This is a genomic window from Salinicola avicenniae, assembly GCF_023736115.1.
GTDB lineage: Bacteria > Pseudomonadota > Gammaproteobacteria > Pseudomonadales > Halomonadaceae > Salinicola > Salinicola avicenniae.
This window is the reverse complement of the sequence record NZ_JAKQZC010000006.1, coordinates 226114-283468: the sequence shown is the minus strand read 5'-3', so window position 1 is coordinate 283468 and position 57355 is coordinate 226114. Positions and strand designations below refer to the sequence as shown.

The following is a 57355-nucleotide window of genomic DNA, read 5'->3' as shown; positions in this document are numbered from 1 at the left end:
GGACATGAACCCACGTCGAGGCTGAGCGGGCACCAGTGTCGGCGGGTTGCCTGGGACCAACTCATAACCATGCGAGCGCATGACACCCGCGAAGAACTCGGGGAGCTGATCGGGCGACACATCCGGGGCATAGACCGTCAACGTGCCATCGACCGCGGGATCGATGGCGACGGGGGTTTGGGTTTCCTGGGAATACCAGTGAACGAACTCCCGCACGTCGGCGCCCTGCATATCGATAGGCATGGCAAGAGAAGGGAACGAAGCGACCGCCAGGAGGGCGGCGAGTAGGGCTTTAGCAACCGAGTTCGGCATGGTTGTCTCCAGATTCGAGGCGGAGGTGACAGGCACCCAGGGGGACGAGTGAGAGCCCAAGTCGCTCCAGGTCGTCACTGGTGAGAGGCCGGTTGTCGCCATCCAGGAGGCGATAAGAGGTTTGGTCGCCCAACTGGGCATAACCGGTGATCCGAGCGTGATCGAAGCGCGAGAGATCGATCACGGGCTCGGTGGGTTCGGGTGTGGCCTCGGGGCGGCGGGCTTCGACTTGATCGACAACCAGCACCGACGTGGTGAGGACGATACCCAGCACGAAGGAAGCGACGGCCAGGAACGGCCGGTTGAAGCGCTTCCACAGGATTCGGGTCATGCGCATGTAGAACCTCGCATCACGGGGCACGCGGAAGACGCCATGGGTTAGCCACGGCGGCAGCATCATGTAGGTCTGATGGGGGTAGGCGTCGGAGAACGACTGTTTGGTGTCATAGGCCGGATAGAGCGCGCGGCCGGTGTAGGTCCAGCGCTCCACGACGATGCTGTTGATGTTGTCGCCATACTTCACGATGCCCAGGTGAACTTTCGGCATCGGCAGCTTGCCGCCCGCGAAGGTCGACCAGAGCGAGCCGAGAAACGGCACGGTGAGGCGGTCGAGGCGACGGCAGTAAACGACGTGTTCGGCCAGCGCGACGCGGGCCTGTTTATCCATGATCGACAGATCTTGGATCAGAAAGATGATGTCCCAGCCGAGCTTTCGGGCGTGGAGAAACCAATCGATGACCGCCTGACGCGACTTGTCGGCCCACGACCGCGAGTTGAACCAGGTACCGCACTCGTCCAACACCAACAGGCCGTTCTTGTTCTCGTTGTAGGTATCATTGCCGTTGCCGATGGCTTCCAGGTCATCGAGCGACGGCTTATCGGGGATGCGGTAGACGCGTGACTGGCGGGCCTTTTCACCGATCAGCTTGTTAAGCCGAAGATCCAGGTTGGTTGCCACCGGGCAGCCCCGGTCGAGCTTGTCCTTGATCTTGCCCACCGCCACCAGCGTTTTGCCCGCGCCGAGCTTCCCCGTGACCACGTAGACGGCCATTAGACGAAGCTCCGCATCTGTTCCCATTCCAGAATCTGTTTCTTCTGGCGGAAGACCCACAGCGCCACCTTGGTGCTGTAGATCGCCGAGATGCAGACCTCCAGATTGCGCGGTTTGACCAGGGCTAGCCCCCGCGCCAGATCCGAGGGCAGCGTGGTCGAGAGGCCCGCGACGAGCGCCGCAATGACCCCGGCCAGCGCGGCCAGCATGGCGATATAGAAGGTGATCCAGCCCAGGGACGTTGCCAGACGCCCCGCGAGGCGGCCGGCGAACTTGGACAGAATCCAATCCAGAATCTTGACGAGTAAGACACCGATCCAACGAATCATGGCTTAGGCCTTGTTGCCCTGGGGTTCAAAGAACAGGTTCACGATGCCGACGACCGCCCAGAAATAGATCAGCCACTCCAACCAGGAGCGGACGGTTTCGATGCGGCTGCAGGAGATATCGAAGCTGTAAATCTGACCGGGGAAGAAGGTCAGCATTGAGCAGTTGGCGGACGGCAGAGAGGGGATCAGGTCGGCTATCGGGCCCGCGATAGAGGAGTTGGCACCGTCGCCGATGGTGTCGCCTTCCAGTACATCGGTTAGCTCCTCCTGGTACTCCTCCTCGGCGGTATCGATCTCCTCCATGTGGCCTTCGAGGCCCGAGCCATCGATCAGGCCATCGGCGGTGCCCTCGGTCAGTTCCTCGTCACCGGAGAGCGCATCGACCAGCCCGTTAAAGCCCTCGTTGATCGCATCGATAACGTCACCCAGGCCCAGGCCATCCTCGTCGCTGTCGCCCTCATCGCTGGAGCCATCGCCACTCGATCCGCCGCCACTACTACCGCCATCGTTGCCGGGATCGCTGGGCGAATCGTCGCCGTCCGGGTCTTCGGCATCGTCGTTATCCGAGTCGTCGGGATCATCGGGATCGGTCGGGGTATCGGGCTCGTCAGGCTCGTCGGGCTCATCGGGTTCGTCTGGCGTGCCACCGCCGGAGGAACCACCACCACTAGAAGACCCACCACCAGACGAGCCGCCACCGCCGGAGGAACCGCCGCCACCGGATGAGCCGCCACCGGAGGAACCACCGCCAGAAGAACCGCCACCACCGGAGGAACCGCCACCGCCGGAAGAACCGCCGCCAGAAGAACCGCCACCACCGGAAGAGCCGCCGCTACCGGTATCGCCCCCGTCCGAGCCATCATCGCCACCGGTGTCGCTACCTTCACCAGGGTCATAACCGCCGCCGGCATCACCACCAATCGGACCAGGAAGCGAGCCGGACCCACCGGAAAAGTCGATGACGGAAAATGAGCCATTGCCGCGATAGCAAAAGGCGCTGTCGTCGCTGAAGACATAGCCGTTATCGCAGGCATCCGTATCGTCGGTGGGCTCCAGGTCTTCGGCCGGAATGTTCTCGCCGTCGTCGGAATCGTTGACGTCTTCGACGGCATGGGCGGTCCAGTCGGCCGAGCAGAATTGGCTGCCGCCGTCGTTGTAGCAGACGCCGATACCGCCGGCGTCTTGAATCACACAGTTGCCTTTCTGAACCTGATATTTGCCATCTTCATTGATCGTGACGCCGCCATAGGTCTGATTGGGCAGGCCATAGACGGACTCACATTGTTCGTCATCCATGCGCATGCCGATGATGCCCGGACGCAGTAATTCCGGGTGCTGGCGGTATATTTCGTCGCGGGACGGACAGGCGCCATCGGCGTCTCGACTGCAATAGAGAACCCACCATTCGGCCGCTTGAAGCACTCGGCCGTTGCTGGCGGAGGTGTAGTAATAGGCGTCGAACACATCGCCTCTGGAGGCGGCATAACGGCAGGCATCAATGCCGCCGGGGGTGTTCTCGTAACAGGTCGCTTCGAGTGACCAGGAAGCGTGATAGGCCTGGGCCTGGGTCGTGACCAGGACCGTGCACGCCAGGATCAGCAGCGAAAGCCAAGTTCTCATAGTGCATCCATCAAAAAAGGGGCCCGGAAGGCCCCTTGATTGACCGGCCCCGGTATTCGCCGAGGGCGGAGACGGGGGCCGGTAAAGCGCCGGATCAACTGGCGCGGTTGGCGAACTTCTTGAACAGCTTGATGCCGATGAGACCGCCGACGATGGTGGTCGCGATCGGCCAAGCGGCGCCGATCATTTCCGAGCCCTGGGAGCCCATCGACTCCATGGCAGCGACGGCGGCGGACGTACCGGATTCGGAAGCCATCGCGGTCGCCGTGGTGCCCACCAGGGCGGCGGAAGCGAGCGCGGCTTTGCCGGCGAATTGCTGGAGTGTGGTGCGGGTTCCTTGAATGACGTTTTTCATGTTGAGGTTTCCACCAGTTGTTTGAACGCGAGTGTGGTTTTGCCCCATGCCCAACCGAGGGCATAGGCGCCGAGCAGGTAGCCGATGAGGGTTGCGGCGCTCATCGTTGGCCACCTTTGATTGCACCGAGCCCGAATGAGACGACGAGCCCGATACAAAAGGTGAGGAGCCACAGCTGGTCGAACTGGTCAGCGGTCATGTGTGACTCCCCGTGTGTCGGTTATCGAAAGACGGTCAGGCGTTGGCTTTGGCCGGTTCGGCCTTGCTGGGAGCCGGGCCGGTGCCCTTGGGCTTACGCACGGCGATAACGTGCAGCGATGTTGTCTGCTGACGGTTCTGGCCGGCGCGGACCATGCGTAGCTCAACGTCGAGTTCGAGGTTGCAGGGCAGCTCGGCCCCGGTGTTGCGGATCTGTTCGACGATCTCGTAATCAGCGGACATATCGGAGTTCTGCATGCCGATCTGGTTATCGTTGTCGGCATCGACTTCGTTGATGATGCTGAGCTTGCCGCCTTTGCGGCCGTCGAATTCGTAACGTGAGGCGCCGGAGACGCGAGCAACGATGGTGTTAATCATGGACATGGTGAGTTCCTTTTAGCGTTGGTGCCGGGTTGCCAGGAGTTGGCAGTGGCGAGCGAGCACGAATAGCTCAGCAAGGTCGGAAGACTCGGGGTCGAGCATCCGGGTTAGGTGTTCGGCCTGGGCGTAAAGGAGCGCGGCGCGGCCAAAGTCGCGACCCTGGAGACACCGCCTAGCCCGCTCCCTCAAGGCTCGGGGCTCCGGGCAGGCGTCTGCCAACCCGACACCGTGCGCCACCGGTCGTGAAGCACGGCGGCCGATCCCGCACCCCCCGTCAACCCGTGCTGCGCAGGGTATGACGGGGGGCACGGTTCCGGCCTGGGAGGCCGTGCGACCGATGGGCGACGGGTGACGGGCAGGCAGAAACACTTCTTAGCGCCCCAAGTCCGGGCGGGCAGGCGAAGGCGAGCCATCCAGCGGAGAGAGGTCGCCGCGCTCCAGGAGAGAAAGGCCGTATTGCATGAGCCGTTCCCCCAGGGCGGAGGGCGTCAGTTGATGCGTGCCGGCCTGGACGAGAAACCGAGAGTGATCGGCTTGCTCCAGGAACACGCGAACGGGCTGTTTCTTCGTCGCGGTGGTCATTGGGTGTTCCTCGTGGTGGTGGGTGCTGCGTGATGACGACCGGCCAGGAAAGAGGGCGGCACAGTCGTCGGAAGAAAAAAGACCCGTGGAGACGCTGCCTGTTGGGCGGGAGTGGCTACACAGGCAACACGGGTCAAGTAGCGCTGGGGGACGCTAAGCGGTTCGGCACCGGGGTGAATGTCGGTGCTGCTGACACGGCGGTAAGAGCCATCCGTGTACTGAATGAGGTTGTAGGACAGGGCAGGGAAGACGCGAAACACGGCCCTGGAGGCGTTGGCCGGGGCATCGTCCTGTTGCGATGCGCATTCAGGAGTGAACGCGAGATCGCTAGAGAGGCTGTCGGCGCTGGGATCGTTCCAGGTGCGGAGATCGACCAGGGCGTAAGCGAGACGGCGCTGGAATTGGAGATCAGCGAGGACACGTTGGTAGAAGGTGCTGGCACAGGGAGAGGCACAGATCGACCGAGCGCGAGTCATCAATTGTCGATAGGCAAGGCGAGTCACAAGGCGACGAAGGAGAGATAACGCGCCAGATCGATCAGTGATCCTGACATACCCGCGAGCCTCGCGAAGACGGGTGCGTTGCCAGAAGGGACGGTAGAAGTAGGCAAAATCGCGCCCGGTGCAGTCTTGACCGATATAGCCGGCGTATTTGCCATCCAGGTGGAAGGCGGTGCCCTGGTGGGGCTGATCGGGGGTGAGGTGGGCAAACGTGACCTGGATCATGACCGAGCCTCCAGGGGGAGAAGGCGCGGGCAAAAAAGTGGCCCAATCATGGAAAGCGGACTGAGTAGAGCGCTTGCCGTGATGGGCCGAGGTAGCAGGGTAAACCATAAACACTGGAGCCGGGACATGACGTCTCGGCCAGTAGTCTCAGTAAAGACCCTTCTCGGCGTATGGGAAAGCTCGCCTTTCGTCGTGATGACGGAAAAATGCGTAAGCGATTGGCTATTCATGACCATTCCTCGTCGTCGAGGCATTCGCGCTGGAGGAGAGCGACGTTGATCATGCGGTGACGGCCAACCTTGCGAGACGGCAGATAGCCACGACGTAACTGACCCTCGATGGTGTCGAGCGACAGGCCAGAGAGATCAGAGAAACGCTCTTTGGTCATCAACGGCACAAGGGCCGGGACCTGGGGCGATTTTGATTCTTCCATTGTCGTAAGCCGCCTTTGTTTGTCTGTGGTAGGCTTTTTCTATGTCATGGCGTGTCAGACCTGTCGTGTCTATATCTGAACACAGTATCTACATTTGAATATAGGCAGAAAAAAACACATGTCAAGTGATCTTGGCAAAAAAGTGCGTGAGATACGCGAGGCAGAAGGCTTCGGGCGTCAGGCTTTCTGCGACATGATTGGTGTGCCAAAGCAGACGCTGATCAACGTGGAAATGGGACGAAGCGGTCCATCAGGGAAGCTGCTGGCTGAAGTAAGCCAGGCATTCAGCAAGTACACCCTGTGGCTCATGACGAATCAGACAAACGAAGAAGCAGGGCAGGTGAGTCCAGATATAGAGAAGGCGAGAGATCGGCTTAAGCCGACCGGAACGGATACCGAGTCGCGAAGCAAGTAGCGGAACGCTGGTACCAGGGAACAGGACGTTTTTAAGGGTAGGGGACAGGATGTCATGTTGTTTTATAATAAAGGGTAGTGCAGATGGTTGATACTATTAAAGTTAAAGCGATAGAAGTCGCTCAGAGAGAACAAAGTTTTTATTTGGCAAATATTAAGGCCAAACATCTTAGTGCAGTAAGTTATGTTTCAGTTCGGGGGCAGGATAGCGAGCCCGGCGCAGTGCAGCGGTATTTGAATCCGAGGCGGATTGCTGGGATAAAGGAATACACGCAACTGCAAGGAAATTTTCCAGCAGCGCTGGTTTTGAATTGGGTTTGCGAAGAGCATGAAATTGTTTTTGATAATGATGAAATCGAGATTCCGCTCGTTGAACGATCAGCCCAGTTAATCGATGGGCAGCACCGTTTAAGCGGAATAAAAGAGGCAATAAAAGAAGATGAGGCTATAGCGGAGCTAGAGCTTCCTGTTTCAATATATATTGGTCTTAATACCAAGCAGTGTGCCAATATATTTTTGTCTATTAATACTGAGCAAAAGCCCGTTCCAAGGAGTTTGGTTTACGATCTTTATTCTGTTGCAGATGATGAGATAGTTGATCCGGCTGCCGCCAGAGCCAGAGATATAGTGGACGCTCTTAACAATGAAGAGGATTCGCCCTATTATCAAGAAATCAAGGTTCCAGGCACACCTCGACGAAAAGGCGGTATTGCGTTGTCTACAGCGGTTACTGCAATTAAGCCCATAGTGGAATCGAATGGTATATTTGAGCAGGTAGGTATAGAGATTTTTGAACAGCAAAGGAATGTTATTAAAAACTTCTTTACTGTTATATCTGATGCTTATGGCGAGGAATGGGCAGATAAAACGAATGCCTTTATGTATGCATCAGGCTTCTTGGGTGCCATCGAGTTTTTGAATTTAAGAGTCATTCCTTACTGTAATTCGATGGGGGGTAATTATACAAAGGAATTCATCGCTGGCATCATTAGGATGGATAGAGATAATTTGATTTATCAGAGCGAAGTAAAAGGTATACAGGGGAAAGAGGCGCCAAGAATTGTATACAAGCGTTTAGATGGGATGTTCGAAACTAATGCTGAAAATAAAACCATATTGACATAGCGCTATGAGTGATCATCGGGCGGTAGATTATATTACAAGAAAATGGGGCGGTCAAAATCTGACCGCTCAAACAATGCCGGCGCCTCTTTCGAGACTAGATGCGTTAGAATTGGAGGAGATATTAAAAGAAGATGCAGTAGATTATTTCAATTCTGGTGTCGTTTCCTTGTGTGATGCTTTGGGCAGAGCCGAACAAAAGGCGTGGTCATGGTGTACTGTTAAGCTTTATTATGCTGTTTTCTATTTTGCTAAGTCATTTTTGGCAATGGAAAGGTATATGGTTTTTTTCTATCAAGATAAGCCTGCATGGTTAAAAGCTGAGCCCGGAGCTCAAGGGAAAAGATTTCGAGGCCAAAGGCCGCTATCGCATTCTGATCAAACAGCCAAGAAAAACGTTTCTGGTTCCCATTCCACAGCGCTATACCTGTTTGAAAGCAGCTTTGGAAGCTCCGTTTTAATGAGTCAAGATGTCGATAGCTTTTATCCTACCGCTTGGATGATGGAACAAAGAGAATATGCAAATTATCGGCTGCGTGGATTTCCAGATCCTTATCCGCCAAGGATATTTGGGGTTGTAGATAAAATCGGCATAAGAAAAGCAATTGCGACTTACCTTTCTGATAGGTATTTTGCTTTCGATAAAGACCACGCTGTAATTGCTTATCCTCTTCTTTTTATGATGGAGGTTAGGAAGAAAATGGCAACTAATAATAATTATGAAGAGGTTTTTGATGAGGAGAAGGTTTCGTTGTTACGGAGGTTGGCGAAAGATTCTAACGGCCCATTGGAGCTGATTATAAACAGCGTGCTGCCAAATAACTGATGTCAACCAACTGTCAACCGCGTTGACGCTTATAGGCGTGCGTTGACGGTTTGGCTTTCTGTAAGGGGCTGATTTTGCGAGGAAAGACAACTAGTGACGTTTTTAACTCGCTCTCATAATCCCTTGGTCGTAGGTTCAAGTCCTACTGGGCCCACCAATCTTTTCAATAGTTTAGCGCTTTACGCTGGAGAGTCCCATAGTCCAAGGGTACAGTTTCGGTACAGTGCCGATCCTTCAGCCCCTGGAGTTTTGCATGGCCACCATCGTCAAGACCCCCTCTGGTAGCTGGAAAGCCGTGATTCGAAAGACCGGCTGGCCCACTACCGCCAAGACCTTTCGTACCAAACGAGATGCCCAGGATTGGTCACGCCGCACTGAAGATGAAATGGTGCGTGGTGTCTATATCCAGCGCAGTGCTTCAGAGCGCATGACTTTGGAGTCGGCCCTCAAACGATACTTGGCCGATGTTACCCCTACCAAGAAGCCCAGCACCCAGAAGAGCGAGCACGGTAAGGCTGTGAGGCTTATCGAACACTTGGGCAAGTATTCTCTCGCGGCGTTAACGCCTGACCTCATCGCAAATTATCGCGATACTCGTTTGAACAGCCTTGGGCGTAGAGGTTCACCGATCAGCCCCAATACCGTGCGCCTGGAGCTCGCCCTGCTCGGCCACCTCTATACCGTCGCCATCCAGGAATGGGGCCTAGGCCTGACCTACAACCCCGTCCAGAACATCCGCAAACCAAGCCCTGGAGAAGGGCGCGACCGCCGCCTGAGCCCCGACGAGGAGAAGCGCCTGTTCGCCGTGCTACGGCAGCACAGCAATCCCATGCTGGCCTGGATCGCCAGAATCGCCCTGGAGACGGGCATGCGCTCGTCGGAGATCCTGACCCTCACCCGAGCACAGGTCGACGTGAAACGCCGAATAGTGCGCCTCACCGACACCAAGAACAACGAGGCCCGCCTGGTACCGCTGACCCAGGCGGCCACCGAGGTGTTCAAGCAGGCGCTGAACAACCCGGTGCGCCCGCTCGACTGCGCCCTGGTGTTCTTCGGTGAGCCTGGAAAGGATGGTAAGCGCGGCCCCTATGCCTACACCAAGCTGTGGAACCAAGCGAAGAAGAAGGCCGGGCTTAATGACTTCCGCTTTCACGACTTACGCCATGAAGCCGTCAGCCGGCTGGTAGAGGCGGGGCTATCCGACCAGGAGGTCGCCGCGATCAGTGGGCACAAGTCCATGCAGATGCTGAGGCGGTATACGCACCTGAGGGCGGAGGATTTGGTGGAGAAGCTTGATTGTTTGAGAGGCCAGTAGCTGTGGTTAATACTTATAATAGACTGCATGTTGAGTTATTGTTCTTTGGATGGTTTGTCTGCAAGTAAATATGTAATTATGTTAACTGTGGTATTTTATTTTATATAATAAGGGAAAGCCATGGTGTCTCCTATAGAAAAAATTTTTAAAGAAATATTTGGTTATGCGCCAGAGAAGTCAGGCACAGCGTTCGAGCGATTGGCATCAATCGCTTCTTATATAATCCAAGAGGGAGAAGTTTTTCATGATGAAAAACTACGAGGGCACTTCTCTAATACGTTATATCAGCTGGATATCTATGGGGAATCAAAAGATACATCTATAATGGGTGAGGCAAAAGACTACTCGCTCCAGAGTAAAAAAGTGGGACGTGGCGACTTGCAAAAACTTGGCGGTGCATTGCCAGATTTAAAAGATATCGATGCGGGCGTTTTTTATTCAGCTACTGAATACACAAGTCCTGCAAAAAAGTATGCGGAGTCAGCCGAGGAAATATTAGGAAAGCCGATAACGCTCTGGCAGCTTAGACCAGGAACCGAGCTTGACGAAGAAGGGTTTGTGAAGACGGTAGTTGTCAAGATCCATGTAAATATGCCTCAGCCAGAGAAAGGGCGCTGGTTGCCACACTTCACAGAAAACGGAATGTCTGCTGTGAAAGCTCTAGCCAAGCGAGGAGAAGAACGTATAAATTATCAACTTGGCCTTAGCCATTTCTACGACTCATACGGTAATGAGGCTCTGTCACTACATGATCTCACTTTAGAAGGCTATGGAGGAATAGATTCTGATACAGGCAAGTCACACGGATGCTTTATTCTAAAAAATCATTATATAAAAATAAGCGGAATTTTAGCAGAAATTCATGGTATGGAGTTTGAGGTTCCTTATGAAAAATATACAGAAGAGCTTCGAATTACTGATGACAGTGGGCATCGGTTTGTCCTTGTGGATAAGAATGGAAAGGTCTCTAGGTTTCTTACTGATAAAAATCTAAGAGAATTCGATTTTGATGAAAACGGGAGGGTGGTACGGAAGTAGGAAAGCAATGTGGATGATGTTGTTTTTTATTTATAACCTATCGATTAATCTGGGTGTGGCTGGTCCTGGTGGAATTTGAGCTTCAGTGAATTCATGGAGAATTATGTGATGGAATACGTTGGTTTTTTTCATAGCATAGTTGCTATAATGATGATTCTGCTCTTGGCTGCTGTAGCGGGGGGGATAGGAATAAAAGTATACTCTGTGATGCTTGCCATACTGGCGTTTCCCACATATCTTGGGTTATATATACTTGAAGTGATACTTCCTCGTAAGAGGAATGGGGAGAGTGTTTTTTCTTTAAGTATTCCCAAGAAGAATCCACATAAAGTCATAATGAACTTTTCCGCGACTTGTGTGACGCTCGGTTTGCTTTCATCGATCTGGCCTTTTTTTAGTTCTGAATTCACACCAGAGTCTCAGGAAAAATGGGTAGAGTCTATGTTTAACGGTAGGTTGTTGGATCCAATTGTCTGTTTTTCGTTTTTGACGGGACTATTTGCTATTTTTGTCATTAGCCGATTTTTTTCTGATAAGGATGATCGCGATACTTTGACTAAGATCGAAAGCTTAAGTATCCCATCTCTTTGGAAAGTTGTTGTGAAAGACATTGGAAATAGCTAGAGGGTGTGATATTTGTTGTGAGATCTTGTAAAGGGAGCCTATAAGTATAGTGGTAGATTTTGTAAAGTATTATCTATCATTATATCATGCTTCGAGATTTAGTCTATGAAGTGTTTTTTGCAGTGACTGATTAGATGGAAGCTCTCCAGATATAAGTTGTATTATAGATGAGGCTTTAGAAAAAGTGACCTCCCAAATAATGTAGTGCTTTGTAGAAATATACAAAATGCTACATTGGCCGGAGAGATAGGATCAGTTCAGGTTGTGCAAAGAAGAATTTTAGCAGCTAAAATTCTTCTTATCTTTGCGGTGTAGTCTCTGATACCCGCCCCCCCCCCCCCCGTATTCTCCATATTGACATATGTCCCTATGCTTCCAGGGACTTGAAGGGGGCTGGATAAAAAATTTCCCTCAAGTGTCAATAAAATGGAGTGCATTGACCGAGCCCCATGCGCGAGGCGATTCGCCTAGCGTAATCATTGACATTTGAGGGGCGGGATGCCCTGGCTGCTGCTTAAGTTTTTATATACGGCCTTGGCGGTTTTGTTTTGATTATGGTTAGTGCTGCTGGAAAGTATAGGTAAACTTTTAAAGGAAAGTGTAGCTATACTTTTTCTAATAAGAGCAAATGGTTGAAAGTATTCCTAAGATGGCGTAGATATTAAAAATGAAATCTTGCTTTGCGTTATCTGGAGATATTTATGACAACCGAAGAGCAGTTGCTTGAGCGTTATGGTCCTCTGCTTTCATTAACCGATTTGTCGGAATTATTGAAGCGTAGTCCCGATGGTCTCCGAATATCGTTGCAGAGCCAATCAGAATTTGCTTTGAAATGGAATGCCGCCAAGAGGAAAGTTGGTAGGCGTGTCTATTTTCGTGCAACTGACGTTGCTGGGCTGATTGACGAGTCCTGAGGGGGAGTAGTGGACGATACCGCCATCATTCGACGCCGGGTGCGATCAAATTTCACGGCGCTCAACAATGAGTTGATTCGAGATCGGCGAATTTCCTGGAAAGCCTTGGGCATTCTGGTGTTCGTGCTTTCTCTGCCCGATAACTGGCAACTCAGGCTATCGCACCTTTCAAAAGAGAAGGAGGTCGGTTCTGGTCGAGATGCTACGAGAGCGGGGCTGAAGGAACTTCAACAGGCGGGGTATCTGTGCATTCAGCGGGAGCGTGGTGAATGTGGAAAGTTCGTGCGCACCACATGGCTAGTCACCGACCGACCGGGGGACTTTGAGCTTGACCCACCACGTTCGGATTTTCCGAATGCGGTTAATCCAATACCGGATAGCCCGTAGGCGGAAAATCCAACACTACTAAGTAAAGAAGCTAGAAAGTACTAAGCCTAGTAAGTACTTAGGTAGTAATAAGTAGATGAACGGCATTCGCCGTGTTTTGCACGCCAAGAAAGAAAGGCCAACCACGTCAATTGACACGCAGTAAGCCAATGAGATGGAAGAAATGGTCTGCGTGGCAGCGATGTTGACACTTGAGGGGCAGCGCTTCTGATTCATTGACATTTGAGGGGCCGTGCGGAAACCGCGAGGAAAGCTGTGTATTTGAATGTGGAAAGCGCAAGGACACCGCTATGGGTAAATCGCTGTTAGATCGCTGCTTTACCGCTTCTAGAGCGCAGCATTATCGCCGTAAGTGTCGACTTCATCAGGGGGAGAGACCGTTTGTCACGGATGCACAGGAAAAAACAGGTCCGTGCAACGAAATGCAGAGAAATAGCGATGCTTTGCACATGGCGTACCTACAAAAATCAACGCTGAAGTGCGGGCAGGATGTGTGAAGTAGTCCCACCCCGCAAGCGTGGTGTTCCTCTTCACTGGTCCTTATTCGCACCTGCGGTGCTCAACGGAAATCCTGCTCTGCAAGGCATGGAATCTGAGATAGGAGCTGGCATGAGTGAGAAGCAAAGGGTGACACGGAAGAACAGCACGCCGCTCAAGGTGTACTGCCTTCCGGAAGAGAGAGAAATGATTGAATCCAATGCCAAGCAGGCAGGGCTAAGCGTTGCCTGTTATCTGCGGGAAGTGGGGCAGGGCTATCAGGTCAATGGTGTTATGGACTACGAGTATGTCCGCGAGCTGGTTCGTGTCAATGGTGACTTGGGCCGTTTGGGTGGATTACTGAAGCTCTGGATGACAGATGACGTGAGAACGGCTCACTTCGGGACGGCTACCATCCTTAGCCTGCTCGGAAGGATCGAAGCCACTCAGGAGGAAATGAGTCAGGTATTGAAATCCGTGGTGCAGCCGAGGACCAGGTCGTGATTTTTTTAGCCGCTAAAATGTGGGGCTGGCCCTCATGATCGCCAAACACGTCCCCATGCGCTCCCTGGGCAAGTCAGACTTTGCTGGTCTGGTGAACTACATCACCGACGAGCAAAGCAAGGAGCACCGTCTTGGCGCGGTACGGCTGACCAACTGTGTGGCGTATTCGGTCCAGGATGCCGTCAGCGAGGTACTAGCGACCCAGTTCGGTAATACCCGAGCGAAGAGCGACAAAACCTATCACTTGATTGTCAGCTTCCGGGCTGGGGAACAGGTTGAGGCCGATACCTTGGTGGCCATCGAGGACCGTATTTGCAAGGGGCTGGGCTTTGGAGAGCATCAGCGCATTAGCGCCGTTCACAACGATACCGACAACCTGCACATCCATATCGCCGTCAACAAGATCCACCCCACGCGCAACATCATCCACGAACCCTACTACCCACACCAGACTCTGGCCGAGTTATGCGAGGTCATGGAACGGGATTACGGGTTGCAGCAGGACAACCACATGTCGCGCCGACGCGGAGCCGAGGCCCGAGCGGTCGACATGGAGCGTCATGCCGGTATTGAAAGTCTGATCGGCTGGATCAAGCGCGAGTGCCTGGACGACATCAAAGCCGCGCAGTCTTGGGGCGGACTGCACCAGGTCATGCGTGACAACGGCTTGGAACTCCGGGCGCGGGGGAATGGGCTGGTTGTCGTGGCCGGTGATGATGCCGTGGTCAAAGCGAGCACCCTGGGGCGGGATTTCTCCAAGCCGAAACTGGAGGCCCGTTTCGGCCCGTTCGAGCCTGACCAGGCGCAGCAGGCCAAACCCCGCCGCCAGTACCGCAAAGACCCGGTACGGCTGCGCGTGAACACTACTGAGCTTTACGCCCGCTTCAAATCAGAACAGCAGAGCGCGGCAGCCAATAAGACGGCGGCCCTGGACAAAGCCCGGCGGCAGAAAGACCGCCGGATTGAGAACGCCAAGAAGAAGGGCAAGGCCCGGCGGGCGGCCATCAAGCTCACCAGCGGCAGGCTGACCAAGAAGGTGCTGTATGCGCAGGCCAGCAGCGCCCTGAAAGCCAACATTGACGCGATCCAGAAGCAGTACCGCGAGGAACGCCAGACGATCCATGAAGCCCACGGGCGCCGCACATGGGCCGACTGGCTCAAACGGGAAGCCCTGCAGGGCGATATCGAGGCCCTAGCCGCTTTGCGAGCCAGGGAGGCCGCCCAGGGCCTCAAGGGCAACACCTTGAAGGGTGAGGGACAGGCGAAGCTCGGCCATGCGCCGGTGATCGACAACATCACCAAGAAGGGCACCATCATTTACCGGGCCGGAGCCAGCGCCGTGCGCGACGATGGCGACCGGCTCCAGGTCTCCAGGGAGTCCGACCAGGCAGGCATCCAGAACGCGCTAAGGATGGCGATGGAACGCTACGGCGAGCGCATCACCGTGAACGGTTCGCCCGAGTTCAAAGCGCGGGTGATCCTGGCGGCAGTAGATGGACAGTTGCCTATCCGGTTTGCGGACGCCGGGCTGGAACGTCGCCGCCAAGCCCTGGCGAACGGCGAGAACACCGCCCCGGCCAAGACCCGAAGCAAACGGGCGGGAGTGCCGCCCATCGGTCAGCCGCCACCCCCGGTGCGCCGGAACCGGCTGCAATCGCTGTCCCAGGCCGATGTGCTTCACCTTGAGGGACAAGCGGGCAAGACTCCGACACCGCCCCCACGGGGGCCGAGCGAGCAAGAGCGCCGCAAAGCCAAGTTACGGGCAGAGATGGACGCCAAGAGGGCAAAAAGACAGCAAAAGGGACGCTCACTATAGCGCTTTCCCTTTGGAAGGCGGCAACAAACAGTAGATGCGATTAACCCTTGGGAAGCCTAACCGTTCCCCAGGACAATGACACCGATGTTCAACAACCATTGGCCGCGCGTTCTGACGGTGTCGCGCAGGTCGGACGCCGGGATAGTAAGTGACGAGCTATCCCTGTAGAGGTCCACACTTCACCGCTGGGTTCTCCGGCAGGGGTAGTGGCTCGCAATCTCCATGAGCGAGCCGCTACAGGTTGGTGAGTGCAACTTAGTCACGATGAAGCTAAGAGCACTCAATCATGAGAAGAGAAAGAATTTTAGCGGCTAAAATTCCTGTCGCGGTCATGTCCTTGGCGTTAACCGCTTCCATGCCTGCCCAAGCGGGCATCCCTGTCGTCGACGGTACCAACCTGCAGCAAAACGTTATGACGGCGATGGAGTCCGTCTCTCAGACTCTTAAGCAGATCGAGCAGTATCAAACGCAGTTGCAGCAGTATGAAAACCAGTTGCAAAACACCATGGCTCCAGCGGCCTATATCTGGGACAGGGCACAATCCACGATTAATGATCTGATCCAAGCCACCAATACGCTTCAGCATTACCAGAACCAGCTCGGCAGCCTCGATGCCTACCTGGGCAAGTTCCAGGACGTAGCGTATTACCGGAGTTCCCCCTGCTTCAATGGCGGCGGTTGCACGGATGCCGAACTTGCAGCGATGGATGAAAACCGTCGCCTGGCGTCAGAATCGCAAAAAGCGGCCAACGATGCGCTCTTCCGAGGGCTGGATCAGCAACAGGATAACCTGGTGTCTGATGCTCGACGGCTTGAGCGTTTGCAATCCGCCGCCCAGGGCGCGGATGGCCAGCTTGCCGCCATTGGTTACGCCAACCAGCTCGCCAGTAACCAGGCTAACCAACTCCTGCAAATTCGCAGCTTGCTGATTGCTCAGCAGAACGCTGAAGCCGCCCGTCTCGCCGCCGAACTGGACGCTAACGCCAGAGGGGAAGCGCGGGAACGGCAGATGCGTACCTGGAATTACCAACCTAGCGCAGCAGATCGCTATTAAGGAGGCCGCGATGAAGAAGATCATCCCACTTGTGGCAGCTGTTGCCTTGGTAGGTTGTGAGCAGGAAACGGTACCAGAGGCGAGTGCGATCACGTGCGCGCCAGTTGCCTTTCAGCAGACTATCAGCGAGCTAAGCCGAGAATCGAACCGAAAAGCCTTTACTGAAGCCTGCCGGTCGTTCGAGAAGGCCCAACGCATGCGGGAATGGGAGTTTGAACCCAGCTCCCCCGACAGATATTGAGGGAGGGCGTCGCATGAAACGATTCGTTCTTGGTGGTTTGGGCGTGATGGCCGTCATCATGCTGTCCGATACCGCGATGGCTCAGGAGCTATCCAGCAGCAACATCATGGATGATGTGTTGGACCGCTTTCATTCCGCGGCATCAACGTGGGGGCCTGCCATAGAAGCGGCCGCCAGTCGGTTGTTCTGGACCCTGGTAGTGATCTCGATGGTCTGGACGTTCGGCATGATGGCGCTGCGCAAGGCCGACATTGGTGAGTTCTTTGCCGAGCTTGTTCGTTTCACCATCTTTACAGGCTTTTTTTGGTGGTTGCTGACGAACGCGACTCAGGGCATGAACATCGCGGGAACCATCGTACAGTCATTGCAAACCCTTGGGGCACAAGCCGGTGGCCTCCCCAGCGGCAACTTGGGGCCTTCCAGCATCCTCGATATCGGTTTTGAACTGTACGACCAGACAGTGAAGGCTACGTCAGAGTTGAGCTGGAAACAGTTTGCCACTGCGTTGGTGATGGAAGGTATGGCCTTGGCCGTATTGCTGGTGTTGGCGGTTATCTCCGTCAACCTGCTCCTGCTGCTAGCCGCTAGTTGGATACTGCTTTATGCGGGAGTGTTTTTCCTGGGGTTTGGCGGCTCCCGTTGGACATCAGACATGGCGATCAACTATTACAAGGCTATTCTCGGCATAGCGGCTCAGTTGATGGCAATGGTACTCCTGGTCGCCATCGGTAGGGAGTTCATTACTCACTACTACTCGCAGATGAGCGAGAACATGGCGTCCCAGGAGTTGGTCGTGATGTTGGTCGTTTCGGTGATCCTGCTATTTCTGGTTAACAAGATTCCACCGATGATTTCCGGCCTGGTGTCGGGTGGCAGCGTGGGAGCCATGGGCATCGGGTCATTCGGTGCCGGTGCTGCGGTAGGAGCAGCCATGACTGCGGCAGGTATGGCCCTCACGGCGGGCAAGATGGCTGGGAGCGCGATGTTGGGCGGTGCGGCGAATGCAGTAGGTGGCGGGTCAGCCATCAAGGCTGCCTTCGAGAAGGCCCAGTCCAATATGTCAGGGTCAGACATGCCGAGCTTTGGCACTGGAGGTGACAGCAGCCGTGGTGGGAGTGGCAGCAGCTCCAACGGAGATGAAGCTGGCACCGGTGACACCCCATTTGCACAGGCGGCTGGTTTCGCTGGTTCTGGCTCCCGAACTGGTGGCGGTAATGGATTCAAGCGAGCAGCATCCTTGGGAGCTGGAACGGCTGGCGAGCTAGCTAAAGGGGTTGGGTCGAAGGTGGCTGGGAAGTTCCAGGGCAAGGTTGATCAAACCGCTGGTGGCCGCATGGCGTCCTCCATCCGCGCGAGCATGAAGCCGGAAGGGGATAGTGAGGTCGCAGAAGCGGATGATTCTGTTCCCTCGTTCGACAGCGACAGCCTGGGTGGTAGTGAACGTCAGCAGGATCGTAATGACGAGATAGCTAGCTTTGTGAACCGTGGCCAGCAAGACACCTAAGGAGACCCCACGATGAAACAACGCCATTTTATGGTAGCCCTGGCTATGCTCGACGAAAGGCGGGAGGCCTACACTGAAGCCGCTTTCGTACCTGCTGTCGAGCTATCGGCCGATGGGGAGAGGAACCTTGAGGCAGAGATTTCCGCTTTCGTGAACCGTCCGGCTCACTTGGGCCGCGAGGAGGCACCACGCAGCACGCACACTAGCAACGATGTAGGAGCTGGAACCGGGAGAACCCCGTTTTCCGAGGCGGCGGGATTTTCCGATACTGGTTTCTGACATTATTGGAGCCATTGACCAGCAATAGCTCAGGCGGCCAATGGCCGCCTTTCCGCTAGGAGGGGAGGTAGACATGGCCGGGCAGACACGCTGGCAACGGCGTAAAGAGCTGGAAGACAAGACCGTCGAGCAGGTCGGCGAGACGCACCCAGAAAGCGGGGAGCCAGCGGTACGGTGGCTGACTTCCGAAGAGCTGGACGAACTGCGGAGGGATATGAGAGAAGCATCTGCTTGGGCCAAAGCAGAATTGATGAAACGGAGATGAGGTGGCGAGCAGCCAGATTCACAGTAGCCTGGGATGCAGATTAGAAGAGGGTTCTTCAAAGGTAAGCGCTGTCCATTTGGCAAGGGCTCATGAATATCATGGTTTTTAGCCACCGAGAATAAAGATTTCTTCGCTGCAAGGTGAATGCTCATCCATGGAGCAAAGCTGCCTCGGCAACCAGGGCGTCGAGAACCTTGACCAGTTTCGACGTGTCATAATCTCCCATTGTCAGGCTTTCTGCATGCTGTTTCATAAAGTGGGTGGTGTAGGATTCCTTGTATTCAAGCGCTCCATGCCACGTCTCGATCTCTTTCTTATAATTGCTCCAGATCACCTGAGCAGGCGGGTATTCAGGAAGATTAAGATCCAGGTAACATTCAATGGCAGCAGCCCGACCATTGATATCACTATCACTTACACCCTCAGGCCCGAGAGCGGGGAAACTCCGGAGTTCATCAATGTCAGGCAATAGCATCGAACGCATTGTCCCTGGCATCTGAGACCCTTGCAGCTTGCGATATGCATCGACCCCTTCAGCATCGTTATCGAGCAGAAATAGCACTCGATTCTGCATGTCGATCCGAATAAGTCCTTCGGCAAACTTGACGAGATTCCCGGTACCCCAGAAATGGTGGCGTTCATCACCATCGATAAAGTGAAAAAAGTCAGCAACATCAGGCCGGAGAATATCAAGTGCACGCCGGATAATTCGGGCGTCTGATGCCCCCTCTGTTGCTACAAGGATTGATTGCTGTCGCTGCGCCCCAGCTTGAAACATGCTGCGATTTACCCAACCAGCATTCACGATTGGGCCAAATTCCCATACCACCTCAGCATCAGCATTCTCAGAATTCAAGGCGAAGACTTGCAACATTGATTCCGCACTGAGAATGCAGATTTTCGCTGATAAATAACTACTTTCCGACCAGTATGAATCATAGCTTCCAGTCCATGGCAAGCGTGAAAACTTTTGAGCATGGGCTGCAAACCTACCCTGAGCGACTTTCGCTCGATCCTCAGTGTCAAAATCGACATGATCAGTAGCAAGACTAGTCAGTGGGTAAATGTTAGCAAGAGAACAAAAGTCTTCGAAAGTTAGCCAATCTTTTTCCTCCTCAGAGGGATCGACCATATCAAGTATAGAATTTGCTTCTTCTATGATGCTCTGATATTCGGTCCGTGCTCTATCAAGGGTATGCCCAAGCAAATTGAGCCTTGGCACCACCCTAGATAGTGGTCGCAGAAATGTCAGCTCGCTCTCCTCAAGCTCTGCCTTCTCTTCTGGATGCTCCGCATAATAATCGTAATTTATGCGCTCACTTTTTTGGCGAATCAAATCGGCTTCCTGGAACAGGAAGCCGTAATCGTTTCCCATAGAGTTTTTGGCATAATCAAGTGGCACATTGCCTACAGTCAATTCGATTGAAGTACCCATAGGATTATCCCAGAGAGGCCGAGACGCTCTGCTTCCAGTCTTGTTCCATCACCATCTGGAATCGAATTGGTTCGTCTTGGCCCTCAAGCTCAAGCTGGCCGACTTCTGCCGAGACATCGGCATATCGGGTCAGCAGCTCAAATAGTTTGCGCTTGTACTCGGTATCATCATTGCCTTTCAGGTGGTCGCCTTTGGTTTCCAGCACCGAGAAACGGAACTTGCCATTTTCGGTGCCATGCACACAGGCTAGTAGATCAGGATATACCTTATGTTTCTGCCAGCCTTGCAGTCCATAGGAGCGCTGGTTTACGGCGATACGGTGCCACCAATGCACACACTGGTGCTCATCCAGATACCAGGCCGTGTTCTTTTCCAGGTCATTGAACTCCTTCTGATAGACCTTCTCGAACAGGATTTTTTCCAGCGGATCGCCATTTTTCCGGAAGAGCAGTGGGTCTACATCGGAAACATCGATTTCCAAGGTCTCTGCAATTTTCCAGTTTAAGGCCGGGTCATTGGATGATACCAGCCGTAATGCAATTTCACCTTTTTCCAGTTTGGCAAGGAATAGTGATTCGGCCATAGCGTTCACCTGTCCGCGCAAATCCGCCTTCATGGACTGCACTAGGTCCAACCGATTGATATAAATCTGTTCATCGGTGACGCCCTTAGCTCGCAAGGCGGTCAGGGTTTCATCCAACAAGCGCATTCCTTGCCAGGGGTTGGGCACCACGTCTAGCAACTGGCGCACCAGATAGGGTGTGTCCAGCCCTTCCTCCGGCAAGGCTTCGATATCTTCCTGCTCTAGATCAAATACCGTCTGTTCGCCCTCTTTTGCTTTCCGGTCGAGGCTAATGCGAGCCACTGTACGCTGCAGCTTGGCATCGTCCATAGATGCCTTATCGGCGGTCAGGAATTGCAATGCTTCCCAATCCAAGGCACCCAGTATATCCCGCTCATAATCTAGGGGACGATACCCATCTGGGGTGTCGCTATCCTGATGTAGGACACGCGGTAAAAAGATCGGTGGTAGGCCCGAAAATTTACTACTGCGGTTGATAGTCTCCCGGCGCATGTTGCGGGCCTGATTACTGTTTGGATCAACGGACTTGACGCTGGAAGCCAGGTCAGCCATGCCTTCTTCTTCCAGTCCCTTGCGCACACCATTCACGGCTTCTGTCACATCCTGATCGAAGGTGTAGACGTAACACTCGTCCAGTGCTTCTACCCCAGTTGCGCGAGCATGAGGCTGACGCAATACGCGTCCGATCATCTGGGTTAGTGCTGTGGTGGCAGTGGTACGGGACAAGACCGCTAACACATAGGCAAATGGGCAGTCCCAGCCCTCACGCAGCGCGTCCTTGGTGATGATAAAGCGCACCGGTGAGGTGGGTGAAAGCAGGTCTTCATCTGCCAGTTCATCATCGCTGGAGGTTTTAAGGCGAATATGCTTCTCTTTCACCCCGAGTTGGTCACGCAGATATTCACGAGCATCCTCGGCGTGTACAAATCCGGCGTCACGCTGCTCTTTGCCGGTGCGTTCCACGCGAACCAGCACGATGGGGCGAATATAGCGGCCAGACTCATTCTGGAACGCCAGTCCCGCCTGTTCCAGTCCCTGCTGTTTGGCATGGGCCAGAGATAGAGTGTGTTTCCAGCCGCCTTTGCCCTCGTTGATCACATTGATCGGCAGCTTGATCATTTCCTCGTCTTTGAGGTCAGCTCCCGGCACATTCACTAGCACATTGGATTGATGCTTGCCGTTGGTATTAGGCGTTGCGGAGAGTTCCAGGATAAAGCGCGGGTTAAAGCCCGCCAGGGTATCGCGGGCAGTATCGGAATAGGCCTTGTGACCTTCGTCAATAACCACCACCGGGCGCACCAACCGCAAGACATTGCCCAGGCTTTGCTTGACCGAGACCGAACCCGGCACAATGCCGTCACCGTATCCCAGATCAGCTAGGTCATTCTGATCCAGGTTGGGCACCTGTTGCAGCAGGGCCTCGATAGCTTCACCGTCGTCTTCCAGCGGGAAGAAAGAGGTGAAGCGGCCGCTGTCGCGGAACAGCCGCAGCGTTTCCTTGGACTTGCGGGCTGCCGAGGGCAGCATCAGCAGCATGACGCACAATTGGCCCTCCACATCCCTGCGGGTAAAGGCGTCGCTTTTTTCCAGCAGCTTCACCCGTCCGCCAGAAGCGCGTTCCAGCATCTGCCGGTAAGGGTGTTCCCGGTTGGCCAGTTGCTTCCAGGTTTGCCGGTAAATCGCCTCCGATGGCACCACCCACAGCACCAGCCCAGTCTGGCGTTTGAAATAGTCTGTTTGCACCCGCTCCAGTGCCGCCGTGGCCAGCAGCGTCTTGCCACCGCCGGTGGGCACCTTTAGGCAGATATTAGGAATTGAGCCACACAGCCCATCAAGACGCGACAGGTAGGGTGCCACCACCGGATTGCCATTTTGGTAGAGGTAGGGCAACAAGCGATCGGTATTAAGTTGATCCCAAGCCTCTCGGCAATAATCACCCAAAGTGATTGCCTTGCCCTTGCTCTTCTGGAACTCAACGAAGTCTTCCGCCTCTTCGCGCTGCTCAGCCAGTACCGTCAGATAACGATCCAGCTTGCCGAGTACGCCTTGCTGGTATTCCTTCAGCTCCATGCTCAGTCTCCCAGAATCCGGTGGACGGCATAGGGCAACTGGCAGAACTCGATGCGCCGGGCAGTTAGTTCTTTCTGGCTCATAAACTTGGCCACGGCAAAGACGATGGCACGCTTTCCACCCTTATTGCCTTGCTCAATCGCCGCCACCCGTTCGGCATTCAGCGCGGCTTCGTTGGAGCGCAGCCACTCCTTATCGGGCTGGTAGAACAGGTGTACCCGGAACAGGTCGGTCTCGCCAATCAAGCCATCTGGTGCGGGTTTGCCGACTTTCTCCAGTGACTGCCCGGTGGCGGTGTAGAACACATAACGGGCCAGCGCCTCGAAACCAGGCATATCCTTGCCTGTCAGCAGGCTTTCGATATCAATGGGCTCGCCCAGGGTGCAATAGGTAAAGCTTCCACCCAGCCCCGGCGCGGTTTTCTCCACCTTGCGCTCACCGGTCACGGTGAGCACGCCATCCTTGATTTGCTTTTTGATCTTGTCGTACTCGTGGCCGTGCAGGTTTTCGATGGATTCCACCTGATCCATCACTTTCTTGTGCTTTTTCTCGTTCCCGAAAGTGCTCCAGGTAATATTTTCTCGATGCAGATCCTCGCGCTGGGTACCGGTATAGGGGTAGCCATTGATCACACGGCGAATTCGCTCGGCAGTGAGAGTATCGGCATAATCCTCACACTCGACCAGGATAAAGCGGCGTTTGCCGCCGTCTTTCTTATTAGCTTCAAGAACAGCATGGGCAGTGGTTGCTGATCCTGCAAAGGAATCCAAAATAGTAGATTCTTTGTTTGTGGAAATTTCAAGAATCCGGGAAAGCAGTCGTACAGGCTTGATAGTGTCAAAGCCTTCGACGGGCCCACCCATAATTTCAGTGAGCTCCTTTTTTGCTTCGTCGGTATGCCCCGCCTCATCGCTTGGCCACCATGTCCAAGGCACAAAACCTTCTATCTCAGAAGCATACCTGATAATATTTGGCTGAGAGTTACCGTCTTGGCCGAAGTAAACCCTCCCTGCCTCCAGAAACTTATTAAACTCGCTCTCTACCATGCTCCAGCACCTGCCAGGTGGAGGGGTATGAATTTTCCCTCCAGGAGCTTGTATTTCATACATCTGGTTCTTTCGATGCCCCTGAGCAGTCATAGGAATCGGGCGCCACCTATCGTCCTTTTCTGGATCATAGTTGCTATAAACTTTCAGCTGATCCTCGGTGGGGTATAGCTTGTTTCTTGTAGCCTTAAAGTGCTCCTTGTCCATTGCGTAAACATGGACGTAGTCATGAACATCGCCGATCGCTTCTCGGTTTTCCCGCGAATATCTCTTTTGCCAGACGATAGTTGCTACATGTCGTTCTGTGCCAAATACTTCATCTAGAAGGTCCCTAAGTCTATGGCCTTCATTGTCATCAATAGTGGCAAAAATAACGCCTGTTTGACTGAGAAGATCTTTTAACAAATTCAGCCTGGGCCACATCATGCACAACCACTTGTCATGCCTCTCCAAGTCTTCCTTGTCCACCGGATTGGCCGACTTCTTCAACCATTCTTTAATCAGCGGCGAGCGTACATTGTCGTTGTAGCACCAACCTTCGTTGCCGGTATTGTAGGGCGGATCGATAAAGATGCAGTCCACTTTACCCGCATGGGTGGGCAACAGTGCCTTGAGCGCTTCCAGGTTATCGCCGTGAATAATCAGGTTGTCATCAAGTGAAGGGTTTTTGTCTTCGTTGGGCAGGGACTTGTCCGGCACCACCTGTAATTCACGAAATGGCACCCCATGATGGTGGGCATAAACAAACTGCTTACCCTTGAACTCAAGCGTGGGCATTAAAGACTCCTGATCCAATCGAAGCACGCTTTGAAAGCGGGCATCTGCTGCTCTATTTCTGCTGCGCTCATGGTGCGTAATTGCTGTTCCTGTTCAATAATGGCGTCTTCGCCTTTGTCGTCCGCGCCAGTCACCTGCTCGATGCAGCCTTGCGGCCACGCCCAAACCCGAGAGGTCTTCAGAGCTTCATGGCTGCCTTGGGCAATGCCTCGGCCTTCCTCATCCGAAGCAAAGCAGGCCCAGATATCTGCCGCGCTCCACTGGCTGCATTTTTGGGGTAGTCCATTGCCATTCAGGGTAAAACCATGCTCTGGTTGTAGCCGATTGAGGGCTGTCTTGGCGGCTGTTAAATCAGCACTATCTCGCTCCAATAGCCCGCTCTTTCTTGCGTTAGTATAGGCAAAGTCCAGATCAGCAATGGCACAAGCGCGAATATCCATGGCATTCAGCACCGATAATGCTTTAGCAAAATTGGAGCAGCCACCCACGGAAACAAACGCGATGTGATCAAGGTCAGGTGAACGCTGGTAAAGCCGCTCATAGGCTAGCGGCAACAGTCTTCTGTCCGTTTTCCCTTCGCAGAGAATCACCCGGTCGGCAAAATAGATGTCTACCAAGTTTCCCAGCTCAAACAGGGTTTGTGACTGGCTCTCAGCGTCCTCAATAGCTTCCTGGACAGCTTGACTCAATGGCTTGCGAGCGGTGACACCATCGTCCCCCGTATTGCCCACAATCACGGTATTGGGCGCATTGTTACGGCTCAACATAAGCGGCGAGTGGGTGGAAAACACCACCTGAAAGCCTGCGCTTGAAAGCGTCTTCAAGGCTTCGCGCAGCCGCCGCACGCCTTGAGGATGCAAATACAGTTCTGGCTCATCAATCAGCAATAGACGGCGGGAAAGCTGATCGTCTTCAGCACGACGCACATCAGCCAGATAGCGGATCAACGCCATCTGTATGGCACGCTGAGCGCCGGCACCCATCTGATCAAAACGGCGCCGGTCACCGCTAACTGTATCGGTGACGTGCAAGTCTCCCGCCTTGAAGAACTCCTTAATGTCTACCACCTGCAAATCCAGATCCAGCGCTAGACCAGGAAAGAAGTTCTCCAGCGCATCGGTAGCACTAGTGTCGAACTGCTGCAAATGGTTGGAGCGTTGCTCTCCACCCGTGGTCAGCACATTGCGAATAGTGTCGAGCGCAGTAGTAAGCTCATCATGGGCCGCCAACAAAGGCTTCATGATCTCATCCAGCAGCCCTTTGATCGTTGTTCCTGTTTTGGCCTTGCCTAGATCTTCACCAATATCATGCATGGCCAACACATGAAGCGGCTCAGGTAATAAGGTAGAGACGGCTTGTGGGAGTCCAGTAGGGTAGGCCTGCCATTTCTCGGGAACGCCATCTACAGGGCATTCATTCACACTCCAGACTTCCTGGCTCTTAGACTTAGTGTTGGCTGCGGTAACCCGAATCCAGAGCCTTCCATCCCTACAGTAAGGCTCAATCGCCTGACGATGCCTAGCATGAGGAATCCGATCCAATACTTCGTCATAGATACCATCAATACAGGCGGCAACGGAGACAGGCTCTTCCTCGTCATAAAAATCAGAAGCCTTGATATTGCTTGGCTTTAATACCCAACGAATGGCTTCCAGTATCGTGGATTTCCCCGCATTGTTCTGCCCTACTAGGGGGGTATAGCTGTCGAGCGGCAAGGTGACATTTCGGCAAGCTCTGAAATTCTCAATATGAATGCAGCTAATGCGATGCATTGACGGCTCCCTGTCGTTGCCATTCGTTATTATAAGGAGTGAGGCCCATGAGCCCGGCATGGTTCTCTGTTAGCTTTTATCCCAGAGAAGGCGGCCACTGGCGAGCTGTGTGCACCACGCTCAGTACCCGCACCTGCATCCCCACAACGTCATAGACCAACATATAGCTGGGGTGAGCAACCAGCTCTCGGGACCCAGGAACACGGCCAGGACGTCCACTGTTAGGGTGGCCTACCAGCTGTGCCGCCTTCTCTGAAAACAGTTCATCCAGCGTCAAGGCTGCCAGCGGATTCTCTAGCTCTATGTACTCGTAAATGTCGTCACGATCCTGCATCGCCTCTGGCGTCCAGACCAGCTCCATCATTTAGACTTCGCCAGGCGATCACGGGTAGCCGCACGGCGCGCAGCAAACCTGGCTTCCACATCGGCGGCAGGTATCAGATTACCAGCTTCTGCCGAGGCCCGTGATTGCTCCACCTTGGCAATCAGCCAGGCATCATAATCCTGCGCTTCCTGCTGTTGCGCTACATAGTTGCGCATGAAGTCGCGTAGAAGCTGTGCCCCGGTACGATCGTGAGCCTTGGCTGCACTGGCAAATTCTGCTTTCAGGCCTTCATCGACCCGAAAGGTGAAGGTAGCATCGCTCATGACACCATCCTCATGTGTTACACAGTAACCACAGGATAGCACAGAAAGTACGCCATGCATCCACCCGCATCCACCCTGAACAGGTACACTAGCAGTACACACACCAGCTTCGTGTGTTATCCTCAAACTTCGCTAAGTTACTGATTCCAAAGAACTGTACCTTTCGCTCGATTACCGTCGCTTTTCCTTGAGTATCAGTAGCTTATTGCTTTAAAAGCGAACTCATAATCCCTTGGTCGTAGGTTCAAGTCCTACTGGGCCCACCACAGCATCGCATGACCATCTGATCGCGCCGGCTTTTCGACACAGTTCCGATGCGAGCTAAGCCGTGAGCGGCGTCTCCCGTTGCCTCTCTCTCTCTTGGGGTGACGTTTTGTCGCTTCGGCGGCGTCGCATCCCGTTGTCTATCATTTTGGAATGAGTTCGTAGCGAGGTCCTTCGGGGCACGGTTTGGCGGAACTTTGGGGCCGTCATGAACTCCGAGGTAGACATCGCTAGTCAAGCAAGGAGAGACGATCATGATCCTGCAAGAGACCTTTACCCTCGCCAATGGCGTCGAAATCCCGAAGCTCGGTCTCGGTACCTGGCTGATCGAAGGGCCTGATGCCGAGCAGGCGGTGAAAGAGGCGATCAAGCTTGGCTACCGCCATATCGATACCGCGCAGGATTACGGCAATGAGGCCGAAGTGGCGGCGGCGATGAAGGCTTCTGGCGTCAAGCGTGAGGAGCTGTTCGTGACCACTAAGCTGGCGGCGCAGTACAAGTCGTATGAGGGCGCGGTGGAAGCGATCAATGGCTCGCTGGAGCGTATGGGGCTGGATTACATCGATATGATGATTATCCATAGTCCGCAGCCGTGGGGTGAGTTCGGTCAGAGCGACCGTTTCTTCCTCGGCAATCAGGAAGCCTGGCGCGCGCTCGAGGAAGCGTACGAGGCGGGCAAGCTGCGGGCAATCGGGCTTTCCAACTTCACCGAGGCGGATATCGACAACATCCTCGAATCCTGCAAGGTTGCGCCGATGGTCAACCAGATTCTGGTTCACGTCAGCAACACGCCCAAGGCACTGATCGAGTACTCCCAGGCCAAGGGCATGCTGGTCGAGGCCTATTCACCGGTGGGCCATGGCGAGCTTTTCAAGAATGAAGAGATCACCAAGATGGCTGATAAGTATGGTGTCTCGGTGCCGCAGCTGTGCATTCGCTATGACCTTCAGCTGGGGCTGCTTCCGCTGCCGAAGACCGCCAACCCGGCCCACATGCAGAATAATGCCGGCGTCAACTTCGAGATTTCGGATGAGGACATGGCCGTGCTCGAGGGCATGGAAACCATCAAGGATTATGGCGACGCCAGCGTGTTCCCGGTCTATCAGTAACCGGATGACCTAGGCGGCGACCTGCTGTCGCCGCTGTCCCCGACGCCCGCTCGGCGAGTCCTCTCGCCGAGCGGGCGTTTGTCTTTTGGCCCTCGATCGATCGTCGAGTCCATCGCGTTCGGTGTCGGGGCGCCGCGATGTATCGTCTCGGCCGCGCGTTGGCCTGGCGATTTGTCTTGTCAGTAGTGCGTACGATTGAAACGGGTAAAGTGCCTGAGCGCTTCGAGGTCGGGAACAGTAATGCGGTTGCGCTGGCGAAACAGCATGCTCTCTTCCGCTAGCTGGCCGATGGTTCGGCTCACGTGCACGGAGGTCAGTCCGAGGATGTTGCCCAGATGCTCTTGCGTCAGCGGTAGGCGAAACGTGTTGGAAAGATCGGCATTGGTCCGTGAAAGCCGGGCATGAATCTCGCACACGAAATGGGCGATGCGATGGTCGGCGGCCTGGTGGTAGGTGTTGAGGGTCCGGTTGATCAGGATACTTTGCTGCAGGCAGGCGACCCGGAAGAACATCTTGGTCAACTTTGGGGAGGCCTCGAAAATGGTCTCCAGGTGCTTGTGGGGAAAGCGGCAGATGGTGCTTTTCTCCAGTGCCTTGACCGAAGTCTGGTGACTGTCCAACGCATATTCATGCAGGCCGATGATATCGCCCGGCAGATAGACGTCGTTGATCGTTCGTTTGCCATCAGGGTGATCCACGTAGCTATAGGCCCAGCCCTGGCTCATGACGGCAAGCTCGTCCGCCGGCTTGTCGCCGGCACGCCACAAATCCTGCTCTGGCCCGAAGCTTTCCGGTGAGCGTTCCAGTCGCGACAAAAGGTCGATGTCCTGTTCGTCGAGCCGTGCATGAGACTGGAAGTGTTTGACGAGACAGCTGTGATGGTTCGACATGGCCGCGTTCCTTCTGCCGAGACAAATAGCCTCCAATATAGCAGAGGGGCCTGATGGCACGGGGCAAGATGGCAGGACGGTAAATCGATGTGGTGTAAATCAATGTGCCATTGGGGTGGCAAGATTGGGATGGCAAGCGGCAGAAACCAGGCGGACAGCAGAACTCATGAAGTTGATACATAGGTCTATCTCATAAAAGTCGCTAATCATGCTGCCTTTGCAGCGTTAGAGTAGCAGGCTCCGGAAACTGTCTCATGACGGGCAGCGCTGAACGGGAGCCGTTGCCGCAGGTTTTCGTCATGAGCCACAAGAAGAGTCTATGAGAGAGCTGAATCTGCAGGTTGTATCCCAGGCGGTGCGTTGGCTCGAGCAGGAACGCCCGATCTGGTTGATGACCGTCGTCAATGCCGCTGGCCCCATGACACGTCCGCCGGGTGCGATGCGGGTCGTGGACGCGCAGGGCAATGGCGTCGGTGCCATTTCCGAAGGCTGGGCGGAAGCGCGGCTCGCCCACCCGCACGAGCGAGCGCATGAGGGAGACACCGCGCGCCTGGTGACCCTGATGCCCGACGTGACGTCAGGCGAGGCTTCGCCGTGCAGCGACAGGGTGACGGTGCTGATCGAGCGTCGCGATCCGACCCCGGATCTGATGACGCAGCTGGCGGCGATGCACGCGGTACTGATGGGAGAGCGCGCACTGATTCGTGAGATCCACATCGATAGCGGCGAGTCGCTGATGGTACCGGATCACGCCGATGGCGGTGCCAGCGTGGAGTTGCGGGCTCACGTGGTCAGCGTGCGTCTCGGGCCTTCGGTACGCTTGCTGATCGCCGGTATCACGCCGTTTACGGCACCCGCGGCGCGCTTTGCGCAGGCGCTCGGTTACGAGGTCTGGGTGTGCGACGCGAGGGAAGAGGTCTGCGAGACCTTTGCGCTCGAGGGCGTCGAGGTGATCAGTTCGGCGCCCGCAGAGGTGATTGCCGAACGCTGCTGCCACGCCACGACAGCGGTTATCGCGGTCAGCCACGATGCCGCCGTGGATGATGCGGTGCTGGTGGCGGCAAGCCGTACGCCGGCGTTCTACATCGGTGTTCTGGGTTCGCGGCGGGCCGCCAGCGAGCGTGTCGCCCGCTGGCGGCAGGCTGGCGACTTGAGTGACGCCGAAATCGATCGTATCCACATGCCGGCCGGGCGTATCACGGGTAGCCGCACGCCAGCGGAGGTCGCGATGGCGGTGGTTGCCGAGATCATGAGCGAAGCCAACCTCCTGGAATCTCGGACCGGTTGAGCGACATCCTCCGACAGCGCTGCTGGCTTTCCCTCACGCCGCCTTCGGGCGGCGTTGTCGTATCTGTCGTCATAGAGGAGGAGTATCTCGCCCGCTGGCAGTACCTATGACCAAGACGGGGATTTGTAAGCCTGCTATCTTTCCAGGCGTCATGGCATGCCCCCGTTGCGGAGATTTTCTGCCGGCGGCTTCGGCATGCGATCCGCTGTTATGCGGTAACGTCACGGAGAAGCTTTATATGAGCAAGACTTACGTCATCGAGCCCGGTGCGGGCATCGAGAGCTTGACGCAGCGCCACGAAGAATGCCCGCTGCCGGCACGTCGCCAGGTGCGGGTGCGTCTGCATGCGGCTTCATTGAACTATCGGGATTTTCTGGTCGCCGATGGCCGTTACGGCCAAGGGGGCAGCCGCGTGCCGCTCTCCGACGGCGCCGGGGAAGTCGTCGATGTTGGCCCCGACTGCACGCGTTTCGCGGTCGGTGATCGCGTCGCCGGACTCTTCATGCAGGGCTGGACGCGTGGCGAGGTCGTCGATGCCGATATGCAGACCGCCCTCGGCGGGCCGGTCGATGGCGTGCTTTGCGAGGAACGTCTGTTCGAGGAGTCCGGCCTGGTCGCCATTCCCGATTCCCTGTCGTTCGAGGCAGCTGCCACCTTGCCCTGTGCGGCATTGACGGCGTGGAATGCGCTCCATGGCCTGAAGACCGTGGCATCCGGCGATACCGTGCTCGCCCTCGGTACCGGCGGTGTCTCGACCTTCGCTGTCCAGTTTGCCGCGGCCGCGGGGGCACGGGTGATCATCACGTCCTCGAGCGATGACAAGCTGGCGCGCGTAAGGGCGCTTGGCGCGGATGAGGGGATCAACTATCGCACCACGCCGAACTGGGGCGAGGAGGCACGCCGGCTCACCGGCGGGCGCGGGGTCGACTTTGTGGTCGAGACCGGTGGGCCGCAGACACTGCCGCAATCGCTGGCCGCGGTGCGTCGTGGTGGCTTGGTGAACATGATCGGCGTGCTGGGGCAGGGCGAGATCGATCCGCTGACGATTCTGGCCAGCGGCGCCGTGGTTCGGGGCACAGTGGTGGGTTCGGGCGAGATGTTCGAGGCGATGAATCGCGCCATCGAACGTAATGCCATCGGACCGATCATCGATCGCGTCTTCGGCTGGGATCAGGCCCAGGAAGCCTATCGTTACCTGCGAGCGAGCCATCACGTCGGCAAGGTCGTTATCCGCTTCGACCGTTGATCGCGCTCGCTGAGAGTTCGGTGGAGACGATAAGCCCTGTTGCAGGGCTAAGGCGTTTGCTGGGGGCGGGGGTGGTGAAGCCGCCGGACGGCCAGGGCACAGGCAAGACAGCCCACGCCGCTGATGCCTACCACCAGCCCCATCGACCAGGGCGTGCCGTCTGACCACAGCCCGACCAGCGCCGAGCCGATCACGCCGCTGCCGTACTGTGTGGCCCCCACGAGAGCCGATACCGCGCCGGCGCGATGCGGGAAGTCCTGCAGCGCGCCGGTCATGGCATTGGCAATGATCAGACCGGACATCGATGCAAACAGGAACAACGGCACGGCGATGCCCCAGAGGCCGAAAATATCCGTGCGGGCGTCGACTGCCGTGATCAGCGCCCAGAGTGCCGTGGCAGCCGTACCGACCAGTAGCAGGCCATTGACGCCGAATCGGGAAACCAGACGCACATTGAGCATGTTGGTCGCCATGATGCCCAGCACGCCCGCCCCGAAGAGCAGCCCGTAGAGCTGGGAAGGGACGCCGTAATAGTCGATATAGGCGAAGGGCGTGCCGGCCACGTAGGCGAACATGCCGGCATAGTAGAACCCGCCCACGCCAATGTAGGCAAGCAGCCGGCGATTGCCTACGAGCTCGATATAGCGTCTCAGTGCGCGCCCCAGCGCCTCTTCACTGCGGCGGTCGCTCGGCAGTGTCTCGGGAAGCGTTGCCAACGCCAGCAGGGCGACGATGCCGACCGCGACCAGCGTCCAGAAGATCGCGCGCCAGTTGGCGATCGCCTCGATCTGTCCGCCGACTATGGGACCTAGCAGGGGCGCGATCGCCATTACCGTGAGCAGGGTCGACATCATCTGTGCGGCCCTTGCGCCGGCGTAGAGATCGCGAACCATGGCGCGCGAGAGCGCGACGCTGGCGCAGGCGCCCACGGCCTGTACCAGACGCCAGCCGATCAGTGCCGAGGCGCTATCCGCCAGTGCACAGCCCGCCGATCCCAGGATGAATAGCCCCAGGCCGATCGCGATCGGCACGCGTCGACCGAAGCGGTCACTGATTGGCCCCCAGGCCAACTGGGCCAGGCTGAAGCCCACGAGATAGCCGGAAACCGTCAGCTCGATCATGCCGCTGCCCGCGCCGAGATCGTGACGCATGGCCGGCATGGCTGGCAGATAGAGGTCCGTGGAGATCGAGGCGAATCCCATCAACAGACTCAGGATGGCGAGAACCTGCCAACCGTGTTCTCGAGTTGCCGATTTCGGCGGTGCTTGCGATGCGGGAGACGCAGCTGTCGGGCTGGCTGATTGGCATTCGCGCGGCGCCTCGGCTGGAGACTCTCGATGTCTCGAGGAGATGTCGGCGGGAATTTCATCATCTGTCATGGGGCAGTATCGGGCTCGGAAAACGGGCGTGGTAAGGAAGAGAGTGACACCAGGGGCCGCTGGTCATCGTTGCGAAGCATTTGTGGTGCGGCATCTTGCCTGCGGAAACCCTACTGTAGACGAATATTGTTAGCCGGGTCAGCTTTTGCCCGGTAAGGGCGCGTGGGCATGAACATAACCCTGATCATGAGAGTCCCCTTGGGGACGAAGTTGGAAAAACCGGTCAAGTCTGCGCACATAAAAAAGGCTCGATATCGGTGTTCGATATCGAGCCTGGCAACTCGCCATGAAAAGACCATGAATCAGGACCCGACGCCCGGGGCGTGAGTCATGCCGCTATCATGGCGGGCTTTCGGTCGTAAGGTAAGTCGGTAAAGGTGAACGATTGTGACGTCCTGCTTGCGGATCTCGACCGGCGGCGCGGCGGCGGGGATAAAGGCGGAAATAAAAAGGGCCCGCGGTACCGTTGACGGTAGCGCGGGCTCGAGGACGATAGCACGGCCTGCCGGCCGGTCGCGTTGTGGTCTGTCGTTCGAGGTTCATGGTCGCTGAAAGCGATGGTGTCGCGGTGTCATCATCTCACTGAGGGAGGCAACGAGTCCGCAATCGTTCGCGACTCTGGCTGGCGGGAAAGGGGCACCGCCGTGCTATCGCATCGCGCAGTTCTCTCCAGGACGCACTGTCTGAACAAGTCTCACTCGGGACTCATCTCATCAGAAATCGAGTGTCTCTGGAAACAGGGCTCGGTCGTGTGATCAGGATCACCAGCACTTGTTTCCTGTTGGTGCCGGCTACCGCCGATGAGCAGGGCGGTGCCAACAAGCACAGATTTAGCATGCTCCCGGAGAAAAGTTAACACTTGGTATCGTGTGTCTGCCGTCTTCCGCGCTTGGTATCAAGGGAGTCATGCCTTTCGAGAGGGATAAGTCGTTGTATCTTTTATGGGTTCATGAGTAATAATTGATGCGGCGCGGTTGAATGGATGAGTTTTTTCAATCTGTTTGAGGCAAGCCGGCGAATCGTTGATATCCCACAAGCCTAAAAGTATGGCGCCGAGTGTAAAAAAACGCCCGGTACGCGGCATTCGACACGAGGTCTCCTGTGCGTACCGGGCCAAAGATCGCGGGATCGCGACCATGAACCTCGGAGGCGGACGGCTGTAAGTCCGCAGCTGATGGGGTACCACAACTGCAAAATTTGCAGCGTGAAAATCAATATATGGTAGAAAACCGACGGTAAAGCTTTCGATAGACACTAGGCTATCAGGCTTTTCAGCGCGCGCAAAACAAAATGTAAGACTAATTTTAGTTCATATTTTAACGACTGTTTTTTCCACTTTCGGGGAAATCCTGCGGTTGCCGAAAACGCTGGTTTTTCGCTTTGTATAGCGAGAAACGGCTAACAAAACACGGATTTGGCATGCCTGATGGAGCGCTCCTCTGACCCCGGTATAACGACGGGCGGGGGCATGGCGCGGCTAAATAGGCGATCACCGTCATACCCTAATCGCCTTCATTCGACTTAGCCTTTGCGTATGGCTGGCATGGAACTTGTCAGTCTCTGGCCACGGGCAGGTGGCCGGCATCGGGATCAGGCTCGATATCGCACGATGCGATCGCATGCGGCCCCCGAAGGGGCTCAGGGGCTAGCAAGTTCTGCCTGTCGTATGGTCAGGCTCGGGTAGTTGGCGAGGGACGTCTGGGGTTTTTCGTGAAAACGGCTGTTTGTGGTACCGGGCCCGGGCTATCGGGTTGTGTTTGAAACGGCGCTGCCCTACATCTTGGTTTGGGACAATACCGGCTGCCGATGGGGGCAAGATGAAGCTCTTTTTACATCCGGGGCACGCCAAGTGTGGCTCCACCAGCATTCAGCGCGCGATCGTCAGAAATCGTCAGGTACTGGCCGATCAGGGCATTATCGTGCCGGACCATCATCTGAGACTACCGGGCGAGGCAGGGTTCGAGGCGCGGGCGGAAACGCCCCGCGATCTCTTCCGCCGGTTGAAGGCATCCGGGGATCTTGGCGAGTTGGAAAAGCGCCTGCAGGTATGGCGGAAAACGCCCTCGCTACGCGATGTCACCCTAGTGATCTCGGCCGAGAATCTGATCAACCACCTGATGCAGCCGATCGGTCGCCAGCTCCATGGTTTGTTGGCCGATGCCTTCGATGAGGTCGAGGTCATCTATTACATCCGGCGCCAGGATGACTATCTGTTGGCTGCCTGGCAGCAGTGGGGATTCAAGGAGGGCAAGGGCTTCGAGGCCTATTGCGAGCAGGCACGGCAACAGCGAAACCCTCACTACCTGGCGATCGGTCAGGCATTCGGCAGCCTCTACGGGCGGGAGCATGTCACGATCAGGCCACTGATGCCCGAGGCGTTGCGTGGCGGCGACCTGTTGAGCGATTTCTTCAGCCGTCTCGGTGTGCCATCCACGACGCTAGAGCCGGCAGGTCCGCGCAGCAATCTCAGTTGGAATCCCTATCTCTGTCGCTTGCTCGTCGAGCAGCCGGCACTGTTTCGTGATATTCATGACGATGCGCTCAAGCAGTTCCTGCAGGCGAAGCTGGGCCCGGGCAGCGCCCTGTTCAGTCGAGAGGCGGATTTCGTCGACCCCGCGCTGGCGCGTTCGATCATGGAGCACCACGCAGCGGAGAATCGCCAGCTACAGCAGCAGTTTTTCCCGCTGGTCGACTACGAAGCCGTTTTCGGCTTGCCCACGGCGACCGCCACGACGGACACGCTGCGTCGTGAAAAAATCGCGTTGCGAGAAAGCGAGCTGCAGCGTCAGGTGCTCGGCGAGCTGCTGGCCTATTTGCATGCCGTGGCGGTACCTGCCAAGACGCCTGCTTGATGCCATGACGCCGCCGCGCTATCGATTAGCCGTGCTATCGGTTAGCCGCGCTATCGATTAGTCGTGCTGTCGGTTATGAGGAAGAAGGGCGTCGCCATTACCGATGGCCCATACGTGGATAGCCCGCCGGCTCAGCGCAGTTGGCTGTCCTTGCTGGCGCGGCGGTTATAGTTGCTGTGCTGGCGCTGATGGCGATCCGCCTCGGCCTGGCACTCGATGCAGAGGCGAACGCCGGGCACGGCTTGCTGACGGGCAAGCGGAATCGGCGCCTCGCACGCTTCGCAGATCGCGAGGCTTGGCCCTTGGCGTTCCAGGTGGCGCCGCGCTTCATTGATGCCATCTTCCACGGTGCTGTCGATCTGATCCTGCACCGCACCGTCCTTTGCCCATCCACCGGCCATCAGCAGTCTCCTGAAGATTGCGTTACCGAGTCAACATGGCGACCGTCAGCCAGGAAGACAAGGCGGGCGTCGCTTTTAGGTCAGTCGAAGTCGACAAACTCGTGGGGTGCCTGGGTCGCATGCTCGCGCGGCTTTTCGTGCACGCAGATAACCCGGCAGTTGGCGACGTGAGTCACCTTGTGCGAGACACTGCCGATCATCAGGCCCTTGAACTGGCCAAGGCCGCGGCTTCCCATGACGATAGCGTCGACTTTCAACCGTTCGGCCTCGGCGACAATGGTTTTGGCCGGCGATCCTTGCTTGATGTGTGTGTCGAATTCGCCGTTGTAGCCGGGAAAGGAGGGCAGGGTGTCGAGCGCACGATCAAGCACTTTGCGTCCCTCGGCGAACGCGGTTTCCACGGAAGCGGCCTTGATCGCCGCCTCGACGCTGAGCATCTCGCCCCGGTGCAGCTGCGGATAGGGATCACGCACATGCAGCAGATGAAGCTTGCCCTGGATCGGCGCGGCCAGCTGACAGGCGACATTGAGCGCTACATGAGAGTCTTCGGAACCGTCGATAGGAATCAGCAGAGACTTGAACATGGTCACCTCCCAACCTGGAGAGAGCTTCGGGAAACGCGTCCGGCCGCCGCATGATCTCAGACCCGCAATCGCTCGTGGCCGGCCGATCCACTCGTGGTTTTTACGATAGGCCAATGTCTCGAGATGGCCCAGTGAAATTACGTCGCAGTGGCGTGTCGCCAGCCGTGAGCTGTCGGTGGATGCAGGGGCCCGTCGACGCGCGACGGGCACGCCTTCTTACGGCGTCGACGCTGGATCGCGATGAATCTCCGTGACGATATCGTCCAGCCAGGTGCGAGGGCCGACGCTATCGATGATGCGCAGCGGTTCGCCGCCGTTGCCGCCGTTCAGGTGAGCGTCGGTGGCAACCAGTACGGTGCCGGGCGCCAGCAGCGGCAGAACTCTGGCCTTGAAAGCATCGGGAATGACGACCTGGTTGACGAGCGTGTCGGGCAGTCGCTCGCCGGCCGTGTGTTCCGCGCCGGGAACGCCGATGGCGATCCACGAGGGCATCTCGATCGTATCCTCGTACCCGTTGACCACCGTGTCTTCGGCGGGGGGGCGGAAGCCCGCGGCGACGATATAGGCGCGGGTGCCGGTCATAGCCCCCGGCTGCTTGAGCTCCAGCCGCGTCCGCCCGATCTCCTTGCCGTCGCGGTAGACCACGAGCAGCCGGTCGCTACGGCTCAGCACCATCGATATCGGGCCGCTGTCGGCAGCCGAGGGTGTCCAGCGCCAGTGGCTGCCGTCGGCCAGACGCGGCACGTCCACGTCGTCGCCGGTGTGCAGGTCGATCGGGCTGAGCGGGCCGGGATGGACGCGAGACACCGGTGCCTGGCCCTCCTCGGCGACCACGACCGTCATGCCCAGGGTGGAGGCCTCGAACAGCAGTCGCGCAAATTCGCTCGGCAGGTGCACACAGCCGTGGGACTCCGGATAGCCGGGCAGGCCACCGGCATGCAGCGCGATACCGTCCCAGGTCAGGCGCTGCTGATAGGGCATCGGCGCATTGCCGTAGAGATTGGAGCGGTGATCGGCATCCTTCTGCAGCACGCTGAAGACGCCGGTCGGTGTTTCGTAACCTTCGCGCCCGCTGCTGATGGTGGTCACGCCGACCAGAATGCCGTTGCGATAGACATAGGCGCGTTGCTCGGTCAGGCTCACGACCACGGCCATCGGGCCGGCACGACGATCATCGCCACCCCAGATCCAGGCACCGGGCGCAAGCTGATCGAGCGGCGTATCCACCGGGCTCGAGTAGCGGTCGCCCCAGAACGGCACGGCGAGTGCCACGGTGGGCAGCCAGGCGAGCAGCAGCAGTAGCGCCATGAGCCCGCGGTGCCGGGTGATTCGCTGGCGCATGGTGCGTCGTGTCTGCAGTCGCTGCCGGTGCTCCATCACGCTACTACCCCGTCGTCTTGAATTGATCGCCTGGCTCGGTTGCCGTCTGCCGGCCCTCAAGGCTGCCGGCATCTACCTTTGATGATCGTCGTCTGCGTGGCTCGCGTCCGCTACGTTCGGACTGCGCCCTTGTCGTGCCCGCGGATCAGCCGCCATGGCGACAGGGGCAGGGGGCGGCTCGTCTCAGCGTGCGCTGAGCAATTGCACATCGCTGTCGCGTTGGGCACGTGCCTGGCCGCAACGGGCGAGCGCGGAACGCGTCAGCCAGTCGCGCTCAGGGTAATAGGAGAAGACGAACTGGCCATCCTTGAGCACGTCGATGACATCGCCGGCGATGCCGGGGCGCAGCGCCGGACAGCCCCAGCTACGGCCGAGGCGGCCCTGGCGTTCGCCGCGTGTCGGGTCCACATAGGCCGCACCGTGCATGACGATCGCGCGCTGCATCGCCGCGTCGTTGAATCCCGGCTCCAGCCCCTCCATGCGCAGCGAATATCCGTTGCTGCCTTGGTAGGTCTGGCGTGTATAGAAGAGGCCGAGGCTGGAAGCGTGCGACCCTTCACGGTTGGAAAAATGATCGGGAACGTCGCCGCCCGACCCTTGGCCGTGCGCGACCACGTCATGAAACAGCAGCGTTTCATCGCTCAGATCGAAGACCCACAGCCGAGGCGTCAGCGATGAACGGCTGTAGTCGATGATCGCCAGACGGTCGGCGCTGATGCCGACGCCGCTGCGCTGGGCACACTGCATGGTGGCCAGGCCGAGTGCGAGGACCGACGGGTCGGCATCGGGGGCGAGGGAGGCCAGCGAGCCGGCCGTGGGCGCTTGTACGGTGTCGACACGCGCGAGCACGCCGGCGTCGTCGGACGCGGCCAACAGGTAGGTCGGCATGAAGGCCATGAGCAGGCCGAGGGAAACGGCAAACAGTTTGCGAGAGACGGTCATGGGCAGCGAAAGCGCGACAAGGTTTTGAGGGAAAACGCTAGGATGCGCGAGATCTTATCGACACACAACCCGCGTATGGCGCGGCTTTCCGCTCGGTCATCCCAAAGTCTAAGCCACTAAAGTCTAGCTGATTTTTGTTAGCGACCTTCGTAGATTGTCAGCCTGACTTACGGGTCTGTGGCCGGCAACCGGCCCAGCGACGTCCTCGCCGAGCGCCCACAAGGCGTCTTCTCTGTTCCAGAGGCCTCACATGATCACATTTATTGTCTCGATCCTGCTGCTGATCGCGGGATACTTCACCTATGGGAAATTCGTGGAGCGGGTCTTCGTGACCGACCGCAAGCGACAGACGCCCGCCTTCGCGATGCGCGATAACATCGACTACCTGCCGATGAACACCACGCGCAACTCACTGATCCAGCTACTCAACATTGCCGGTGTCGGACCGATTTTCGGACCGATTCTGGGGGCGCTCTATGGCCCCGTGGCTTTTCTCTGGATCGTGATCGGCTGCATCTTCGCGGGGGCGGTCCATGACTATCTCACCGGGATGATCTCGATCCGCAACCATGGGGCACACCTGCCGCAGCTGGCCGGCAAGTTTCTCGGCAAGACGATGAAGCACGTCGTCAACGGCTTCGCCATTCTACTGCTGCTGCTGGTCGGTACGGTCTTCGTCACGTCGCCGGCGGCACTGCTGGCCAACATGACGTCGCTGTCGTTGACCCTGATCACGATGGTGATCTTCGCCTACTATCTGCTGGCGACGCTGCTGCCGATCGACAAGATCATCGGTCGCATCTATCCGTACTTCGGCGCGCTACTGCTGTTCAGCGCCCTGGGTATCGGGCTCGGCATGATCTTTACCGGCGCGCCGATTCCCGAGCTCTCCCTGCAGAACATGCATCCCGAAGCGGCACCGATCTTCCCGCTGCTGTTCCTGACCATCTCCTGCGGGGCGCTTTCCGGTTTCCATGCCACGCAGACGCCAATCATCTCGCGCACCACCGAGAACGAGGGCAACGGTCGCAAGATCTTCTACGGCATGATGATCACCGAAGGCGTGATTGCGATGATCTGGGCGGCAGCGGCCATGAGCCTGTTCCACGGCGACCACACGCTATCGGACGTGCTCGCGGCCGGCGGCCCGGCAGCCGTGGTCAGTGAAGTCTCGACCACCATGCTCGGCGCGATCGGTGGCACGCTCGCGATCCTTGGCGTGATTGTGCTGCCGGTCACATCCGGCGACACCGCCTTTCGCAGCGCACGCATGATCATTGCCGACTATCTGAAGATCGACCAGCGTCCCTGGGTTCGTCGTCTGCTGATTGCCGCGCCGCTGTTCGTGGTTTCCTACGCGCTGACGCACATCGACTTCACTCTGCTGTGGCGCTACTTCTCCTGGGCCAACCAGACCACGGCGGTGATCGCGCTGTGGGTGGCGACGATGTATCTCGCGCTGGCGCGCAAGCCGCACCTGATCACGTCGATCCCGGCCACGTTCATGACCATGGCGACCTTCACCTACCTGGCCTATGCGCCGATCGGCTTCGGCCTTTCGCTGCAGACGAGCTATGTCGTCGCGGCGGTGGGCACGCTGATCTGCATTGCGCTGTTCATGAAGCGAGTCCGCCGTCTGAGCGGTGGTCTCTTCGCCGTGGACGAGCCGGCGGTACCGGACGAGCGGCATGGCAAGCCGGGCGGTGCCCTGGCCGCCAACTGAGCTGACACCCGCGGCCGGTCCGGCCGCCGGTTCCGGTCAACGCAAACGGGCCCGTGCCAAATGGCACGGGCCCGTTTCTGTCTCGGTTCCCGCCGTTCGGCGGGATTCACGCGCTGAAAGGGTGCCGATCGCCGACGTCAGGCGTCGATGATCGGCAGCGCCGTCTCAGGACGCCTTGTAGAGCTTGTCCAGTGCGGCGTTCAGCGTCTGGCTCGGGCGCATGGCGCTGCTCGCCAGTTCACCGTTCGGGTGGTAGTAGCCCTTGATGTCGACCGGCTGGCCTTGCACGCCGTTGAGCTCGTCGAGGATCGCCTGCTCGTTGTCGCCGAGCGTCTTGGCGATCTCCTCGAAGAGCGACTTCAGCTCGCTGTCTTCGGTCTGGGCGGCGAGTTCCTTGGCCCAGTAGAGTGCCAGGTAGAAGTGGCTGCCGCGGTTGTCGAGCTCGCCGACCTTGCGCTTGGGCGACTTGTCGCTGTCGAGGAACTCGCCGTTGGCGCGATCCAGTGTGGTTGCCAGCACCTTGGCGCGGGCGTTGTCGTAGGTGCCGCCCAGGTGCTCGAGGGAAGCCGCCAGCGCGAGAAATTCGCCTAGAGAATCCCAGCGCAGGTGGTTTTCCTCGAGGAACTGCTGGACGTGCTTGGGCGCGGAGCCGCCGGCGCCGGTCTCGAACAGGCCGCCACCGTTCATCAGCGGGACGATGGAGAGCATCTTGGCGCTGGTGCCGAGTTCCATGATCGGGAACAGGTCGGTCAGGTAGTCGCGCAGCACGTTACCGGTCACCGAGATGGTGTCCTCGCCCCGGCGGATGCGTTCCAGCGAGACCTTCATCGCCTCGACCGGCGCCAGGATGCGGATATCCAGACCGCTGGTGTCGTGATCCTTGAGGTAGGTTTCCACCTTCTCGATCAGCTGGGCATCGTGCGCACGATTGGCGTCGAGCCAGAACAGCGCCGGCGAGCCGCTTTCGCGGGCACGGGTGACGGCGAGCTTGACCCAATCCTTGATCGGCGCATCCTTGGTCTGGCACATGCGCCAGATATCGCCGGCTTCGACGTCATGGCTGAACAGCGTCTGGCCATGCTCGTCGGTCACGACGACAGTGCCGTCCGCCGGGATATGAAACGTCTTGTCGTGCGAGCCGTACTCTTCGGCTTTCTGCGCCATCAGGCCCACGTTGGGGACGCTGCCCATGGTGGTCGGGTCGAAGGCGCCATGCTGCTTGCAGTCTTCGATCACGGTCTGATAGATGGTCGCGTAGCAGCGATCCGGAATGACTGCCTTGGCGTCATGCAGCTGGTCGTCGGCTCCCCACATCTTGCCGGAGTCGCGGATCATCGCCGGCATCGAGGCATCGATGATCACATCGGACGGCACATGCAGGTTGGTGATGCCCTTGTGTGAATTGACCATCGCCATCGGCGGACGCTCCTTGTAGAGCGCGTCGATGTCGGCGGTGATCGCTTCCTGCTGTTCGCTCGGGAGCTTCTCGATCGCGCTGTAGAGATCGCCGATGCCGCTGCTGGAGCTGAAGCCGGCCAGGTCGAGCGCTTCACGGTGCTTCTCGAGCACCTCCTTGTAGAACTCCTCGACGACGATGCCGAACATGATCGGGTCGGAAACCTTCATCATGGTCGCCTTCAGGTGCAGCGAGAAGAGCACGTTGCGCTTCTTGGCATCCTTGATTTCGCTGTCGATGAAGTTGCGCAGCTGGCGGCTGCTCATGCGCGCGGCATCGACGACTTCGCCTGCCTGAACGGCCAGGCCGTCCTTGAGCACGCTTTCGGTGCCGTTCTTCTGCTTGAGCGCGATCTTGAGCTTGCCGGCCTTGGCGATCGTGGCGGACTGCTCGCTGCCGTAGAAGTCGCCGTCATTCATGTGCGCGACATGGGAGTCGGAATCGCTCGCCCACTCGCCCATGCGGTGCGGATATTTCCTGGCGTAGTTCTTGACCGACTTGGGCGCGCGACGGTCGGAGTTGCCTTCGCGCAGCACCGGGTTGACGGCGCTACCCTTGGCCTTGTCGTAGGCGGCCTTGATCGCCTTTTCCTTGTCGTCCTTCGGCTCGTCGGGGTAGTTCGGCAGCGGATAGCCCTGGCTCTGCAGCTCCTTGATGGTGGCCTTGAGCTGCGGGCCGGAAGCGCTGATGTTGGGCAGCTTGATGATATTGGCTTCCGGCGTCTTGGCCAGCGCGCCAAGTTCGCTCAGGTCGTCGCTGACGCGCTGCTGGTCGTCGAGCAGGTCGGGGAACTGGGCGAGTACGCGCGCGGCCAGGGAAATGTCGCGGGTCTCGACAGTGATACCGGCGGTTCCGGTGAAGGCCTCGATGATCGGCAACAGCGAATAGGTAGCCAGCGCGGGGGCTTCGTCAGTCAGCGTATAGATGATCTTGGGCGTGTTGGACATGTCGGTGCGTTAACCTCTCTTATCGCAGCGGTGGCACGAAATCTCGAGCGCTCGAAAACCTCGGGATACTAGTCGACTTCAGTTCGCGACGTTTCCGGCGTGCGCTCGGACAGGATGACGTCGCGTCCGGTCGTTACGATGACAACGGCCGCCGGCCAAGTTGTCGACAACTTGGGTCGGGGGCGAGTATACCAGCGCCACCGGCTGCGCGCATTCGTGGGCATACCCGCGGCGCGCTGCCGGCGGCATCGCCCCGCTAGCCGAGCGGGACGATTTCGATCCAGTTGGCCTTGGTGCCCGCCGGTACATCCTGCAGATGCGTCAGCACCCCGCTGGCGCTGTCGATCCGGTAGCAACTCAGGTGGTCGCTCAGCTCGCCCGCCGCGATCAGGTACTGGCCGAGCGGATCGACCTCGAATCCCCGCGGCTGCTTGACGGTCGGCTGGTTGCCGACAAACTGCAGGGCGCCACTCTCCGGATCGGCGCGCAGCGTGCTGAGCGTGCTGCTGGTGCGCTCGGACAGGTAGAGATAGCGGCCGTCCGGCGTGATGTGCAGATCCGCCGCCCAGATACGTGGGGTGTCGTCGCCGTCAGGAATCGATTCGCGGGGCATGCCCGGCGCCAGGTTGGAGCCCTCCGGAAGGGCATCGCAGACGCCGATCTGGGTCAGCGTGCCGCGGTCGGCATCGAGTGCGTAGGTGGTGACCGTGGCGCTGAATTCGCCGAGTACATAGACGAAACGGCCGCAGGGCGAAAAGACGAAGTGGCGCGGGCCGGTACCCGGTTCGGTGGCGACCGTCGCGGGGTCGTTGGGCACCAGCGCACCGTCCTCGAGCCGGTACTGGCCCAGGCAGTCGTCACCCAGGTGGGTCGCGAAGACATGACGGTTGTCCGGCGTAGCCAGAATGGCATGGGCACGACTGCCGCTCTCGCGGGTCTGGGTGGCATCGCCGGCGACACCGTCTTCGCCGATAGGGCTGATACTCACCAGGTTGCCGCCGTAGGAGGCCGCCAGCAGATAGCGTCCACTACGGTCGGTGGCGATATAGGCCATGCTGCCCTCAAGTGCACCGCTGCCGAGTGGCGTGAGTGCGCCGTCGGCTTCGATACGATAGCTGAGAACGCGCAGCGGTTCGCTACGAATGGCGGCATACAGATAGCGCCGGTCAGGGCTGACCGCCAAGGGCATGACGTTATCGGCGGCGGCGGTAGTCGCCAGCGGGGTCAGTGTCTGCGCCTGACGATCCAGACGATAGCTGCCGATGGTGCCGTCGCCGGCGTTGGTGACATAAACGATGGCGTCGGTCGCGGTCTCGGCTTGGGTCATCATGCTTTCCTTGTCTGGGGATGGGTCTCTCGGCGTTGGGCGCCGAGAGACCGAATCAAGATAATCCTTCGTTTTAGCATCGCCTCGGGCCAGCGTCGATTGCCGATAGGTCGCGGCGTTCCTTGGCCAGGGCTATGGCGACGCTCTCCAGGCGTTGCCGGACCGGCTAGCGTTTGCTCTCGAGTCGACTGCGCAGCAGGCTCAGGATCGCCCGTTCGTCCGGGCCGGTGAGCTCGTCGTCCTGCGCCAGTTCCGTCTCGACCAGCTTGCGAAAGTGCTCCAGTGTGCGGCCATCGAGATAGCTTTCGACCACGCGAGGATCGATATAGCTCGCCTTGGCGATACTCGGTGTATTGCCGAGCGTCTTGGCGACGCGTTCGACGGCCTCGCGCACGTTCTTCTCGCTTGTCTTGTCGTCGTCGCCAGGGCCGAGCTCCTCCAGCGCAAGCGCCGCGATCGAGGTGCCCGCCCAGGTACGAAAGTCCTTGGCGCTGAAGCGCTCGCCCATGACCTCGTGGAGATAGTCGTTGAGGTCGTGGCTATCGACGTTCACCTTGCGGCCGTCGTCGTCGAAGTACTTGAAGATTTCGTAGCCGGGTATGTCGTCGAGCTCGGCGACGATGGTGGCCAGGCGCCGATCCTCGACGACACGATGCTGCTGCTGACCGCTTTTGCCTTGGTAATCGAAGATCAGCTCGTCGCCGTCGATCGTGAGGTGCTTCGAGCGCATGGTCGTCAGGCCGTAGGAATCGTTCTCCGCCCGGTAGCGTTCGCTGCCCGGACGGAAGTAGGCGCTGTCGATCAGCCGCACCATGCAGGCGAGCACCTTCTCTCTGGGCATGCCCGCCAGTGCCAGATGCTGTCCGGTGATGCGCCGCATCGGCGTCAGTTGCTGCGCGAACGCGATGATGCGGTCGAACTTGAGAACTTCGCGTTTCTCGCGCCACTGGGCGTTGTAGACGTACTGCTTGCGGCCGGCACTGTCGCGGCCGGTCGCGTGAATGTGATGGCGCTTGTCGAGCACGATCTCGACGTCGCGCCAGGCCGGGGGAATCGCCAGCGTTGCGATCCAGTCGCGCCAGGCCTTGTCGGTGAGCGTCTTGCCGTTGGCGGTGCGATAGGTGAATCCTTTGCCGCAGCGGTGGCGGGTTACCCGGCGGGCATTCGCAGGGCTCATGGCAAACTCCTTTTGCCGGTTCCTGTAGGGCTATTGGGTTTCACGCCCGAAGGCGATATCGGTGCCCCTTTACCGTGGTCCACGGAGGCATGCTGGTGCTGCGAAAGTCGACAATCGTGATCGTCGCTCCGCGCCGTTGCCGCTTGGGAGACCTTCTTTAGCATAGTCGATCCGACATCGCCGACCGGCGTCATTCAAAGGCGCTCCGGGGTAGGGCGCGACGCCATTTTCCGGTACGCTTAACCTCCCTGTATCGACTTCGTTGCTGCCTTGACCCCACTCGCGCCTACCCGGCCGCCGACCCTCGGCGTGCTGATGCTCAAGACCCGATTCCCGCGTCCGCCGGGCGATATCGGCAACCCCGCGAGCTTCGCTCACGAGGTGCGCTATGCCACGGTGCACTCCGCCAGCGTGCCGGCGATCGTCAGTGCGCGCATCGACGAGGCGATCGTCGACGACTTCGTGGCGGCAGGGCAGCAACTGGTCGCTCGGGGTGCCGAGATGATCGCGACTTCCTGCGGTTTCGTCTGTGCCATTCACGACCGTCTGCAGGCGCGTCTTTCCGTGCCGCTGGTCTCCTCGTCGCTCAATCTGGTGCCATCCCTGGCCGAACGTTTTGGCGGCGCATCGGCACTGGGCATCATGACCTTCGATGCCGGCACGCTCGGCGAATCCCATTTTGGTCGCTTCTGGCGTCCGGGTACGGTGATTCAGGGGCTGGAGGCGAGCGAGGTCTTCTATCCGACGATTCGCCACGACCGCGACACCTGGGCCCCCGCCCGGGTCGAGGCCGAGGTCGTTACCGCTGCACAAGCGCTGCAGCGGCGTGCGCCCAATATGCGGGCGCTATTGCTGGAGTGCACCAACCTGTCACCCTACCGGCAGCGGCTGGGAGAGTGTCTGGGTGTCCCGATTTACGATATACACACCGCGATCGAACACGGATGGCGGCACGGCGGCTTCCAGGTGGTCTGACAATCGGGGATGACCGGCGGTCGGCGACCTGGCGACACGCGTGTCGGCGACAGTAGTGCTTATCGTGACGACAAGACTGATGAGAACAACAAAAGGACGTGTGACGTATGTGGTTAGTGATCGTTCCCATGGTGCTGCTGTTTGCCATCATTCTGCTACCGATCCCGAAGATCGGCGGCAACGTCATCGTGGGGCTTCTGGGCGCGGCGCTGGCTGCTGCGGTGCTGGGCGGGCTGGCGCCGAGGGAGGTGCTCTCCGCCTCGATCTTCGGTATCGACAAATTGGCCTGGGTCATCATGCTGTCGATCGTCGGCAGCGTCTACGCCGAGTCTCAGGTACGCCTGGGCGCGATGCAGACCGCGTTGGATCTGTTCCGCGCGCTGTTCGGGCGCTCCAGCGCCGGGTTGGTCTGCGCGGTCATGCTGACGCTGGTGCTGAGCGGTTCGTTGCTGGGAGATGCCATCGCCGCGGCCACCGTGGTGGGGCTGCTGGTGATTCCGACGCTGTCAGCGCTCAAGCTCAGCGGCGAGCGTATTGCCGTGATCATTGTCATGGGGGCGGTGATTGGCTCCGGCATGCCGCCGATCTCGCAGTCGTTCTATCTGGCCGCGTCATTCACGGGTATTGAACCTGGGCAGGTACTCGGGCGGGCCTACGCCACCATGGGCATCAGCGTGGTCGTGGCGATGGCCGTGGGGGCCTGGCTGGTGCGTGATGTCGATTCCCGGACACTGCTGGAGGCGCCGGCGCCATTACGGCAGGTGGTGCGCCGGGGTTGGACCACCTTGGTGCCGATGAGTCTGCTGCTGGCGATCGTTGTCGCGGCATCACTGGGCTTCAATATTTTCACGCGTACGCCGTTAGTCGCCGAGGGCGTGGCGATGCTGCAGCAGGTGCCCATACTCAAGGGGCTGGCGTTCCGTGTGGTGCTGGCGATTCTGGTGGCATTGCTGGTCAGCCTGGCCTTTCGCCGCGTGCGTGAGCAGGGCGGGGCGCTAGTCGCCGCCGGGCTACGCAACGTTGCCAAAACGGTGCAGATCCAGGTCTGTGCCGGGATTATGGTCGGTGTGTTCTACCAGGCCGGCCTGATCGATACCGTGCAGCAGGCAACCGCCGAACTGGCGCCGCATCTGATGGCATTGGCCGGCGGCCTGGCGACGATCGCCGTGGGCATGTTGACCGGTTCCCAGACCACGGCGCAGACCCTGATCGTGAGCATGATGGCGCCGGCGCTGACCCATCTGGGCAAGGATCCTGCCGCGGTGGCCGCGGGGGCCGCCCATCTGGCCATGGCGGGGCAGTCGATGCCGCCGGTGGGCTTGACCACTTTCGTCGTCACTGGGCTGGTCGGCGGGATTATCGGGATCAAGGTCGATCCGGTGAAAACCATGATGATGGCACTGCCGGTGACGCTCTATTTCATGAGTATCGGTTTCGCTTTCTGGTTGCTGGGGTAAATGATGGAAACGCAGGCATCGGTCGCCGTCATCGGTGGCGGTATCGTCGGGAGTTGCACGGCGCTTTCGCTACAGGCACGTGGCTTCCGGGTCACGCTGTTCGCGCCGGCTGTGACACGTGAGATGACCTCCTATGGTAACGCCGGTGTTATCACGCATGCCTCGGTGATTCCTCTCAATATTCCCGGTGTCCTCGGCAAGCTGCCGCGCTACCTGTTCAATCGCGACCCGGCGCTGCGTATTGCCCCGCAGTTTCTGCCGCGCGTGGCGCCTTGGCTCCTGCGCTTCATGCGCGACTGCGAGCCTGCCTCCGTGGCGCGTCGGGCCAAGGCTCTCGATCAGCTGATTCGGCCGGCGCTGGCCGCGCATCGACGCTGGGCGCACGCCGCCCATGCCGAGGCGTTGTTCCACGAACGCGGCTGGACCAAGCTGTATCGGCATCCTCAGGCCTACGAGCGGACGCATGGGGAGCGCCAGCTATGGGGGGAAAACGGCGTCGCCTTCGAGCCGCTCGAAGGCGAGGCGCTGGAGTCGATATTCGACGGCGCCTCGCGTCACTATTCGCTGGGTATGCGAATTCCCGACACGGCCCACGTCGATTCGCCGGGCGCGCTGGTGGCATGTTACCGAGCGCTTTTCGTGGCGCGCGGTGGCGAGTGGCGTGAGGGCAGCGTGGCCGGCGTCGAGCCGGTCACCGGGGGATATCGCGTGGCCGGGCATGCCGACACCTTCGCACAGGCGGTCATCTGCGCCGGTCCCTGGTCGAACGAGCTGGTGCGGCCACTGGGCTACCGTTTGCCGATGGCGTTCGAGCGCGGTTACCACCAGGAGTTTGCGCTCGATGCCGGACAGCAGCTGAACATGCCCTTCCACGACGTCGAGGGTGCCTTTGTCTGTACGCCCATGAATGACGGGGTGAGGGTGCTGACGGGTATCGAATTCGCGCATCGCGATGCGCGGCCGACACCCCATCAGCTAAGGCGCGTTCTGCCGCAGGTTCGCGAGGTGCTCAAGCTGGAGGCGCCGCGGGGCGAACCCTGGCTGGGGCGGCGGCCATCGCTGCCGGACGGGTTGCCGGTGATCGGTGCCGCCCCCCGACATCCGGGGCTCTGGTTCGGTTTCGGCCATGGCCATATTGGCCTCTCGACGGGGGCAGTGACCGGCGAGTGGCTGGCCGAGGCTCTCGTCAGCGGCGAAGAGGCGCCGTCCCGTGCGGCATTCAGCCCGAGTCGCTGGCTCGGGGCGGGCGCCGACTAGCACCCGCCGCGGAAAGACCTGGGTGAAAGGCACGAGGCGGATGCCGGCGTGCCCAAACCCTCAGTTCAGGCCGAGCATGCCGCGCAGGGTGGAAAGATCCTCGGCGAGCACGGTGACCGGGCCCGCCAGCGCGCGGCGATCCGCATCGCTGACCTCGTCGTAGGAGACGAAGCCGGCCTCGGGGTCATCCGCGTCGATGCGGTACTCGGCGAGGGTCGCCTCGACATCGTCGAAGTTGCCTTCGACACGGGTAACGAAGTCGGGGTCTTCCTGCGCGGCCAGCGGCTTGAACAGGGCGAAGATCTGCCGCGCGCCGTCGACGTTGCCCTGAAAGTCCCACAGGTCGGTACGGCTGTAGCGATCCTCTTCGCCGCTGACCTTGGTGGCGGCTACCTCTTCCATCAGCGCCGCGCCGCCGCCGACGACCGTTTCCGGCGGAAAGGTCAACGCCTGAATACGCTGTTCCAGGTCGTTGACGTCATCCATCAGTCCCTGCGCATAGGCGTCCATGCCGGCGGTGCTCTCGTCATGGAACAGGGCGTACTCCAGGCGATGGAAACCGGTGAAATCCGGGTCCTCGACGCCGTGTTCGTAGTCGTCTTCGCGGGCGTCGATGCTGGCGTCGAGATCGGCGAACAGCTCGGCGATCGGCTCGATGCGTTCGTAATGGACGCGGGTCGGGGCGTAGAGCGCCTGGGCCTGCTCGAGATCGCCGTCCTGAATCGCGCCAGTGAACGCCTCGGTCTCTGTCACCAGCATTTCCAGGTTGTCGAGCACGTAGAGCTTGTAGTCGGCCACGGGGCCGATCAGCGCTTCCGGGGCGACATCAGCTTGGGCACTGCTCAGCGTCAGCAGGCTCAGTGCGCCGGCGATGATCCATTGCGGGTAGGTCTTCATGGGATGCTCCCTTCGATGATCCGTGAGTCGGTCAGCCAGTCTGTCGGTCGGCCGGTGAAACCATCGGCCAGGTCGTGCGCTCGTCGTCGCGAGCGCCTCTTGCATATCGATGCGGGCCGGAGGTCTGTTCAGGCAGTCGCTGCCATCAGGCCGCGGCCGAGGTAATCGTTGTCATCCACGGCGCCCGGCAACACGAAGAAGTAGCCGCCGCCCACCGGCTGGATGTACTCCTCCAGCGGTTCTCCATCGAGCCGACGCTGTACCGCGATAAAGCCCGCTTCCAGATCCGCCTGGAAGCAGAGAAACAGCAACCCCATGTCGAGCTGGCCGTTGGCCTCGACACCGTTCGCGTAGTTGAACGGGCGGCGCAGCAGGCGGCTGTTCTGCGTTTCGGGTGTTCGCGGATTGGCCAGTCGGATATGCGCGTTCAGCGGAGTGATCTCGCCATCGGGGTCGGTGGCGTAGTCGGGCAGATCCTGCTCTCGGCCTTCCGCGCCGTCGCCGGAAAGCGGGGCGCCGCTCATCTTGCGGCGACCGAAGATCGCCTCCTGCTCGCCCAGCGGCGTGCGATCCCAGCGCTCCACGAAGTTGCGAATGATACGCGCGGCGAGGTAGGTGCCACCCGTTGCCCAGGCGGGCTCGTCATGCTCGGCGCCGACCCAGATCAGTGCCTCCATCAGGGCAGTGTCGGTGCCATCCGGGTTGGCGGAGCCGTCCCGAAAGCCGAGAAAGTTGCGCGCGCTGCCATCGACATCGCCGGGGGAAGGGGGCAGCAGTGGCACCGTGCCCTCCTGCTTCCAGCGGACCATCAACAATCCCGGGGTGTGCTTGATGATGTCGCGCAGGGCGTGATAGCCGGTATCCAGCGTGTTGGCGCAGATCTGTAATGCCAGATCGCCGTGGCAGCGAGTGGCGTCCAGGGCGTCGTTGGGAAAGCCTGTCATGCGCTGTAGATGGCGTGGGCGCGCCTCGGCCAGGCCGAAACGGGTATCGAACAGCGAGTCGCCGACGGCCACGGTGATGGTCAGGCCGTCGGGCGCGATCTCCGGGCCGAGAATGCCGGAGTCGTGGGGCGGATAGCGGGGATCGCGGGTCGGGTACTCGCCGCCGCGCACGAGAAAGGCGATACGGGCGTCGAGCGTGCGCCAGAGTCGATCGAGCTGTTCGCGGTTTCGTGCCAGCACGTCGAAGGTCACCAGCATGCCGGTGGCTTGTCGCGGTGTCGTCACGCCCTGCTGGTGCCGACCGTGGAAGGGGTAGGCGAGCTGGGCATTGCGCTGAAGCGGCGCGCGGGTAACCTCCGAAGAGGAGGCGTCGGCCTGAGAAGAGAAGGCGTCGGCCTGAGCCGGGCAACGACCGCTGAGCGCCAGCCCGCCGATACCGAGGCCGGCCAGTCCTGCGCTGCGCAGAAAGCGGCGGCGGTCGCGCTGGGGGGGATCGCGCGGTGTTTCGACAGAGGCCTCGACGTCGCTCGTGGGAGGCGCGAAGGGGCAGCGGTGGGCGTTATCGGACTTTTTCATGGGCATCGGATATCAAACCGTGAGTTAGCCGCTCAACGCGAGGGCGTGGTTGACGCTGGCGAGCGCGTGCGCCAGCGCCGCGCTCTCCTGCAGCAGCTTGCCGGTATCGGTGACCGATGCCGCGTCACGGCTGGTGTCGTCTTCGCTATCGGGTAGGTCCTGCTGCAGTGATGACAGGGCAGACTGCACGCGCGTCAAGGTCTCCGGTGCTTGCTGTGCCAGCAGGGGAGAGAGCAGGCCGACGATCTTGTCGACGCCCTCGCTGAGACCGGCGAGGTCCGCGCGGGCCAGAGGCGTCAAGGTATCGCCCGAGGCGTGTGCGTCGTGCCAGGCGAGTAGCACGCGGGCACTGCCGTCGGCCAGTTGGGCCGGCGGGACCGTTGTCGCCGCCAGGCGCTGCGAGAGCTGGTCGACGTCCGCCGCGAGGCGCTCGACGATCGGCGCGAGATCGTGGGTGGTGTCACGTTCGAACAGCGATAGCGCCAGACGATGGAAACCGACGAAGTCGGGGTCGGCCTCGCGGTCGGCGAAGTAGGCCGCGCGGGCATCGAGACGCTGATCGAGATCGCCGAACAGCCCCGTCGGTACCGCGAGATGACGGCTGCGGCGGCGCGCGTCGTGATAGCGTTGGCGCGCCAGGGCGAGATCACCCTCGGCGATGGCGGCGTCGAGCGCTGCCACCTGGCGCTTGAGATGACGCAGCTCCAGCGTGGTATAGACCCGGTACTCCGCCAGCGGGCCGATGAAGTCGGTAGCGGCCAGTGCGGGGGGCGTCTCATCGCCGTTCGGTATGACATGCAGCGTGCCACGCGGGTTGCTCAGCAGGCCGCAGGTCATGGCGTAGTCGCCGGGGGCGAGCGAGACGCTCAATGGCTGGCGCAGCCCGGGCGCGATGTTCTCGCGTTCCGCCAGCACCATCACGCCGTCGACCACTTCCCATTCGATCGCCCGCGGCGAACGATTGACCACGGTGAAGGTGCGACGACCGGCTTCGACTTCGAGGTGTGCCGGCTCGCAGCCCTGCGCGGTGACCGTGACCAGGGCGTCGCTGTCCCCGCCAGGGGAGGCGGTTTTCAGTGACAGAGCAAAGGTCGCCAGCGCAGCCAGCATGAGCAGAAACGCACCGAGTACGCCCAGACGCAACGTCGTCGGGGAGGGCGCGGACGGCGCCGCCGGGGGGCGAGCGATATCGCGGGCCGTCATGAGCGCACGGCCTGGGCTTGCGAGGCAGGCCGGGTCGTGCCAGGCGCCTGCCGCCCCGGATGCAGCAGCCACAGCATCAGCGCCAGGTAACCGAGGTAAGCGGTCACTTCGCTCCAGGTCGGCGCTGGCTGATAACCGAAGAGGCCGGCCAGCAGCGATCCCAGCGCGCTATCCAGCGGCAGAGTGCCGCTCAGGTCGAAGGCGACCTGCTGGGCGTGGTTCCACAGACCGGCCTCGTGCAGGGCGCGCACCGAGCCGGCCATGAGGCCGGCCGCCACCAGCAGAATGAAAACGCCGGTGGCGCGGAAGAAGCGATGCAGCGGCAGGCGCAGGCTACCGCGATACAGCGCCAGACCGATGCCGACGGCCACGCACAGCCCTAGCAGGGCGCCGAGCGGGGCGTGGGCGCTACCACTCTGCTGAAAGACCGCCAGCAGAAAGAAGATCGACTCCAGGCCCTCGCGTGCCACGGCCAGGAAGACCATGCCGATCAGGGCATAGGTGTGTCGTCGGCGACTGCTGAAGGCCTGCTCGACCGCAGCCGTCAGGTCTTGCCCCATGCGGCGCGCGGCACGGCGCATCCACAGGACCATCCAGCTCAGTACGCCGGCGGCGATAAAGCCGACCCCGGCCTCGAACAGCTCTTGCTGGCGCTGTGGAAACTCGGCGCTGGCGAACTGCAGCCCGGCGCCCACGAACAGGGCGAGCGCGGCGGCCAGAAAGACACCAATCCAGACGGCCGGCAGCCAAGCGGCGCGTGACGTGCGATGGAGATAGCCGGCGATGATACCGACCATCAGCGCGGCCTCGAGGCCCTCGCGCAACATGATGAGAAAGGGAATAAGCATGGTGAGGGTCGATTGGCGCCGGGGTGGCTTTCAGAAAGGAAAGAATAGTATTGGTTTTCAACTGCAATTGGTAATTGTTTTTATCCTTGGTGCGCCAAAAGACGTAAAAACGACATCAGAAGCGCGACTTATCGTCGCATCTGTCTTAAAAGCGACACTAGTCTGTCTGTGGGCGATGGGTATGTCGCAGAGAGGTAAAAATGCATGCGTCAGTTGGACGCAAGGATTAGAGTCGAGACAAGACCGATCAGGCTACAGGAAAGTCGTGAATAACGGTTATTGTCATCGTCTCGCACCGAATCCGGTACGGCTCTCCGTGGAGAGCGAGAGCAGGGTCGGGGAGCGATAGACGCCAGGGAACCGCAATAACAACAACCACCGACTCATCCTTGGAGGAGATATCAACATGGCAAGCTTCACCCCCTCTGCAGCCGTGCCCAAGGGCGCCGTACCGGAACCGCAGACACTCGGCTTCCTGCTGCTCGACAATTTCACGCTGATCTCGCTGGCCTCGGCAATCGAACCCCTGCGCATGGCCAACCAGCTGGCGGGCCGCGAGCTCTACCGCTGGTACATCATCACCATGGACGGGGCCCCGGTGCGCGCCAGCGATGGCATGCAGGTCACGCCCGACGCCAGCGCGCAGTCGCCGCTGCGTCTGGACTGGCTGGTCGTCTGTGGTGGCGTGGCGCCGCAGCGCTCGGTGACGCCGGCACTGATTGCCTGGCTGCAGGGCCAGGCACGGATGCTACGGCGGATCGGTTCCGTCTGCACCGGCAGCTGGGCGTTGGCCCAGGCCGGCCTGCTGGATCGCTACGAAGTGAGCATTCACTGGGAGTGTCTGGCGGCGATGCAGGAAGCCTACCCCCGCGCCGCCTGGAGTACGCGTCTGTTCTCGATCGACCGCGACCGCTTCACGGCCTCTGGCGGCACGGCGCCGATGGACATGATGCTCAACCTGATCGGCCGCGATCACGGCCGCGACCTATCGGCGGCGATCTCGGAAATGTTCATCTACGAGCGAGTGCGCGGCGAGGAAGACCAGCAGCGCGTGCCGCTCAAGCACGTGCTCGGTACGACCCAGCCCAAGCTGCTGGAGATCGTGGCACTGATGGAAGCCAACATCGAGGAGCCCATCGAGCTGGATGAACTGGCAAGCTATGTGGCGGTCTCGCGGCGCCAGCTCGAACGACTGTTCCAGCGCCATCTGCACTGTTCGCCATCGCGCTACTATCTCAAGCTGCGTCTGACGCGCGCGCGGCAGCTGCTGAAGCAGACGCCGCTGCCGATCATCGAGATCGCTTCCGCCTGCGGCTTCGTCTCCACGCCGCACTTCTCCAAATGCTACCGTGAGTATTTCGGCACGCCGCCGCGCGAGGATCGTGGCGAGGCGGTGAAGATCCGCCGCCTGGAGCCGATCCCCGAGCCGCTGATCGAAGCCGAACCGCCGCTGCAATACAGCAGTGCCAGCGTGGCGCTCAACCACGCGCGTGGCGAACCGACTTATGCCAGCATCGCGCTGCGCTAAGCGTTACTAGGCTGCGCTAAGCGTCACTAGAAAGGGGGCCGAGGCGCCCGGTGGCCGAACACGGCCACCGGGCGCTGTTTGTCGGGCTCTCGGTTCGTCCCCGTCGTGCCAGCGGCGGGGTTAGTACACCCCGGCAACGCGGTAGGCATGTCTTGCTGACGCGAGCCGGTCCCGTTTCCTGCCTGGTGACCCCCAGCCTCTGACGCCTGCGGTCGGCGATCGCGGCGAAGGTCTATTCTGGACGACCGTCACGAACCCCTGCCCGGAAACTCCTGTCCGGAAGCTCCTGTCCGGAAGCCCGGGACACGGCGCGACATTACGCCGCCATCGGCCGCATCGCCCCGTGGCAAGCGGGCGGTGATGTTCATGCTTAGTCTAAGAATAATGAGAAGGCTCAACTTTTTCGGTTTCTGGCCGTTGATCTCGATTGGTTGCTGCCATGCGATGTCGTCTCGCCGTTGCCGGCCGCGTATGACATTCCCTTCTTGCGACAGGAGTCTCCGATGAATCCTTCCACGCTGATAGGCATTTTCGCCAGCGTGCTGCTGCTGGTCTGTGTCCTGTTCTTCACCGCCGAGACGCCGGACAGTTTCGTCAATCTGCCCGGATTGGTACTCGTCGTGACCGGCACCCTGGCGGCGACCTTCATCAGCTATCCGCTGAAGGAAGTCGTGCGCGTCGTGCGGCTCGTCGGCGTGGTGTTCAAACGCGAGAACACCTATGTGCGCGACGACATCAAGGAGCTGGTCGACCTGTCGCGGCTATGGGTCAAGGGAGACGTTCGCGCGGTGGAGCGCGAGCTCGAATACGTGCGCAACCCGTTCCTGCGCTCGGGGGTACAACTGCTGATCGCCAACACCAAGGAAGACGAGATCTTCGACGTGCTGCAGTGGCGTATCACGCGGCTCAAGACGCGCGAACAGGCGGACGCGCAGATATTTCGCACCATGGCTACCTATGCCCCTGCGTTCGGCATGATCGGGACGCTGGTGGGGTTGGTCAACATGCTGGAAGTGGTCGATGCGGGCAGTCTCGATATTATCGGGCCGCGCATGGCGGTCGCGCTGCTGACCACGTTCTACGGCATCCTGCTGGCCAACCTGGTGTTCAAGCCGATCGCGGTGAAGCTCGAGCGGCGCACGGAAGAGCGCCTGATCACCATGAACATGGTGCTGGAGGGGATTTCGCTGATGAGCAAGCGGCGCCTGCCGTCGTTCATCGAAGAGACGATGAACTCCTTCATGGCCAACTATCACGATGAGATTCGCGATCGTCACGTGAAGCCGAGGCCCGACGCGGGTGCCCGCTCGGCTTCGACCTCGGAGGAGTAGCGTCATGCGCAATCGCGACATGCAGCATCTGCTGGCGCCACCCGCGGCGGCCTCGGCCGAGGACGAAGGTTGGCTGACCAGCTACCTGGATGTGCTGACACTGCTGCTGACGCTCTTCGTCCTGCTGCTGTCGATCATCCCGCGCGGCGAGTCCGCCAGCACGCAGGCCAATGGCGCCACGTCCGTGACGGCATCGACGGCACCGAATCAGACGGGACTGGAGCCGCTCAACGAGGGCCTGGATCCGCGTCTGGCAGGGCTCGACATTCCCGGTGTC

At 59.0% G+C, this 57355-nt stretch carries 54 protein-coding genes (2 of these 54 running past the window's edge); 25 read left to right on the top strand and 29 right to left on the bottom strand.

Annotated elements, in window-relative coordinates; translation table 11 throughout:
* From MC381_RS15940 to MC381_RS15900, 10 genes are all read right to left on the bottom strand, one after another.
* On the bottom strand, positions 1-312 hold the start of the coding sequence (locus tag MC381_RS15940) for a secretin GspD/PilQ domain-containing protein (protein WP_251978750.1). Its footprint begins 951 nt before the window's first position; only the first 312 of its 1263 coding nucleotides appear in the window; its start codon is at positions 310-312; the stop codon falls past the left edge of the window.
* Positions 293-1363, bottom strand: a complete 1071-nt coding sequence (locus MC381_RS15935; RefSeq protein WP_251978749.1) for a zonular occludens toxin domain-containing protein — start codon at positions 1361-1363, stop codon at positions 293-295. The genes MC381_RS15940 and MC381_RS15935 overlap by 20 nt, the downstream gene beginning before the upstream one ends.
* Positions 1363-1692 carry a DUF5455 family protein gene (locus MC381_RS15930; protein WP_251978748.1) on the bottom strand — a complete coding sequence of 110 codons (330 nt, stop codon included), beginning with the start codon at positions 1690-1692 and terminating at the stop codon, positions 1363-1365. Before MC381_RS15930 ends, MC381_RS15935 begins: the two co-directional genes overlap by 1 nt.
* A gap of 3 nt (positions 1693-1695) precedes the next feature.
* Positions 1696-3312, bottom strand: coding sequence for a hypothetical protein (locus MC381_RS15925; RefSeq protein ID WP_251978747.1), 1617 nt, complete (start codon positions 3310-3312; stop codon positions 1696-1698).
* A 94-nt stretch (positions 3313-3406) separates the two neighbouring features.
* Complete coding sequence (locus MC381_RS15920; protein ID WP_251978746.1) at positions 3407-3667, bottom strand: major coat protein; 261 nt, start codon at positions 3665-3667, stop codon at positions 3407-3409.
* Between the two features lie 100 nt (positions 3668-3767).
* Complete coding sequence (locus tag MC381_RS18410) at positions 3768-3866, bottom strand: tail virion protein G7P-2 (RefSeq protein ID WP_374708185.1); 99 nt, start codon at positions 3864-3866, stop codon at positions 3768-3770.
* 35 nt (positions 3867-3901) lie between these two features.
* The gene (locus MC381_RS15915; protein WP_251978745.1) at positions 3902-4249 is read right to left on the bottom strand and encodes a hypothetical protein; all 348 of its coding nucleotides are present in this window, start codon (positions 4247-4249) and stop codon (positions 3902-3904) included.
* Between the two features lie 369 nt (positions 4250-4618).
* A complete protein-coding gene (locus MC381_RS15910; RefSeq protein WP_251978744.1) occupies positions 4619-4828 on the bottom strand; it encodes a hypothetical protein in 210 nt (69 codons plus the stop codon).
* The gene (locus tag MC381_RS15905) at positions 4825-5553 is read right to left on the bottom strand and encodes a hypothetical protein (protein ID WP_251978743.1); all 729 of its coding nucleotides are present in this window, start codon (positions 5551-5553) and stop codon (positions 4825-4827) included. The genes MC381_RS15910 and MC381_RS15905 overlap by 4 nt, the downstream gene beginning before the upstream one ends.
* A 226-nt stretch (positions 5554-5779) precedes the next feature.
* A complete protein-coding gene (locus MC381_RS15900) occupies positions 5780-5986 on the bottom strand; it encodes a MerR family transcriptional regulator (protein ID WP_251978742.1) in 207 nt (68 codons plus the stop codon).
* 118 nt (positions 5987-6104) lie between these two features.
* Here MC381_RS15900 and MC381_RS15895 point away from each other — a divergent pair, with 118 nt between their 5' ends.
* The 14 genes from MC381_RS15895 (at position 6105) to MC381_RS15830 (ending at position 18501) form a co-directional block, all read left to right on the top strand.
* The gene (locus MC381_RS15895; RefSeq protein WP_251978741.1) at positions 6105-6401 is read left to right on the top strand and encodes a helix-turn-helix transcriptional regulator; all 297 of its coding nucleotides are present in this window, start codon (positions 6105-6107) and stop codon (positions 6399-6401) included.
* Between the two features lie 83 nt (positions 6402-6484).
* Positions 6485-7525: a DGQHR domain-containing protein gene (locus MC381_RS15890; protein ID WP_251978740.1), complete on the top strand. Its 1041-nt coding sequence runs from the start codon at positions 6485-6487 to the stop codon at positions 7523-7525.
* Positions 7526-7529: 4 nt separating this feature from the next.
* A complete protein-coding gene (locus tag MC381_RS15885) occupies positions 7530-8348 on the top strand; it encodes a hypothetical protein (RefSeq protein ID WP_251978739.1) in 819 nt (272 codons plus the stop codon).
* A gap of 253 nt (positions 8349-8601) precedes the next feature.
* Positions 8602-9663 carry a site-specific integrase gene (locus tag MC381_RS15880; protein ID WP_251978738.1) on the top strand — a complete coding sequence of 354 codons (1062 nt, stop codon included), beginning with the start codon at positions 8602-8604 and terminating at the stop codon, positions 9661-9663.
* A 123-nt stretch (positions 9664-9786) separates the two neighbouring features.
* Positions 9787-10701: a restriction endonuclease gene (locus tag MC381_RS15875; protein ID WP_251978737.1), complete on the top strand. Its 915-nt coding sequence runs from the start codon at positions 9787-9789 to the stop codon at positions 10699-10701.
* Between the two features lie 105 nt (positions 10702-10806).
* Positions 10807-11325, top strand: a complete 519-nt coding sequence (locus MC381_RS15870) for a hypothetical protein (protein ID WP_251978736.1) — start codon at positions 10807-10809, stop codon at positions 11323-11325.
* 701 nt (positions 11326-12026) lie between these two features.
* Complete coding sequence (locus MC381_RS15865) at positions 12027-12239, top strand: hypothetical protein (RefSeq protein ID WP_021818584.1); 213 nt, start codon at positions 12027-12029, stop codon at positions 12237-12239.
* Positions 12240-12248: 9 nt separating this feature from the next.
* A complete protein-coding gene (locus MC381_RS15860) occupies positions 12249-12626 on the top strand; it encodes a hypothetical protein (RefSeq protein ID WP_251978735.1) in 378 nt (125 codons plus the stop codon).
* Between the two features lie 609 nt (positions 12627-13235).
* Complete coding sequence (gene traJ, locus MC381_RS15855; protein ID WP_251978734.1) at positions 13236-13607, top strand: conjugal transfer transcriptional regulator TraJ; 372 nt, start codon at positions 13236-13238, stop codon at positions 13605-13607.
* 34 nt (positions 13608-13641) lie between these two features.
* A complete protein-coding gene (gene traI, locus MC381_RS15850) occupies positions 13642-15423 on the top strand; it encodes a TraI/MobA(P) family conjugative relaxase (RefSeq protein ID WP_251978733.1) in 1782 nt (593 codons plus the stop codon).
* 286 nt (positions 15424-15709) lie between these two features.
* The gene (trbJ, locus tag MC381_RS15845) at positions 15710-16477 is read left to right on the top strand and encodes a P-type conjugative transfer protein TrbJ (RefSeq protein ID WP_251978732.1); all 768 of its coding nucleotides are present in this window, start codon (positions 15710-15712) and stop codon (positions 16475-16477) included.
* Positions 16478-16487: 10 nt separating this feature from the next.
* Positions 16488-16718: an entry exclusion lipoprotein TrbK gene (trbK, locus tag MC381_RS15840; protein WP_251978731.1), complete on the top strand. Its 231-nt coding sequence runs from the start codon at positions 16488-16490 to the stop codon at positions 16716-16718.
* Positions 16719-16731: 13 nt separating this feature from the next.
* Entirely contained in the window at positions 16732-18222 is a 1491-nt protein-coding gene (trbL, locus tag MC381_RS15835; protein WP_251978730.1) for a P-type conjugative transfer protein TrbL, read from the top strand.
* 12 nt (positions 18223-18234) lie between these two features.
* Entirely contained in the window at positions 18235-18501 is a 267-nt protein-coding gene (locus MC381_RS15830; RefSeq protein ID WP_251978729.1) for a hypothetical protein, read from the top strand.
* Positions 18502-18914: 413 nt separating this feature from the next.
* On the opposite strand, the gene MC381_RS15825 is transcribed toward MC381_RS15830, so the two are convergent.
* The 6 genes from MC381_RS15825 to MC381_RS15800 all read right to left on the bottom strand — a co-directional run bounded on the left by MC381_RS15825 (position 18915) and on the right by MC381_RS15800 (position 27097).
* The gene (locus tag MC381_RS15825; RefSeq protein WP_251978728.1) at positions 18915-20201 is read right to left on the bottom strand and encodes a HEPN/Toprim-associated domain-containing protein; all 1287 of its coding nucleotides are present in this window, start codon (positions 20199-20201) and stop codon (positions 18915-18917) included.
* Positions 20202-20205: 4 nt separating this feature from the next.
* Positions 20206-22854 carry a DEAD/DEAH box helicase gene (locus MC381_RS15820; protein ID WP_251978727.1) on the bottom strand — a complete coding sequence of 883 codons (2649 nt, stop codon included), beginning with the start codon at positions 22852-22854 and terminating at the stop codon, positions 20206-20208.
* 2 nt (positions 22855-22856) lie between these two features.
* Positions 22857-24677, bottom strand: a complete 1821-nt coding sequence (locus MC381_RS15815) for a site-specific DNA-methyltransferase (protein WP_251978726.1) — start codon at positions 24675-24677, stop codon at positions 22857-22859.
* Positions 24677-26449: an ATP-dependent nuclease gene (locus MC381_RS15810; RefSeq protein WP_251978725.1), complete on the bottom strand. Its 1773-nt coding sequence runs from the start codon at positions 26447-26449 to the stop codon at positions 24677-24679. Before MC381_RS15810 ends, MC381_RS15815 begins: the two co-directional genes overlap by 1 nt.
* A 76-nt stretch (positions 26450-26525) precedes the next feature.
* Positions 26526-26813 carry a type II toxin-antitoxin system RelE/ParE family toxin gene (locus MC381_RS15805; RefSeq protein WP_251978724.1) on the bottom strand — a complete coding sequence of 96 codons (288 nt, stop codon included), beginning with the start codon at positions 26811-26813 and terminating at the stop codon, positions 26526-26528.
* On the bottom strand, positions 26810-27097 hold the full coding sequence (locus MC381_RS15800) for a CopG family ribbon-helix-helix protein (protein WP_251978723.1): 288 nt from the start codon (positions 27095-27097) through the stop codon (positions 26810-26812). Before MC381_RS15800 ends, MC381_RS15805 begins: the two co-directional genes overlap by 4 nt.
* A 518-nt stretch (positions 27098-27615) precedes the next feature.
* Between MC381_RS15800 and MC381_RS15795 the strand changes: the two genes are divergently transcribed.
* Entirely contained in the window at positions 27616-28470 is an 855-nt protein-coding gene (locus MC381_RS15795; RefSeq protein WP_251978722.1) for an aldo/keto reductase, read from the top strand.
* Positions 28471-28649: 179 nt separating this feature from the next.
* Here MC381_RS15795 and MC381_RS15790 read toward each other — a convergent pair whose 3' ends face one another.
* Positions 28650-29360: a Crp/Fnr family transcriptional regulator gene (locus tag MC381_RS15790; RefSeq protein WP_251978721.1), complete on the bottom strand. Its 711-nt coding sequence runs from the start codon at positions 29358-29360 to the stop codon at positions 28650-28652.
* A gap of 319 nt (positions 29361-29679) precedes the next feature.
* On the opposite strand from MC381_RS15790, the gene MC381_RS15785 reads away from it, so the two are divergent.
* Together MC381_RS15785 and MC381_RS15780 are read left to right on the top strand one after the other, a co-directional pair.
* On the top strand, positions 29680-30648 hold the full coding sequence (locus MC381_RS15785; RefSeq protein WP_251978720.1) for an XdhC family protein: 969 nt from the start codon (positions 29680-29682) through the stop codon (positions 30646-30648).
* Between the two features lie 238 nt (positions 30649-30886).
* Positions 30887-31894, top strand: coding sequence for a zinc-dependent alcohol dehydrogenase family protein (locus tag MC381_RS15780; RefSeq protein ID WP_251978719.1), 1008 nt, complete (start codon positions 30887-30889; stop codon positions 31892-31894).
* Positions 31895-31941: 47 nt separating this feature from the next.
* Here the strand turns inward: MC381_RS15780 and MC381_RS15775 are convergent, their stop codons facing one another.
* The gene (locus tag MC381_RS15775; protein WP_264297452.1) at positions 31942-33273 is read right to left on the bottom strand and encodes a multidrug effflux MFS transporter; all 1332 of its coding nucleotides are present in this window, start codon (positions 33271-33273) and stop codon (positions 31942-31944) included.
* A gap of 1817 nt (positions 33274-35090) precedes the next feature.
* Between MC381_RS15775 and MC381_RS15770 the strand changes: the two genes are divergently transcribed.
* Positions 35091-36125: a hypothetical protein gene (locus tag MC381_RS15770; RefSeq protein ID WP_251978717.1), complete on the top strand. Its 1035-nt coding sequence runs from the start codon at positions 35091-35093 to the stop codon at positions 36123-36125.
* A gap of 131 nt (positions 36126-36256) precedes the next feature.
* Here the strand turns inward: MC381_RS15770 and MC381_RS15765 are convergent, their stop codons facing one another.
* From MC381_RS15765 to MC381_RS15750, 4 genes are all read right to left on the bottom strand, one after another.
* Positions 36257-36526 carry a DksA/TraR family C4-type zinc finger protein gene (locus MC381_RS15765; RefSeq protein WP_251978716.1) on the bottom strand — a complete coding sequence of 90 codons (270 nt, stop codon included), beginning with the start codon at positions 36524-36526 and terminating at the stop codon, positions 36257-36259.
* Between the two features lie 80 nt (positions 36527-36606).
* The gene (locus MC381_RS15760) at positions 36607-37110 is read right to left on the bottom strand and encodes a universal stress protein (RefSeq protein ID WP_251978715.1); all 504 of its coding nucleotides are present in this window, start codon (positions 37108-37110) and stop codon (positions 36607-36609) included.
* A gap of 216 nt (positions 37111-37326) precedes the next feature.
* On the bottom strand, positions 37327-38451 hold the full coding sequence (locus MC381_RS15755; RefSeq protein ID WP_251978714.1) for a L,D-transpeptidase: 1125 nt from the start codon (positions 38449-38451) through the stop codon (positions 37327-37329).
* A gap of 222 nt (positions 38452-38673) precedes the next feature.
* Complete coding sequence (locus tag MC381_RS15750) at positions 38674-39432, bottom strand: murein L,D-transpeptidase catalytic domain family protein (RefSeq protein WP_251978713.1); 759 nt, start codon at positions 39430-39432, stop codon at positions 38674-38676.
* Between the two features lie 250 nt (positions 39433-39682).
* Between MC381_RS15750 and MC381_RS15745 the strand changes: the two genes are divergently transcribed.
* Positions 39683-41155, top strand: a complete 1473-nt coding sequence (locus MC381_RS15745; RefSeq protein WP_251978712.1) for a carbon starvation CstA family protein — start codon at positions 39683-39685, stop codon at positions 41153-41155.
* A gap of 165 nt (positions 41156-41320) precedes the next feature.
* On the opposite strand, the gene MC381_RS15740 is transcribed toward MC381_RS15745, so the two are convergent.
* The 3 genes from MC381_RS15740 to MC381_RS15730 form a co-directional block, all read right to left on the bottom strand.
* Positions 41321-43558, bottom strand: coding sequence for an NADP-dependent isocitrate dehydrogenase (locus tag MC381_RS15740; protein ID WP_251978711.1), 2238 nt, complete (start codon positions 43556-43558; stop codon positions 41321-41323).
* A gap of 256 nt (positions 43559-43814) precedes the next feature.
* Positions 43815-44885, bottom strand: coding sequence for a lactonase family protein (locus MC381_RS15735; protein ID WP_251978710.1), 1071 nt, complete (start codon positions 44883-44885; stop codon positions 43815-43817).
* A 166-nt stretch (positions 44886-45051) separates the two neighbouring features.
* Positions 45052-46062: a DNA topoisomerase IB gene (locus MC381_RS15730; protein ID WP_251978709.1), complete on the bottom strand. Its 1011-nt coding sequence runs from the start codon at positions 46060-46062 to the stop codon at positions 45052-45054.
* Positions 46063-46377: 315 nt separating this feature from the next.
* Between MC381_RS15730 and MC381_RS15725 the strand changes: the two genes are divergently transcribed.
* The 3 genes from MC381_RS15725 to MC381_RS15715 all read left to right on the top strand — a co-directional run bounded on the left by MC381_RS15725 (position 46378) and on the right by MC381_RS15715 (position 49751).
* Entirely contained in the window at positions 46378-47037 is a 660-nt protein-coding gene (locus tag MC381_RS15725; RefSeq protein ID WP_251978708.1) for an aspartate/glutamate racemase family protein, read from the top strand.
* A 107-nt stretch (positions 47038-47144) separates the two neighbouring features.
* Complete coding sequence (locus MC381_RS15720; protein WP_251978707.1) at positions 47145-48494, top strand: TRAP transporter large permease subunit; 1350 nt, start codon at positions 47145-47147, stop codon at positions 48492-48494.
* A gap of 3 nt (positions 48495-48497) precedes the next feature.
* Positions 48498-49751 carry an NAD(P)/FAD-dependent oxidoreductase gene (locus tag MC381_RS15715; protein WP_251978706.1) on the top strand — a complete coding sequence of 418 codons (1254 nt, stop codon included), beginning with the start codon at positions 48498-48500 and terminating at the stop codon, positions 49749-49751.
* A 60-nt stretch (positions 49752-49811) separates the two neighbouring features.
* On the opposite strand, the gene efeO (MC381_RS15710) is transcribed toward MC381_RS15715, so the two are convergent.
* The 4 genes from efeO (MC381_RS15710) to efeU form a co-directional block, all read right to left on the bottom strand.
* Positions 49812-50648 (bottom strand): iron uptake system protein EfeO, encoded by an 837-nt coding sequence (gene efeO / locus MC381_RS15710; RefSeq protein ID WP_251978705.1) that lies wholly within the window; start codon positions 50646-50648, stop codon positions 49812-49814.
* Positions 50649-50776: 128 nt separating this feature from the next.
* A complete protein-coding gene (efeB, locus tag MC381_RS15705; RefSeq protein WP_251978704.1) occupies positions 50777-52168 on the bottom strand; it encodes an iron uptake transporter deferrochelatase/peroxidase subunit in 1392 nt (463 codons plus the stop codon).
* Positions 52169-52192: 24 nt separating this feature from the next.
* A complete protein-coding gene (gene efeO / locus MC381_RS15700) occupies positions 52193-53371 on the bottom strand; it encodes an iron uptake system protein EfeO (RefSeq protein WP_251978703.1) in 1179 nt (392 codons plus the stop codon).
* Positions 53368-54219 carry an iron uptake transporter permease EfeU gene (gene efeU / locus MC381_RS15695; RefSeq protein WP_251978702.1) on the bottom strand — a complete coding sequence of 284 codons (852 nt, stop codon included), beginning with the start codon at positions 54217-54219 and terminating at the stop codon, positions 53368-53370. Before efeU ends, efeO (MC381_RS15700) begins: the two co-directional genes overlap by 4 nt.
* Positions 54220-54625: 406 nt before the next feature.
* Between efeU and gbdR the strand changes: the two genes are divergently transcribed.
* The 3 genes from gbdR to MC381_RS15680 form a co-directional block, all read left to right on the top strand.
* Positions 54626-55747: a choline metabolism transcriptional regulator GbdR gene (gene gbdR / locus MC381_RS15690; RefSeq protein ID WP_251978701.1), complete on the top strand. Its 1122-nt coding sequence runs from the start codon at positions 54626-54628 to the stop codon at positions 55745-55747.
* Between the two features lie 503 nt (positions 55748-56250).
* Positions 56251-57078 (top strand): motility protein A, encoded by an 828-nt coding sequence (locus MC381_RS15685; RefSeq protein ID WP_251978700.1) that lies wholly within the window; start codon positions 56251-56253, stop codon positions 57076-57078.
* Positions 57079-57082: 4 nt separating this feature from the next.
* On the top strand, positions 57083-57355 hold the beginning of the coding sequence (locus tag MC381_RS15680; RefSeq protein ID WP_251978699.1) for an OmpA/MotB family protein. The gene runs 393 nt beyond the window's last position; the window shows 273 of its 666 coding nt (coding positions 1-273); it begins with the start codon at positions 57083-57085; the stop codon falls past the right edge of the window.

Coding starts and splice junctions, on each gene's coding strand:
- MC381_RS18410 (WP_374708185.1), bottom strand. CDS start 3,866: ATGACCGCTGACCAGTTCGACCAGCTGTGGCTCCTCACCTTTTGTATC.
- MC381_RS15800 (WP_251978723.1), bottom strand. CDS start 27,097: ATGAGCGATGCTACCTTCACCTTTCGGGTCGATGAAGGCCTGAAAGCA.
- MC381_RS15820 (WP_251978727.1), bottom strand. CDS start 22,854: ATGGAGCTGAAGGAATACCAGCAAGGCGTACTCGGCAAGCTGGATCGT.
- MC381_RS15755 (WP_251978714.1), bottom strand. CDS start 38,451: ATGCGCCAGCGAATCACCCGGCACCGCGGGCTCATGGCGCTACTGCTG.
- MC381_RS15740 (WP_251978711.1), bottom strand. CDS start 43,558: ATGTCCAACACGCCCAAGATCATCTATACGCTGACTGACGAAGCCCCC.
- efeU (WP_251978702.1), bottom strand. CDS start 54,219: ATGCTTATTCCCTTTCTCATCATGTTGCGCGAGGGCCTCGAGGCCGCG.
- efeO (WP_251978705.1), bottom strand. CDS start 50,648: ATGAAGACCTACCCGCAATGGATCATCGCCGGCGCACTGAGCCTGCTG.
- MC381_RS15885 (WP_251978739.1), top strand. CDS start 7,530: ATGAGTGATCATCGGGCGGTAGATTATATTACAAGAAAATGGGGCGGT.
- MC381_RS15805 (WP_251978724.1), bottom strand. CDS start 26,813: ATGATGGAGCTGGTCTGGACGCCAGAGGCGATGCAGGATCGTGACGAC.
- trbJ (WP_251978732.1), top strand. CDS start 15,710: ATGAGAAGAGAAAGAATTTTAGCGGCTAAAATTCCTGTCGCGGTCATG.
- MC381_RS15935 (WP_251978749.1), bottom strand. CDS start 1,363: ATGGCCGTCTACGTGGTCACGGGGAAGCTCGGCGCGGGCAAAACGCTG.
- MC381_RS15765 (WP_251978716.1), bottom strand. CDS start 36,526: ATGGCCGGTGGATGGGCAAAGGACGGTGCGGTGCAGGATCAGATCGAC.
- gbdR (WP_251978701.1), top strand. CDS start 54,626: ATGGCAAGCTTCACCCCCTCTGCAGCCGTGCCCAAGGGCGCCGTACCG.
- trbL (WP_251978730.1), top strand. CDS start 16,732: ATGAAACGATTCGTTCTTGGTGGTTTGGGCGTGATGGCCGTCATCATG.
- MC381_RS15815 (WP_251978726.1), bottom strand. CDS start 24,677: ATGCCCACGCTTGAGTTCAAGGGTAAGCAGTTTGTTTATGCCCACCAT.
- MC381_RS15880 (WP_251978738.1), top strand. CDS start 8,602: ATGGCCACCATCGTCAAGACCCCCTCTGGTAGCTGGAAAGCCGTGATT.
- MC381_RS15895 (WP_251978741.1), top strand. CDS start 6,105: ATGTCAAGTGATCTTGGCAAAAAAGTGCGTGAGATACGCGAGGCAGAA.
- MC381_RS15920 (WP_251978746.1), bottom strand. CDS start 3,667: ATGAAAAACGTCATTCAAGGAACCCGCACCACACTCCAGCAATTCGCC.
- MC381_RS15890 (WP_251978740.1), top strand. CDS start 6,485: ATGGTTGATACTATTAAAGTTAAAGCGATAGAAGTCGCTCAGAGAGAA.
- MC381_RS15795 (WP_251978722.1), top strand. CDS start 27,616: ATGATCCTGCAAGAGACCTTTACCCTCGCCAATGGCGTCGAAATCCCG.
- MC381_RS15770 (WP_251978717.1), top strand. CDS start 35,091: ATGAAGCTCTTTTTACATCCGGGGCACGCCAAGTGTGGCTCCACCAGC.
- MC381_RS15915 (WP_251978745.1), bottom strand. CDS start 4,249: ATGTCCATGATTAACACCATCGTTGCTCGCGTCTCCGGCGCCTCACGT.
- MC381_RS15900 (WP_251978742.1), bottom strand. CDS start 5,986: ATGGAAGAATCAAAATCGCCCCAGGTCCCGGCCCTTGTGCCGTTGATG.
- MC381_RS15730 (WP_251978709.1), bottom strand. CDS start 46,062: ATGAGCCCTGCGAATGCCCGCCGGGTAACCCGCCACCGCTGCGGCAAA.
- MC381_RS15925 (WP_251978747.1), bottom strand. CDS start 3,312: ATGAGAACTTGGCTTTCGCTGCTGATCCTGGCGTGCACGGTCCTGGTC.
- MC381_RS15750 (WP_251978713.1), bottom strand. CDS start 39,432: ATGACCGTCTCTCGCAAACTGTTTGCCGTTTCCCTCGGCCTGCTCATG.
- MC381_RS15865 (WP_021818584.1), top strand. CDS start 12,027: ATGACAACCGAAGAGCAGTTGCTTGAGCGTTATGGTCCTCTGCTTTCA.
- traI (WP_251978733.1), top strand. CDS start 13,642: ATGATCGCCAAACACGTCCCCATGCGCTCCCTGGGCAAGTCAGACTTT.
- MC381_RS15725 (WP_251978708.1), top strand. CDS start 46,378: ATGCTCAAGACCCGATTCCCGCGTCCGCCGGGCGATATCGGCAACCCC.
- MC381_RS15790 (WP_251978721.1), bottom strand. CDS start 29,360: ATGTCGAACCATCACAGCTGTCTCGTCAAACACTTCCAGTCTCATGCA.
- MC381_RS15785 (WP_251978720.1), top strand. CDS start 29,680: ATGAGAGAGCTGAATCTGCAGGTTGTATCCCAGGCGGTGCGTTGGCTC.
- MC381_RS15930 (WP_251978748.1), bottom strand. CDS start 1,692: ATGATTCGTTGGATCGGTGTCTTACTCGTCAAGATTCTGGATTGGATT.
- traJ (WP_251978734.1), top strand. CDS start 13,236: ATGAGTGAGAAGCAAAGGGTGACACGGAAGAACAGCACGCCGCTCAAG.
- MC381_RS15775 (WP_264297452.1), bottom strand. CDS start 33,273: ATGACAGATGATGAAATTCCCGCCGACATCTCCTCGAGACATCGAGAG.
- MC381_RS15810 (WP_251978725.1), bottom strand. CDS start 26,449: ATGCATCGCATTAGCTGCATTCATATTGAGAATTTCAGAGCTTGCCGA.
- MC381_RS15780 (WP_251978719.1), top strand. CDS start 30,887: ATGAGCAAGACTTACGTCATCGAGCCCGGTGCGGGCATCGAGAGCTTG.
- MC381_RS15910 (WP_251978744.1), bottom strand. CDS start 4,828: ATGACCACCGCGACGAAGAAACAGCCCGTTCGCGTGTTCCTGGAGCAA.
- MC381_RS15760 (WP_251978715.1), bottom strand. CDS start 37,110: ATGTTCAAGTCTCTGCTGATTCCTATCGACGGTTCCGAAGACTCTCAT.
- MC381_RS15825 (WP_251978728.1), bottom strand. CDS start 20,201: ATGGGTACTTCAATCGAATTGACTGTAGGCAATGTGCCACTTGATTAT.
- efeO (WP_251978703.1), bottom strand. CDS start 53,371: ATGACGGCCCGCGATATCGCTCGCCCCCCGGCGGCGCCGTCCGCGCCC.
- MC381_RS15715 (WP_251978706.1), top strand. CDS start 48,498: ATGGAAACGCAGGCATCGGTCGCCGTCATCGGTGGCGGTATCGTCGGG.
- MC381_RS15685 (WP_251978700.1), top strand. CDS start 56,251: ATGAATCCTTCCACGCTGATAGGCATTTTCGCCAGCGTGCTGCTGCTG.
- trbK (WP_251978731.1), top strand. CDS start 16,488: ATGAAGAAGATCATCCCACTTGTGGCAGCTGTTGCCTTGGTAGGTTGT.
- MC381_RS15735 (WP_251978710.1), bottom strand. CDS start 44,885: ATGACCCAAGCCGAGACCGCGACCGACGCCATCGTTTATGTCACCAAC.
- MC381_RS15905 (WP_251978743.1), bottom strand. CDS start 5,553: ATGATCCAGGTCACGTTTGCCCACCTCACCCCCGATCAGCCCCACCAG.
- MC381_RS15745 (WP_251978712.1), top strand. CDS start 39,683: ATGATCACATTTATTGTCTCGATCCTGCTGCTGATCGCGGGATACTTC.
- MC381_RS15720 (WP_251978707.1), top strand. CDS start 47,145: ATGTGGTTAGTGATCGTTCCCATGGTGCTGCTGTTTGCCATCATTCTG.
- efeB (WP_251978704.1), bottom strand. CDS start 52,168: ATGAAAAAGTCCGATAACGCCCACCGCTGCCCCTTCGCGCCTCCCACG.
- MC381_RS15830 (WP_251978729.1), top strand. CDS start 18,235: ATGAAACAACGCCATTTTATGGTAGCCCTGGCTATGCTCGACGAAAGG.